At 72.0% G+C, this 49,029-nt stretch carries 49 protein-coding genes and 1 pseudogene (1 of these 50 running past the window's edge); 24 read left to right on the top strand and 26 right to left on the bottom strand.

Annotated elements, in window-relative coordinates:
- Both HPY23_RS23820 and HPY23_RS23815 read right to left on the bottom strand, forming a co-directional pair.
- Window positions 1-271, bottom strand: a pseudogene (locus HPY23_RS23820) (ABC transporter permease); the annotation flags it as partial.
- Between the two features lie 56 nt (window positions 272-327).
- Window positions 328-1,272, bottom strand: coding sequence for a glycine betaine ABC transporter substrate-binding protein (locus HPY23_RS23815; RefSeq protein WP_091883506.1), 945 nt, complete (start codon window positions 1,270-1,272; stop codon window positions 328-330).
- A gap of 266 nt (window positions 1,273-1,538) precedes the next feature.
- Between HPY23_RS23815 and HPY23_RS23810 the strand changes: the two genes are divergently transcribed.
- Window positions 1,539-1,850 (top strand): response regulator, encoded by a 312-nt coding sequence (locus HPY23_RS23810; protein ID WP_236012699.1) that lies wholly within the window; start codon window positions 1,539-1,541, stop codon window positions 1,848-1,850.
- Between the two features lie 219 nt (window positions 1,851-2,069).
- Here HPY23_RS23810 and HPY23_RS23805 read toward each other — a convergent pair whose 3' ends face one another.
- Window positions 2,070-2,816: a glucose 1-dehydrogenase gene (locus HPY23_RS23805; protein ID WP_060846712.1), complete on the bottom strand. Its 747-nt coding sequence runs from the start codon at window positions 2,814-2,816 to the stop codon at window positions 2,070-2,072.
- A gap of 106 nt (window positions 2,817-2,922) precedes the next feature.
- Here HPY23_RS23805 and HPY23_RS23800 point away from each other — a divergent pair, with 106 nt between their 5' ends.
- Window positions 2,923-3,288, top strand: coding sequence for an ArsR/SmtB family transcription factor (locus HPY23_RS23800; protein ID WP_060846711.1), 366 nt, complete (start codon window positions 2,923-2,925; stop codon window positions 3,286-3,288).
- Window positions 3,289-3,409: 121 nt separating this feature from the next.
- On the opposite strand, the gene HPY23_RS23795 is transcribed toward HPY23_RS23800, so the two are convergent.
- The 3 genes from HPY23_RS23795 to rsmI form a co-directional block, all read right to left on the bottom strand.
- Window positions 3,410-3,628: a hypothetical protein gene (locus tag HPY23_RS23795; RefSeq protein ID WP_236012700.1), complete on the bottom strand. Its 219-nt coding sequence runs from the start codon at window positions 3,626-3,628 to the stop codon at window positions 3,410-3,412.
- An 85-nt stretch (window positions 3,629-3,713) separates the two neighbouring features.
- Window positions 3,714-4,097, bottom strand: coding sequence for a YraN family protein (locus HPY23_RS23790; RefSeq protein ID WP_082742761.1), 384 nt, complete (start codon window positions 4,095-4,097; stop codon window positions 3,714-3,716).
- On the bottom strand, window positions 4,081-5,049 hold the full coding sequence (rsmI, locus tag HPY23_RS23785) for a 16S rRNA (cytidine(1402)-2'-O)-methyltransferase (RefSeq protein ID WP_060849310.1): 969 nt from the start codon (window positions 5,047-5,049) through the stop codon (window positions 4,081-4,083). The genes HPY23_RS23790 and rsmI overlap by 17 nt, the downstream gene beginning before the upstream one ends.
- 160 nt (window positions 5,050-5,209) lie before the next feature.
- Between rsmI and HPY23_RS23780 the strand changes: the two genes are divergently transcribed.
- Window positions 5,210-6,421: a penicillin-binding protein activator gene (locus HPY23_RS23780; protein WP_091883498.1), complete on the top strand. Its 1,212-nt coding sequence runs from the start codon at window positions 5,210-5,212 to the stop codon at window positions 6,419-6,421.
- Between the two features lie 30 nt (window positions 6,422-6,451).
- Here the strand turns inward: HPY23_RS23780 and hemW are convergent, their stop codons facing one another.
- From hemW to yciA, 3 genes are all read right to left on the bottom strand, one after another.
- Window positions 6,452-7,615, bottom strand: a complete 1,164-nt coding sequence (gene hemW / locus HPY23_RS23775; RefSeq protein ID WP_091883495.1) for a radical SAM family heme chaperone HemW — start codon at window positions 7,613-7,615, stop codon at window positions 6,452-6,454.
- Window positions 7,616-7,679: 64 nt separating this feature from the next.
- The gene (locus HPY23_RS23770; protein WP_091883493.1) at window positions 7,680-7,997 is read right to left on the bottom strand and encodes a YkgJ family cysteine cluster protein; all 318 of its coding nucleotides are present in this window, start codon (window positions 7,995-7,997) and stop codon (window positions 7,680-7,682) included.
- Window positions 7,994-8,437, bottom strand: a complete 444-nt coding sequence (gene yciA / locus HPY23_RS23765) for an acyl-CoA thioester hydrolase YciA (protein WP_060846705.1) — start codon at window positions 8,435-8,437, stop codon at window positions 7,994-7,996. The genes HPY23_RS23770 and yciA overlap by 4 nt, the downstream gene beginning before the upstream one ends.
- Before the next feature lie 148 nt (window positions 8,438-8,585).
- On the opposite strand from yciA, the gene HPY23_RS23760 reads away from it, so the two are divergent.
- A complete protein-coding gene (locus HPY23_RS23760) occupies window positions 8,586-8,954 on the top strand; it encodes a hypothetical protein (protein ID WP_060846704.1) in 369 nt (122 codons plus the stop codon).
- 81 nt (window positions 8,955-9,035) lie between these two features.
- Here HPY23_RS23760 and HPY23_RS23755 read toward each other — a convergent pair whose 3' ends face one another.
- From HPY23_RS23755 to uvrC, 4 genes are all read right to left on the bottom strand, one after another.
- A complete protein-coding gene (locus HPY23_RS23755) occupies window positions 9,036-10,082 on the bottom strand; it encodes a DUF3616 domain-containing protein (RefSeq protein WP_139234893.1) in 1,047 nt (348 codons plus the stop codon).
- A gap of 123 nt (window positions 10,083-10,205) precedes the next feature.
- The gene (gene moaD / locus HPY23_RS23750; protein ID WP_091883490.1) at window positions 10,206-10,457 is read right to left on the bottom strand and encodes a molybdopterin converting factor subunit 1; all 252 of its coding nucleotides are present in this window, start codon (window positions 10,455-10,457) and stop codon (window positions 10,206-10,208) included.
- Between the two features lie 10 nt (window positions 10,458-10,467).
- Entirely contained in the window at window positions 10,468-11,067 is a 600-nt protein-coding gene (pgsA, locus tag HPY23_RS23745; RefSeq protein ID WP_060846701.1) for a CDP-diacylglycerol--glycerol-3-phosphate 3-phosphatidyltransferase, read from the bottom strand.
- Window positions 11,068-11,145: 78 nt separating this feature from the next.
- The gene (gene uvrC, locus HPY23_RS23740) at window positions 11,146-13,194 is read right to left on the bottom strand and encodes an excinuclease ABC subunit UvrC (RefSeq protein ID WP_060849309.1); all 2,049 of its coding nucleotides are present in this window, start codon (window positions 13,192-13,194) and stop codon (window positions 11,146-11,148) included.
- 111 nt (window positions 13,195-13,305) lie between these two features.
- On the opposite strand from uvrC, the gene HPY23_RS23735 reads away from it, so the two are divergent.
- On the top strand, window positions 13,306-14,436 hold the full coding sequence (locus tag HPY23_RS23735; RefSeq protein ID WP_091883487.1) for a glycosyltransferase family 61 protein: 1,131 nt from the start codon (window positions 13,306-13,308) through the stop codon (window positions 14,434-14,436).
- Window positions 14,437-14,565: 129 nt separating this feature from the next.
- On the opposite strand, the gene HPY23_RS23730 is transcribed toward HPY23_RS23735, so the two are convergent.
- Window positions 14,566-15,285, bottom strand: coding sequence for a chemotaxis protein (locus tag HPY23_RS23730; RefSeq protein WP_060846699.1), 720 nt, complete (start codon window positions 15,283-15,285; stop codon window positions 14,566-14,568).
- Between the two features lie 455 nt (window positions 15,286-15,740).
- Between HPY23_RS23730 and HPY23_RS33785 the strand changes: the two genes are divergently transcribed.
- Window positions 15,741-16,565, top strand: coding sequence for a L,D-transpeptidase (locus HPY23_RS33785; RefSeq protein WP_091883692.1), 825 nt, complete (start codon window positions 15,741-15,743; stop codon window positions 16,563-16,565).
- 86 nt (window positions 16,566-16,651) lie between these two features.
- Here the strand turns inward: HPY23_RS33785 and HPY23_RS23720 are convergent, their stop codons facing one another.
- Window positions 16,652-17,407 (bottom strand): DUF2076 domain-containing protein, encoded by a 756-nt coding sequence (locus HPY23_RS23720; RefSeq protein ID WP_091883485.1) that lies wholly within the window; start codon window positions 17,405-17,407, stop codon window positions 16,652-16,654.
- A 293-nt stretch (window positions 17,408-17,700) separates the two neighbouring features.
- Here HPY23_RS23720 and HPY23_RS23715 point away from each other — a divergent pair, with 293 nt between their 5' ends.
- Window positions 17,701-19,872 (top strand): malate synthase G, encoded by a 2,172-nt coding sequence (locus HPY23_RS23715; protein ID WP_091883482.1) that lies wholly within the window; start codon window positions 17,701-17,703, stop codon window positions 19,870-19,872.
- 154 nt (window positions 19,873-20,026) lie between these two features.
- On the opposite strand, the gene HPY23_RS23710 is transcribed toward HPY23_RS23715, so the two are convergent.
- The 4 genes from HPY23_RS23710 to ssb all read right to left on the bottom strand — a co-directional run bounded on the left by HPY23_RS23710 (window position 20,027) and on the right by ssb (window position 23,233).
- Window positions 20,027-20,500 (bottom strand): hypothetical protein, encoded by a 474-nt coding sequence (locus HPY23_RS23710; protein WP_091883480.1) that lies wholly within the window; start codon window positions 20,498-20,500, stop codon window positions 20,027-20,029.
- 170 nt (window positions 20,501-20,670) lie between these two features.
- A complete protein-coding gene (locus tag HPY23_RS23705) occupies window positions 20,671-21,120 on the bottom strand; it encodes a TadE/TadG family type IV pilus assembly protein (RefSeq protein WP_082742461.1) in 450 nt (149 codons plus the stop codon).
- 30 nt (window positions 21,121-21,150) lie between these two features.
- Window positions 21,151-22,401, bottom strand: coding sequence for a TadE/TadG family type IV pilus assembly protein (locus HPY23_RS23700; RefSeq protein ID WP_060846694.1), 1,251 nt, complete (start codon window positions 22,399-22,401; stop codon window positions 21,151-21,153).
- Window positions 22,402-22,657: 256 nt separating this feature from the next.
- On the bottom strand, window positions 22,658-23,233 hold the full coding sequence (gene ssb, locus HPY23_RS23695) for a single-stranded DNA-binding protein (RefSeq protein WP_060846693.1): 576 nt from the start codon (window positions 23,231-23,233) through the stop codon (window positions 22,658-22,660).
- Window positions 23,234-23,939: 706 nt separating this feature from the next.
- Here ssb and HPY23_RS23690 point away from each other — a divergent pair.
- From HPY23_RS23690 to HPY23_RS23635, 12 genes are all read left to right on the top strand, one after another.
- Entirely contained in the window at window positions 23,940-25,286 is a 1,347-nt protein-coding gene (locus HPY23_RS23690) for a dicarboxylate/amino acid:cation symporter (protein ID WP_091883477.1), read from the top strand.
- A 5-nt stretch (window positions 25,287-25,291) separates the two neighbouring features.
- On the top strand, window positions 25,292-26,182 hold the full coding sequence (locus HPY23_RS23685; protein ID WP_091883474.1) for an ROK family protein: 891 nt from the start codon (window positions 25,292-25,294) through the stop codon (window positions 26,180-26,182).
- A gap of 84 nt (window positions 26,183-26,266) precedes the next feature.
- Window positions 26,267-26,755 (top strand): Lrp/AsnC family transcriptional regulator, encoded by a 489-nt coding sequence (locus HPY23_RS23680; RefSeq protein ID WP_091883471.1) that lies wholly within the window; start codon window positions 26,267-26,269, stop codon window positions 26,753-26,755.
- 358 nt (window positions 26,756-27,113) lie between these two features.
- Window positions 27,114-28,022, top strand: a complete 909-nt coding sequence (trxA, locus tag HPY23_RS23675; RefSeq protein ID WP_060846689.1) for a thioredoxin — start codon at window positions 27,114-27,116, stop codon at window positions 28,020-28,022.
- A gap of 139 nt (window positions 28,023-28,161) precedes the next feature.
- Complete coding sequence (locus HPY23_RS23670; protein WP_091752802.1) at window positions 28,162-28,830, top strand: LON peptidase substrate-binding domain-containing protein; 669 nt, start codon at window positions 28,162-28,164, stop codon at window positions 28,828-28,830.
- Between the two features lie 71 nt (window positions 28,831-28,901).
- Entirely contained in the window at window positions 28,902-29,102 is a 201-nt protein-coding gene (locus tag HPY23_RS23665; RefSeq protein ID WP_060846687.1) for a Trm112 family protein, read from the top strand.
- Between the two features lie 139 nt (window positions 29,103-29,241).
- Window positions 29,242-29,514 (top strand): hypothetical protein, encoded by a 273-nt coding sequence (locus HPY23_RS23660; protein WP_060846686.1) that lies wholly within the window; start codon window positions 29,242-29,244, stop codon window positions 29,512-29,514.
- A 77-nt stretch (window positions 29,515-29,591) separates the two neighbouring features.
- Window positions 29,592-30,119, top strand: coding sequence for a GrpB family protein (locus HPY23_RS23655; protein WP_091883469.1), 528 nt, complete (start codon window positions 29,592-29,594; stop codon window positions 30,117-30,119).
- 234 nt (window positions 30,120-30,353) lie between these two features.
- Window positions 30,354-31,631, top strand: a complete 1,278-nt coding sequence (locus tag HPY23_RS23650) for an O-acetylhomoserine aminocarboxypropyltransferase (RefSeq protein WP_200601501.1) — start codon at window positions 30,354-30,356, stop codon at window positions 31,629-31,631.
- Between the two features lie 167 nt (window positions 31,632-31,798).
- Window positions 31,799-33,028 (top strand): sensor histidine kinase, encoded by a 1,230-nt coding sequence (locus tag HPY23_RS23645; RefSeq protein ID WP_091883466.1) that lies wholly within the window; start codon window positions 31,799-31,801, stop codon window positions 33,026-33,028.
- A gap of 145 nt (window positions 33,029-33,173) precedes the next feature.
- On the top strand, window positions 33,174-33,629 hold the full coding sequence (locus HPY23_RS23640) for a response regulator (RefSeq protein WP_091883464.1): 456 nt from the start codon (window positions 33,174-33,176) through the stop codon (window positions 33,627-33,629).
- 25 nt (window positions 33,630-33,654) lie between these two features.
- Window positions 33,655-34,959: an O-acetylhomoserine aminocarboxypropyltransferase/cysteine synthase family protein gene (locus HPY23_RS23635; RefSeq protein WP_091883461.1), complete on the top strand. Its 1,305-nt coding sequence runs from the start codon at window positions 33,655-33,657 to the stop codon at window positions 34,957-34,959.
- A 398-nt stretch (window positions 34,960-35,357) separates the two neighbouring features.
- On the opposite strand, the gene HPY23_RS23630 is transcribed toward HPY23_RS23635, so the two are convergent.
- On the bottom strand, window positions 35,358-36,251 hold the full coding sequence (locus tag HPY23_RS23630; RefSeq protein ID WP_091883459.1) for a CYTH domain-containing protein: 894 nt from the start codon (window positions 36,249-36,251) through the stop codon (window positions 35,358-35,360).
- Window positions 36,252-36,402: 151 nt separating this feature from the next.
- Window positions 36,403-37,005, bottom strand: coding sequence for a TetR/AcrR family transcriptional regulator (locus tag HPY23_RS23625; RefSeq protein WP_091883456.1), 603 nt, complete (start codon window positions 37,003-37,005; stop codon window positions 36,403-36,405).
- A 92-nt stretch (window positions 37,006-37,097) separates the two neighbouring features.
- Here HPY23_RS23625 and HPY23_RS23620 point away from each other — a divergent pair, with 92 nt between their 5' ends.
- The gene (locus tag HPY23_RS23620; RefSeq protein ID WP_091883453.1) at window positions 37,098-38,399 is read left to right on the top strand and encodes an MFS transporter; all 1,302 of its coding nucleotides are present in this window, start codon (window positions 37,098-37,100) and stop codon (window positions 38,397-38,399) included.
- 20 nt (window positions 38,400-38,419) lie between these two features.
- Here the strand turns inward: HPY23_RS23620 and HPY23_RS23615 are convergent, their stop codons facing one another.
- From HPY23_RS23615 to HPY23_RS23600, 4 genes are read right to left on the bottom strand one after another with little or no spacing between them, the layout of a single operon-like run.
- Window positions 38,420-38,827 carry a DUF2000 domain-containing protein gene (locus tag HPY23_RS23615; RefSeq protein ID WP_091883450.1) on the bottom strand — a complete coding sequence of 136 codons (408 nt, stop codon included), beginning with the start codon at window positions 38,825-38,827 and terminating at the stop codon, window positions 38,420-38,422.
- A gap of 34 nt (window positions 38,828-38,861) precedes the next feature.
- On the bottom strand, window positions 38,862-39,731 hold the full coding sequence (locus HPY23_RS23610) for an AraC family transcriptional regulator (RefSeq protein ID WP_091883447.1): 870 nt from the start codon (window positions 39,729-39,731) through the stop codon (window positions 38,862-38,864).
- A gap of 2 nt (window positions 39,732-39,733) precedes the next feature.
- The gene (locus HPY23_RS23605) at window positions 39,734-40,387 is read right to left on the bottom strand and encodes a YoaK family protein (RefSeq protein ID WP_091883445.1); all 654 of its coding nucleotides are present in this window, start codon (window positions 40,385-40,387) and stop codon (window positions 39,734-39,736) included.
- A gap of 12 nt (window positions 40,388-40,399) precedes the next feature.
- Complete coding sequence (locus HPY23_RS23600; protein ID WP_091883442.1) at window positions 40,400-43,168, bottom strand: bifunctional acetate--CoA ligase family protein/GNAT family N-acetyltransferase; 2,769 nt, start codon at window positions 43,166-43,168, stop codon at window positions 40,400-40,402.
- 273 nt (window positions 43,169-43,441) lie between these two features.
- Between HPY23_RS23600 and HPY23_RS23595 the strand changes: the two genes are divergently transcribed.
- A complete protein-coding gene (locus tag HPY23_RS23595; protein ID WP_048429779.1) occupies window positions 43,442-43,768 on the top strand; it encodes a hypothetical protein in 327 nt (108 codons plus the stop codon).
- A gap of 152 nt (window positions 43,769-43,920) precedes the next feature.
- A complete protein-coding gene (locus HPY23_RS23590) occupies window positions 43,921-44,829 on the top strand; it encodes a peptidylprolyl isomerase (RefSeq protein ID WP_091883439.1) in 909 nt (302 codons plus the stop codon).
- A gap of 414 nt (window positions 44,830-45,243) precedes the next feature.
- Here HPY23_RS23590 and HPY23_RS23585 read toward each other — a convergent pair whose 3' ends face one another.
- Entirely contained in the window at window positions 45,244-47,163 is a 1,920-nt protein-coding gene (locus HPY23_RS23585) for a bifunctional sugar phosphate isomerase/epimerase/4-hydroxyphenylpyruvate dioxygenase family protein (protein ID WP_060846674.1), read from the bottom strand.
- 187 nt (window positions 47,164-47,350) lie between these two features.
- Between HPY23_RS23585 and HPY23_RS23580 the strand changes: the two genes are divergently transcribed.
- Window positions 47,351-48,214, top strand: coding sequence for a shikimate dehydrogenase (locus tag HPY23_RS23580; protein WP_060846673.1), 864 nt, complete (start codon window positions 47,351-47,353; stop codon window positions 48,212-48,214).
- 98 nt (window positions 48,215-48,312) lie between these two features.
- Window positions 48,313-49,029: the 5' portion of an MFS transporter gene (locus HPY23_RS23575; protein WP_060846672.1), read on the top strand. It continues 621 nt past the right edge of the window; 717 of the gene's 1,338 nt are visible here — the first part of the coding sequence; its start codon is at window positions 48,313-48,315; its stop codon lies off the right edge, out of view.

Below are 49,029 nucleotides of genomic sequence, written 5' to 3'. Positions count from 1 at the left end.
GCCCCGCGGCGCCCTGGCCGGCGGCGAGCACCAGCCCGCACCAGGCCGCGAGCGCCGCCGCGAGGGCGAGGCGGCTTCCCTTGGCGGAGGCGGGGGCGGCGAGCAGCAGGCCCGCGGCGAGCGCCAGGAGGCCGAGCCCGAGGCCGGGCAGGCCGATCCCGACGGGCGCGCCGGGCACGAGGCGGTTCGGCGCGAGCGTGAGGACGGGCAGGCCCGCGAGCGCCGCGACGGCGAGGCCGGCCGTCGCGAGGGGCAGCCCGCGGGACGGCATCGAAGGCGGCAAGGTCCGGGGCGGCATCGTGCCGGGAGGCGTCATCTCGGAGGGCCTCATGGTGCGACCGATTCGAGGTAGCGGCGGGCGACGGCCTCCGGCGTGTCGCCGTCCACCGCCACCTGCGCGTTGAGCCGGCGCAGCGTCGCGAGGTCGAGGCCGGAGAAGAGCCGGTCGAGTGCGGGCGCCATCGCGGGGTGGCGCGCCAGCGCCTCGGCGCGGACGAGCGGCGCCGGCTCGTAGACGATCTGCGCGCCCAGGGGATCGCTCATCACCACCACGTCGAGGGCCGCGATCGCCCCGTCGGTGCCGTAGACCATGCCGGCGTTGACCCCGCTGATCCCTTGCGCTGCGGCCCGCAGGGTGACGGCGGTGTCGCCGCCGGGCAGCATCACGATCCGCTCCCGCGGCAGGGCGAAATCGTAGGCCCGCTCGAAGGACGGCAGGGCGGCCGGGCTCTCGACGAATTCCGCCGAGGCGCAGAGCTCGATCAGGCCGCGACGGACCGCGCCGGCGAAATCCGCCATCGTGCGCAGGCCCTCGACCCTGGCGAGCTTGCCCGCGACGGCGATCTGCCAGGTGTTGTTGGCGGGCGCAGGCGTGAGCCAGGTCAGGCCGTTCGCCCCGTCGAAGCGGCGTGCCGCGGCGAGCGCGGTCTCGGCCCGGCGCCAGGCCGGGTCGGCATCGGTGCCGGAGAAGAAGGCGGCGTTGCCGGTATATTCGGGGTAGGCGTCGATCTCGCCGGCCTGGAGCGCGGCGCGCACGATGCGGGTCGGGCCGAGCTGCAGCCGCGGGGTCACCGGCACGCCGAGGCGCCGAAGACTCAGGACGATCATGTGCCCGAGGAGCGCGCCCTCGCCATCGATCTTCGAGGCGACGACGACCGGGCGCCCCGTCGAACCCAGCGCCAGACCCGCCGCGCCCCAGACAAGACCGGCGAGCGCACCCGATACTACGCGGCGTCGATTCAAGGGGGCACGCGGCCCCGATCCCCGCTGCATCGCGTCCCAGCCCGCTACGCTTGACATGACTGCCTTTCCGGGCGACGGCTCACCGGCGCTGGTGACGCGTGTCGCCGCGGACTCGCACGGGCTGCGGGCGATGGGAACCCCCGACGGCGCAACGGCTCCCGCCGCCTCGGGGACGGTTCGGTCGGTCCCCGATTCGGGGCGATGAGGGAAAGACATCCGGCGTGGGCACGGAAACAAACGAAGAGCTTCTGAACGGTGCCCGCGTCCTCGTCGTCGAGGACGAAGCGGCGATCTCGATGCTCCTGGAGGACATGCTGCTCGATTTCGGCTGCGAGGTCGTGGGTCCGGCGGCTCGGCTCAGCAAAGCGCTCGAGATGGCCGAGAGCGAGAGCTTCGTGGTCGCGATCCTCGACGTCAACGTCGCCGGCGAGCCGATCTACCCCGTCGCCGAGGCGATCGTACGCCGTGGGCTGCCCCTGGTCTTCTCCACCGGCTACGGCGGCGCGGGCATCCGCGAGCCGTTCCGCGACCGGCCGGTCGTGCAGAAGCCGTTCAGCCAGCAGGACCTCAAGCGCACCCTGATCGCCGCGATCGCCGCGGCGAACTGACCGATACGCGCCCGGTCGCCGGCGCGATCGTCCGATTTCAGACAGTATAGATTCCATCGACCGCCAGTCGAGGCAAGTCGATCCGTCCCTCGGTCGCGACATCTCGCCGCGCCGGACCGGGCTGCATGGAACGGTTGCGCCCGCGGGCCCGGCGACGGACCTCGCCCTCGTCGACCGCCCGCGCCGTCATGCGGCGCGCGCGGCCTTGAGCGTCCCGCCTCAGCGGATGCCGCCGCTGGCGGTGATGACCTCGCCCGTCAGCCAGCCGGCCTCGTCGGAGGCCAGGAACGCCACCACCCCGGCGATGTCCTCCGGGCGGCCGGCGCGACCCAGAGGCGTCTGCGCGACGAGGCCGGCCTCCATGTCGGAGCCGACGACCCCGGCGGCGTGCGTGCCCTCGGTCACGACGAAGCCCGGGCTGACCACGTTCACCCGGATCTTGCGCGGCGCCAGCTCGTTGGCGAGCACCCCCGAGATGGCGTTCACCGCACCCTTGGTCCCGGCATAGACCGCCGCCATCGGCGTGTGCACGTGGGTGATGGCCGAGGAGATGTTCACGATGCTGCCGCCCTCGCCGAGATGCCTCGCGGCGGCCTGCGTCGTCAGCAGGAGCCCGAGCACGTTGACGTCGAACTGACGCCGGTAATGGGCCTCGGTCAGGTCCTCGATCGCGGCAAATTCGTAGATGCCCGAATTGTTGACCAGCACGTCGAGCCGGCCGAATTCCCCGACGGCGGCCTCGATCAGCGCCTGCGCCTCCGGCGCCCTGGTCACGTCGCCCCGGACCGCGACCGCCCTGCCGCCGGCCCCGACGATGGCCGCGACGACCGCGTCGGCTCCCGCCCGGCTGGAGGCGTAGTTCACCACCACGGCCGCGCCCTCGCGCGCCAGAGCCTTGGCGATCCCGGCGCCGATGCCCTTCGACGCGCCGGTCACGACGGCGACCTTGCCCTCAAGCTTCGACATGCGTGCTACTCTCCGATCCGGGCCCGCTCCGTCGGCGGAGCGATAGTCCCATAGTTCGGAATTTCGGAACTATGGCGACGGAGTTCAAGACCCCTACGGACGGTTGATGAGACCCTTGTTCCACCCCGCCATCGAGGACGTGCGGCCCGAGGCGATCCTGCACGCCCTCGCCGATCCCGACCGGGCCGCCATCTTCGCCGGGATCATGCGGGCCGGCTGCGTCGAGGCATGCTCCGCCCTGTCGGCGATCGGCGACCGCGTGATCCCGAAATCCTCGCTGTCCAACCACGTCAAGGTGCTGCGCGAGGCCGGATTGATCCGCAGCGAGCGCCATGGCGTCGAGATGCGCAACCAGTCCCGCTGGGCCGAGGTGGAGGCCCGCTTCCCCGGCCTGCTGGCGGCGATCATCAACGCCTATGCGTCCGGCCTCGGCACGACGCCACGCGCCGACGAGACGATCGCGTCATCCTGAGTCGGCTCGCATCGGCGGGCCGACGCTTCGCCCGTTCAGGTTCTCGGTTCGTCGCCGATGTCTGTCGTAAAAACCGGATGCCGCTTCTTGCGAAATCTGCTCGTGGGCGGCGAGCCGGCCCTCACGCGCTCCGCGCGTCGGGCTGCGCCCCGCCCTTGCGCCGCTCCGCGGGGCCGCGCAGGTCGGCGGCCTCCTGCGCCTCGACCCGGCGCTTGAACGCGCCCCAGGCCATCAGCGTGCAGCCGCAGCGGTCGCACTGGATCATCGCCTCGTCGGTCAGGGCGGCCGGCAGGCGGACCGCCGGCGAACCGCACGACTCGCATCCGAACCCGCTGCGCATCTCGCTCACCCCGTTCTCGTTCAGGCCGCACTGCAAGCTTAGGCATGGTGCGCTGCACGCAAGATGAACGGAACAGGGCTAACCGCTACGAATCCAGCTCGAAGGCGGAGACGACGTGGCGGGGCCAGCGGCCGGGCGCGACGAGGACCGCGTCGGCCCGGAGCGTCAGGCCGGCGCACCAGGGCGCGCGGGCGATCCACGCCCGGGCCGCGCGGGACACGAGGCGGCGCTTGCGCGCGTCGATCGCGACCTGGGCCGCCTCCAGGGTCGGACGGGCCTTGACCTCGACGAAGGCGACGACGCTGCCGCGGCGCACGATCAGGTCGATCTCGCCGCCGCCGAGCGACACACGCCAGGCGAGCGGCCGGTAGCCCTTCAGCAGCAGGGCGAGCGCCGCCAGGATTTCGGCCCGCCGGCCGCGGGCGAGGTGGAGCCGGCGCCGGGCCGCGCCGTCAGGCCTCGCCGGCATCGCCGCCGCGGCGGGCCAGCACCAGGGCGCGGGCATAGACCTCGCGCCGCTTCAGGCCGGTCTCGTCGGCGACGAGGCTGGCCGCGTCCTTGATCGAGTGGCGGGCGAGCGCCGCCTCGATCCGGGCGTCGAGGTCGGCGTCGTGCTCCGGGCCGGGCGCATCCTCGGGCGCGGTGCCGATCACCACCACCACCTCGCCCTTCGGCGGACCGGCGGCGGCGTACTCGGCGGCGAGCGAGGCGAGGTCGCCCCGGCGCACGGTCTCGAACAGCTTGGTCAGCTCGCGCGCCACCGCGGCCGGGCGGGTGCCGCCCAGCACCTCGGCGGCGTCCGCCAGCATCTCGGGCAGGCGGTGGGGTGCCTCGAACAGAACCAGCGTGCCCGGCACGCCGGCGAGCATCGCCAGGCGGTTGCGCCGGGCGCCGCTCTTCTGCGGCAGGAACCCCTCGAAGAAGAACCGGTCGGTCGGCAGGCCGGCCGCGACCAGCGCCGTGATCGCGGCCGAGGGCCCGGGAATCGGGGTCACGGCAAGGCCCGCCGCGATCGCCGCCTGGACCAGCTTGAAGCCGGGATCGGAGACCAGCGGCGTGCCGGCATCCGAGACCAGTGCCAGGGCTTCGCCGCCCTGCATCCGGGCGATCATCCGGTCGCGCACCCCCTCGCCCGAATGCTCGTGATAGGCCACGAGCGGCGTGGTGATGCCGTAATGGGCGAGCAGCGTGCGAGTGACGCGGGTATCCTCGGCCAAAACCGCGTCGGCGGCGGCGAGCGTCGCGAGGGCCCGGAAGCTCACGTCCTTCAGGTTGCCGATCGGCGTCGCCACGACGTGCAGGCCGGGGGGCAGGGGATCGGCCTCGGCGGCGAGGCCGAAGGCGGTATAGACGGCCGGGCCCCGGCCGGTGGCGGACCGGTCCGGAGACCGGCGGCGGGAATCGTCGCTGCGCTGGGTCATCGCGCGCGACACTGCCACGGCTTCCGGCCCCCGCGCCATCGCGGTGTGGCCGGGAGCGGTCGTTTACTTTTCCCCGGCAGACTTTATGCACCGGGCACGTTCGTTGCCGATTCGTTGCGCGCGGGGCGCGGCGGGGCGGCCGGACCGGGGGGAGCGGGCGATGGGGGGCATCGGCCTCGACACTCTGAAGCGTTTGGGATGGGGCGGCGCGCTGCTCGCCGGCCTGCTGGCGCTCGGCGCCTGCGGCGGGGTCGACAGCCCGGTCGTCGCCACCCGCGCGCCCGCGCCGGAAGCCCCCGCCGCGCCGCCTCCCGGCGAGCCGGCGACGCTCGGCACCGGTAGCGTCAAGGTGGCGTTGATCCTGCCGCTCTCCGGCCCCGGGGCCGCGGTGGGCGCCAGCCTGCGCAACGCCGCCGAGCTGGCGCTGCAGGAATCCCAGAGCCCCGACCTGAAGCTCCTGGTGAAGGACGACCGCGGCACGCCGGACGGCGCCCGCGAGGCGGCGGCGTCGGCGATCGCCGAGGGCGCGGAGCTGGTCATCGGGCCGCTCTTCTCCGCCACGGTGCAATCCGCCGCCACCACGGCGCGGCCGGCCGGCAAGCCGGTGATCGCCTTCTCGACCGATGTCAGCGTGGCGGCCCGCGGCGTCTATCTGCTCAGCTTCCTGCCGCAGACCGAGGTCGACCGCATCATCGACGCGACCACGGAAGGGGGCCGGCGCTCCTTCGTGGCCCTGATCCCGGAAACGACCTACGGCAACGCCGTCGAGGCGCAGTTCCGCGAGGCGGTGGCGCGCCGCGGCGGCCGCGTCGTCGCGATCGAGCGCTACCCGGCCGGCAACCCGGCGGCGGCGATCGGGCGGCTCGCCCCGCTGATGACCGGCCCGGCGCCGCAGGCCGACGCCCTGTTCCTGCCCGACACGCCCGACGGGCTCGCCGCCGCCGGGGCGGCGCTCGCCCGCGCCGGCTTCAACCCGGCCCGGGTCCGCCCGGTCGGCACCGCGGTGTGGAACGACCCGCGGGTCTTCGCCCTGCCGGCCTTCCAGGGCGCCTGGTTCGCCGCCGCCGACCCGGTGGGCTTTGCCGGCTTCGGCCAGCGCTACCGGGCCCGGTTCGGCACCGACCCGGTGCGGGTCGCGACGCTGTCCTACGACGCGGTGTCGCTCGCCGCGGCGCTCAACCGGCAATACGGGTCGCAGCGCTTCGCCGACACCACGCTCACCAACCCGTCGGGCTTCGCCGGAATCGACGGGACCTTCCGGTTCCGCCCGGAGGGCACCAGCGACCGGACGCTCGCGGTGTTCGAGATCCGGGGCGGCGGCACCACGATCGTCAGCCCGGCGCCGCGGGCGCTGGGACCCTCGGGGACGTAAGGCCCCCGGCGGGCGCGAGGGGGCGGGCCGTCAGGCCGCCAGCTCGGCCACCACGGCGTTGAGCACCGGCGCGCCCTTCGGGGTCGCCGCGAGGCGGCCGTCGGGCGCCCGCGCGACGAGCCCCGCACCGACGAGGCCCGCGATGCGCTCCGGGTCGAGGGGCCGGCCGGCGAGCGCGGCGTAGCGGGCGGGATCGATCCCCTCGCGCAGGCGCAGGCCCATCATCAGGAACTCGTCGGCTTGGTCGCCGGGACTCAGCGCCTCGGTCTCGAGGAGGCCGTGCCCCTCGCCCTCGGCCCGGGCGAGCCAGGCCTCCGGGTTGCGCTCGGTCGAGGTGCCGGTGCGGCCCGCCGGCAGGACGAGGCGGCCATGGGCGCCCGGGCCGATACCGGCATACTCGCCGTAGCGCCAGTAGAGCAGGTTGTGGCGCGATTCGGCGCCGGGCCGGGCGTGGTTCGAGATCTCGTAGGCCGGGAGGCCCGCACCCGCGCAGACCTCCTGGGTCACGTCGTAGAGGATGCGTGCCGTGTCGTCGTCCGGCACGGTGAGCTTGCCGGCGGCGGCCAGACCGTAGAACGGCGTCCCCTCCTCGATGGTGAGCTGGTAGAGCGAGAGATGCTCGGCCGCCCGGGCGATCGCCCCGCGCAGCTCGGCGGCCCAGGCCTGCGGCGTCTGGCCCGGCCGGGCGTAGATCAGGTCGAAGGAATAGCGCTCGAAATGCACGGCGGCGGTCTCGACCGCCCGCATCGCCTCCGCGGTGCTGTGCAGGCGCCCGAGCGTCTTCAGCGAGGCGTCGTCGAGGGCCTGGACGCCGAGCGAGACCCGGTTGACCCCCGCCGCCCGGTAGCCGCGGAAGCGCTCCGCCTCGACGCTGGTCGGGTTGGCCTCGAGCGTCACCTCGACGTCGGGCGACACGCTCCAGGCGCCCGCCACCGCGTCGAGGAGCGCCCCCACGGTCTCCGGCTCCATCAGCGAGGGCGTGCCGCCGCCGAGGAAGATGCTGGTGACGGTGCGCCCCGGCGCGAGGGCGGCCGCGTGGGCGATCTCGCGCGCGAAGGCGGCGCGCCAGCGTGCCTGGTCGAGGCGCGTGTGGCGGACATGGCTGTTGAAGTCGCAATACGGGCACTTCGCGGCACAGAAGGGCCAGTGCAGGTAGACCCCGAAGCCGACGTCCCGGGTCGGATGTTCGATCATCCGTGGGATGTGCCGGCCTTGGCGCCGCGGCGCAAGGGGCGGAATGCCCGCAGGAACCTTCCGCTTACGCCGGCAGGCCGTGATGCCGGCGGGCGATCAGGCATTCCGGGTCGCCGGGCTCGCAGGTGCGGCAGACCTCCGGCCGCACCGCGTAGACCTTGCAGGCGACGGATTCGCCGATCCGGCCCTCCAGCGCGCTGCACCGGTCGCCGTCGCAGCGCATCCGCCCGGCCGGGTCGTCGACATAGGCCTCCGGGATGCGCGCGAGGTCGGCGTCGTCCTCGATGCTGAAACGCGGCCACTCCGCCGAGTAGGCGCAGCAGGCGCCGCAGGACTGGCAGGCGAAGCCCGCCGGATCGGTCGGATCCGCAGCGAGGCTCACGGGGACAGGCCCGGGGAGACGGGCGGGATCGGGCGCGGGCGGCCCTCGTCGTCGATCGCCACGAAGGTGAACACGCCGACCGTCACCTTCTCGCGGGTCTGGGTGCGGAAGCGCCGGGCCCAGGCCTCGATCTGGATCCGCATCGAGGTGCGGCCGGTGCCGACGACCTGGGTGTAGACGCACAGCACGTCGCCGACCCGGACCGGGCGCAGGAAGGTCATGCCGTCGACCGCCACCGTGACGACGCGGCCCTGCGCCCGCTCGACCCCGGCGATGCCGCCGGCCTGGTCCATCTGCGACATGACCCAGCCGCCGAAGATGTCGCCGTTGGCGTTGGTGTCGGCCGGCATCGCGATGGTCCGCACGGTGAGCTCGCCCTGCGGCCGCGCCGCCGCCGCGTCGGCGGTGCCGTCCGTCGTCCCCTCGTCCATCTTGGCCATGCTGCCCCCCTGGTCTCCCGGGCGAGCATAGGGCATCGAGACGCCGGAGCGCGAGCACCGCGAATCGCCGATTGCACCCCGCGGTTTCATCCCCGGGCGAACGGACCTAGATTCGCCGTCACGCCATCGATCAGCCGGAGGACGCATCATGATCCAGGGCCACCCCACCAGCGGCGCCGAAGCCGACCGCGACTGCCCTGTCCCGCTCGCGACCCTCGGGGAGATCTACCGGGCCGAGCCGGAGGACCTGCCGGACCTCCTCGATGCCCTGCCGGTCGAGACCCGCGCCAAGCTCGCGGGCTACCTCTACGCCAAGAGCCACACCCACAAGCTCGGCCTCGTCGTCGCCCGCACCTGCGGCAAGGACGACCTGGTAAAGGCGCTGGGCGAGATCGGCGCCGTGGTCCACGGCCAGGCCCACCTGCCGCCGCCCAAGCCGGTCCAGGCCGCTCCGGCGCAGCCCCAGGCGCGCAAGATCAGCCTGGGCGGCTCGGGCTCGAAGCGCAGCTTCGACTGAGGGGCAGGTCGGCCGCCCCGCGAAGGGGACGGCCGACCGCCGGCGCCCGTCGCCGTCGAAGCACCCGGCGGGGTGAACGCGTCACCGCAGCTCCAGCGTCAGGCTCCGGAAGCGCTTGCCGTCCCGCGACTCCCCGCACGGCTTGCCGTCGGAGCCCAGCGCCTCGCCGTCGTCGCTCAGCACCTGCACCCGGTCGCCGGCCGGGTCGACCAGCAGGCCTTCCGGCTGGAAATCGGGGATCGCCGCGAAGGCCGCGGCGGCGCCCTCGATCCGGACCGGCTTGTCCGCCGGCGTGCCCGACCAGCGGTAGAGGTCGAACGGCTCGCCCCCGCCGCCCGCTCCCCCGGCCAGCACGATATAGGCCTTGGCCCGCGGCGCGTAGGCGATGTCGCGGATGCCGCGGCCCTTGAGGTCGAGGGCGACCGGGGGGCCGAGCCGCGGGGCGGCGCCGGCGATCGCCTCGGCCGGGTTCTCCAGGGGTACCAGCTGAGCGTTCGCGTCGGTGTCGAGGGGGTTGCGCAGGCCGAGCCAGAGGGACTTTTCGTCCGGGCGCGGCGCCATGCCCTCGATGTTGAAGCCCTTGCGCTTGGGGTCGAGGTCGTCGCGCGCCGGCGCGTCGAGGCCGATCCGCGCCGCCAGGAGCGGTGACAGCGCCGCGAAGGCCTGGGGCAGGGAGCGGATCGCGGTGCCCTTCGGGGCGAGCGTCGGCGTACCGGCTGGGTCCGTCACCGCCATGGCGGCGAGCCGGCCGCGGCCCGGGCTCTGCTTGCCGCCGTGACGGCGGCTGTGCGAGCCGAGGACGAAGAGATCGGGGCCGAGCCAGGTCGCGGATTCGAGGTCGGCCTTGCCGTCCTTCTCGCCCAGGCCGAGATGCGCCGCGAGATCGGCGCCGTCGAGGGGCAGGGCCTCGCCGCTCGCGCCCGCCCGGTAGAGCCGCACCACGGTCGACTCGTCGTCGACCACCAGGAACCGGTCGCCGAAGCTGCCGCGCGGATACGGCACGGCACCCGACGCCTCGCACATCCCGCGATGCTCCAGCAGCGGACCGACCCTCACCGGCTCGGCGGCAGCGGCGAAGGCCGTGACGGACGAGACGAGGGCGGCGAGGAGCGGCAGGGGGCGAGGCATCACGGGTCTCCCGGATTCCTGTTGCAGGCGGGTGCCGATCGGGCGGCCCGAGCGGCCTCCACGGGAGGGCCCGGAGGTGGCGAAGGCGACCGTCGAACCGGGGTTCGCGAGAGAGGTCCCGCCTCAGCCGCCGGTCATCGGCGGGAAGAACGCGACCTCAGCCGCGCCCGCGAGCGGCGTCTCCGGCTTGGCGTGGACCCGGTCGACGGCGGCGCGGACAACGCCCTCGGTCTCGAAGGCGTAGGCGTATTCCTCGCCGCGGCCCTTCAGGAAGGCGACGAGGTCGGCGACGGTCGCGACCTCGGGCGGCAGGTCGAGGATTTCCTCGGGACGGCCGATCCGCTCGCGGACCCAGGCGAAGTAGACGAGCTTCATGGGGTGGCGCTCATCTCTCGTCGTCGATCACGTGGCGGATGCCGGAGCGCATGTAGTCGTAGCCGGTGTAGAGCGTCAGCGCGGCGGCGAGCCACAGCAGCACGAGGCCGAGCGTGCCGTTGCCCGGCAGCACCCGCTCGCCGGCCGGGCCGGCGATCAGCACGCCCAGCGCCACGAGCTGCACCGCGGTCTTCCACTTGGCGACCCGGCTCACCGGCACGCCGACCTTCAGCTCGGCGAGGTATTCGCGCAGGCCCGAGACCAGGATCTCCCGGCACAGGATCACGATGGCGGCCCAGAGCGACCAGCCGCGGATCGTCCCGTCGGCGCAGAGCATCAGGAGGCTTGCGGCGACGAGCAGCTTGTCGGCGATCGGGTCGAGCATCCGCCCGAGCGCCGAGCTCTGGGAATAGGTGCGGGCGACGTAGCCGTCGAGATAGTCGGTGATCGCGGCCGCCACGAAGACCGCGACGGCGATCCACCGCGCGGTGTCGTCCTGGGGCCAGAACAGCAGCGCCACCACCACCGGAACCGCGACCAGGCGGCCGTAGGTCAGCATGTTGGCGAGGTTGAGGGCCGTCGAGCGGCGCCGGGGCACGACCACGTTCATCGCCTTCGGTGAAACCACGCGGGGGGAGGGGGCGTCAACACGGCTGAACCCGGACAGGGCCTCACGGATCCCCCCGCCTCACGCATCGGCGTGGAAAAAGTCGTAGACCGCCCGGGCGGTCGCGGCATTCACGCCCGGCGTCCTCGCCAGATCCTCAAGGGCGGCCCGCTCGATCGCCTTCACGGTCCCGAAATGGTGCAGGAGCGCGCGCTTGCGCGTCGGCCCGATCCCCGGGATCTCGTCGAGGGGGTTCTTCACCATCTCGCGCTTGCGCTTGGCCCGGTGCGCCCCGATGGCGAAGCGGTGGGCCTCGTCGCGCAGGCGCTGCACGAAGTACAGGGTCGGGTCGCGCGGCGGCAGGCGGAACGGCGCCTGGCCGGGCACGAAGAAGGTCTCGCGCCCCGCATCCCGGTCGCGCCCCTTGGCGATGCCGACGAGCGGCACGTCGGTGACCCCGACCTCGTCGAGGGCCTTGCGGGCCGCCTCGAGCTGGCCGCGGCCGCCGTCGATCAGCACGAGGTCGGGCCAGGCCGGAAACGCCTCGGTGTCGTTCGGGTCCGGTGCGGGCTCGGGCTCCGACGGGCCGCCGGCGGCGGCCGCCACGCCCGCCTCGGCCTTGGTGCGCGGGTGCTCCTTGACGAGGCGGGCGAAGCGGCGCTGCAGCACCTCGCGCATCATGCCGTAATCGTCGCCGGGCTTCACCTCCTCGGACTTGATGGTGAAGGTCCGGTAGTGGGTCTTCATGAAGCCGGTGGGACCCGCGACGATCATCGCGCCGACCGCGTTCGTCCCCATGATGTGCGAGTTGTCGTAGACCTCGATGCGGCGGGGCGCCGCCGCGAGATTGAACGAGGTGCCGAGCGCGGCGAGAAGCTTGCCCTGCGAGGCGGTGTCGGCGAGGCGCCGGGCCAGCGCCTCGCGGGCGTTGCGGGCGGCGTACTCGACGAGGTTCTTGCGCTCGGCGCGTTTCGGGCAGTGGATCTCGACCCGGTTCTCGCTCTTGGTCGAGAGGGCGGCGGCGAGGAGTTCGGCATCCTCGATCTCGTGCGAGACCAGCACCAGCCGGGGCGCCGGCTTGTCGTCGTAGAACTGGGCCAGGAACGAGGCCAGCACCTCGTCCGGCGTCATGCTGCGGTCGGCCTTCGGGAAGTAGGCCCGGTTGCCCCAGTTCTGCCAGTTGCGGAAGAAGAACACCTCGATGCAGAACTGCCCGGCCTGCTCGTCGAGGGCGAAGACGTCGGCCTCCTCGATCCCTTGCGTGTTCACGCCCTGCACGCCCTGGATGGCGGCGAGCGCGGCGATGCGGTCGCGGTAGCGCGCCGCCTTCTCGAACTCCCAGGCATCCGACGCCGCCTGCATCTCGGCGGCCATCCGCTCCTTGATGGCGTTGGACTTGCCCGACAGGAAGCCCCGCGCCTCCGCCGCCAGCCCGGCATAGTCCTCGACCGAGATCTCGTTCGTGCAGGGGCCCGAGCAGCGCTTGATCTGGTAGAGCAGGCAGGGTCGCGAGCGGTTCTCGAAATAGCTGTCGGAGCAGGAGCGCAGCAGGAAGGCGCGCTGCAGCGCGTTCACCGTACGGTTGACCGCCCAGACGCTGGCGAAGGGGCCGTAGTAATGCCCGGCCCGGCGCCGCGCCCCGCGATGCTTGACGAGCTGCGGCGCGTCGGAATCCGCCGTGAGCAGGATGTAGGGCAGGGACTTGTCGTCCCGCATCAGCACGTTGAAGCGGGGCTTCAGCTGCTTGATGAGGTTGGCCTCCAGCAGCAGCGCCTCGGTCTCGGTCGCCGTGGTGACGAACTCCATCGAGGCCGTCTCGGCGATCATCCGGGCGATGCGGTTGGTGTGCGCCTGGCCGCGCGCGTAGGAGCCGACCCGGTTCTTCAGGTTCTTGGCCTTGCCGACGTAGAGCACGTCGCCCTTGGCGTCGAACATCCGGTAGACGCCCGGCGAGGACGGCAGCGTGGTCCAGAACCGGCGGATCACCGCGGTGCCGGCCTGGATCGCCCCGGCCCCGGCATCGAGGTCGAAGTCGATCTCCGGCGAGGTGTCGAGGGCGTCCACCGTCTCGTCGTCCTCGATCGCGTCGAGGGCGTCGGGCGGCACGTCGTTCCCAGGCTGTCGGCTCATCCCCGCGATGTAGGCGCCGCCGCCGCCGCTGGAAAGACCGCGCACGGGCGCTAAAAGGCCACCGGCGGCCGATGCCCCCGAAGACCGACGGACGAAGGAACCCCCGCCCGCATGAGCCTGCGCGACTGCCGCGTGCCCCGCATCCCGCCGATCCGGCGCGACCGGCCGGCGGTGCGCACGATCGAGAACGCCCTCTACCTGCCGCACAGCGAGGCGCGGGGCCGGCCCTCGGCCCTGTTCGACGCGGCAGGGCGCTTCGTGCCCGAGAGCGTGGATTACCGCGGCACCGTGCCGTCCTGGCAGCGCATCGACTGGCCGCAGGACTGGTCCTCGGGCCTGCCGGCGGAGATCCCGGAGGCGCCGGAAGAGACCTACCTCTTCCTCGGCGGCGCCCACCTGCATTACGGGCACTTCCTCGTCACCACCCTGCCGCGGTTCTGGCCGCTCCTGTCGGGACGGCCGGCGGCGCCGATCCTCTGCTACGCGCCGACCGACCCGGCCCTGTGGCGGCCCTACCTTTTCGCCCTCGACATCCTCGCTCGCCTCGGCCTCGACGTGCGCGACATCCATGCCTTCGAGGGGCCGCGGCGGCTGCGGCGCGTCGTCGTGCCGGCTCCGGCCTTCCAGGAGGAGGCCTACGGCCACGCGGTCTTTCGCGACCTGTGCCTCGCGATCGGAGCCGGCTGCCACGCCCCCGACGAGGTCGATGCCGACGACCGGCCCGCCTACCTCGCCAAGACCCGGCTCGCCGGCGGCGTGCGGCGCTTCGCCAACGAGGACGAGGTGACGGAGATCCTCGCCCGCGCGGGCGTCGAGATCCTGCACCCGGAGACGATGGGCTTCGCCGAGCAGGTCCGGCTCTTCGCCCGGCGCCGGGTGGTGGCGGGTTCCCTCGGCTCGGCCCTGCACACGGCCCTGTTCGCGCCGCCCGGCCGGCGCGTGGTGGCGCTCAGCCCCGGGCGCACGATCAACCCGACCTTCCGGCTCGTCGACGTCCTGTGCGGCAACGCCGTGTCCTACCTCCACCAGCCCGGCACGGCGGAGGCGGCCCCCGGCGCCTTCGGCAGCCAGCACCACCTCGCCGATCCGCGGGCGGCGGCCGAGGACCTGCTGCGGCGCATGGAGCGGATGGCGGCGGCGCCTGTACGGGGAGGCCTCGCGGGGGCGGGATCGCGCCTCGCGGGGACAAGATCGCGCCTCGCGGGGGCGTGGTCGCGCGTCACCGGCCGCGGCGTCCCGTAAGCCGCGGGGCCGGGCGGCGGAGACGCGACGAAACCCACCGCATCGTCCCGCGGCTGTCCGGGGACCGGGAGCCGGGCGACACAGTGGGTTTTCGGGTCCGTCCCGTTCCGGCCTGCGCGGCCGCGTCTCTCAATCGAACAGGGCGTCGATGTCGGTCTGGTCGACGTGGCCCGGATCCTCGTCGAGCTTCGGCCCGTTGAGGAGGCTGCTCTCGTCGTCGATGCTGACGCCGCCGGCGCTCTCGCCGATCAGGTCCTTGAACGCGTCCAGGCCGCCCCAGGCGTCGATCATCCGGTCGATGTGGTCCTCGACGAACTTGAGGACGTTGACGATCTTGCTGATCCGCTGGCCGGTCAGGTCCTGGAAGTTGCAGGCCTCGTAGAGCACGACGGTGCGGTCGAGGATGGCATCGACGCTGGAGCTGTCCTTCAGCCCGCCGGTCGAGCGCAGCACCGAGGCGTGGGTCTCGATCTCCTCGACGGCCGCCAGGATGGTGGTGGTCGCCCGCTCGGTCGCGTCGACCACGGCGTCGAGCTCGCCGGCGGCCCGGCGCACGCCCTTGCCGTCGAAGTCCTGCCGGTGCAGCACCGCGATCTCGTGCTTGGTCCGGCCGATGGCGGCCTTCATCACGTCGAGCTCGGTGCGCATCCCGTAGACTTCGGCCATCTCGCGACGGCAGGCGTCGATCACGTCGCCGGTCGTGGTCTGGGTCAGCCGCTTCAGCTCGTTGACCGTCGCCAGGATCTCGGAGATCCGGTCGTCATTGGCCGGGTTCGGCTGAGGCGACGCCTCGACCGGAGCATGGGAAACGCCGAGACTTTCCTCGATGCGGAAGCGCTTGTTCTTCATGGATCCGAGAGAGCCTGCAACCGCGGCCGCATCGTACGGCCCACGCGGTGCAGTCTCGCCAGGATTGATTGCGAATTGCTGAATGCCGGCGACGTCGCGGCAGGCGGTGACGAAGGATTCACGATGCCGGCGGATTAACGATTCGACGCAAGGGTTTAGCGAAACGCTCACCACGTTCCTTCACCGCCCGGTCCCCGCCGATCCGCTCTCCTGTCGCCAGTGACGGCGATCGGTCGGACGGATCTTTGAGGCGGGTTGCGATGGTGATGCGCGGGATGGTGCTGGCCGGGACGGTCGCGGCGGGGCTGGGCGTGGTGGCGCTCGGGACCGGCCCGGCCCTGGCGCAGGGGACGACCGGCTACGGCGGCGGCTTCATCGAGTACCTGATGACCGGCCAGGACCCGGGCACCGTGGCCCGCCCGCTGCGCCCCGCCCCGGTCGCGCCCGACGGCACGCTGCTCCCCGGGCGCGGCTACGGCTACGGCCAGGCCGCCTACGCCACCCGGCCGGGCGCCTATGCCGGCGAGGCCTACGGTCAGCGGCCGGCCTATCCCCGCACGGCGGGCTACGCCGCCGCCGGCACCTCGGGTGCGCAGGTCGGCTATGCGCCGGCCGAGTACGGGGGCGTCCTGCATTCGGGCGATCCTGTGCCGGTCCGGGCCCAGGCACCGCAGCAGGCTTATGCGCCGCAGCAGGCTTATGCGCCGCAGCAGGCCTACGCGCCGCAGCAGTCTTACGCTCCGCAGCAGGCCTACGCGCCCGATCCGTTCGAGGCGCCCGGCGCCCGCCGGGCCGCGCTGCCGGAGGTCCGCGAGGAGGGGATCGGCCGGGCGATGGATCCGCGCTTCCAGCGCCAGGAGGTCGCCTATGACGGCGGCCAGCGCCCCGGCACGATCGTGATCGATACGCCCTCGCGCTTCCTCTACCTGGTCCAGCCCGGCGGCCGGGCCCTGCGCTACGGCATCGGCGTCGGCCGGCCGGGCTTCACCTGGTCGGGCATGAAGACCGTGAGCGCCAAGCGCGAATGGCCGGACTGGACGCCGCCGGCCGAGATGCTGCGCCGCCGCCCCGACCTGCCGCGCCACATGGCCGGCGGCCCCGCCAACCCGCTGGGCGCCCGCGCGCTCTATCTCGGCTCGTCGCTCTACCGCATCCACGGCACCAACGAGCCCCACACGATCGGCCAGTCGGTCTCGTCCGGCTGCATCCGGATGATGAACGAGGACGTGACCGACCTCTATGAGCGGGTGCCGGTCGGCGCCCGCGTGATGGTGATCTGACGCCGCGGGGATAGTCTCACGGCACGAAAAAAGGCCCCCGCCGCGGCGACGCGGCGGGGGCCTTCTCGTTCGACGCGGCGGCCCGATCAGACCCAGTCGTCGCTGCCGCCGTCGCCCATGTCGCCGTCGAACGAGGCGTCCTGGAAGCCGGCATCGTCACCGCCGAGCGGGGCACCGAAATCCTCGCTGCCGCCCTGGTTGCCGAAATAGTTGTTCTCGATCGTGGTGCCGCCCGCCGCGCCGGCGCCGCCGAGGCCCGCCATGCTGCCGAGCGACGAGTGGCCGCCCGCGAAGGCGTTGCTCAGCGCGCTGCCGAGCAGCATGCCGCCGGCCGCGCCCGCCGCCATCGGCAGGGCGGTGGCGAGGAAGCCGCCGCCGGCCCGCTGCGGTGCCGCCTGCTGGCCGGCCCAGGGGCCGCCCTGCTGGGGCGCGTAGCCGGGCGGGGGACCGCCGTAGCCCGGCTGCTGCTGGCCATAGCCGGGCTGTTGCTGGCCGTAGCCGCCGCCCTGGTTGCCCCAGGCGCCGCCGCGCGGGGGCTGCTGCTGCGGCTCGGGCCGCGAGCCGCCGCCGAAGATGCTCGAGAAGAAGCCGCCGCCCCCGCCCTGGCTCGCGCCCTGGCCGCCGCGCTGGGCCTCGGCCCGGGCCTGCTCGAGCTGCTGGTTGAGGCTCTTGATCGCCTCCTCCTGCACGTAGACGAGCTGCGCCATCGCGTAGGGGGCGTAGGGCTGGGCGCGGATCTTGTCGGCGATGAAGCGCTCCGCGTCGGCATCGCGGGGCTGCTGCGCGGCCTGCTCCAGTCGCTGGAATATGCCGTTGATGACGTCGCGTTCTTCGCTGTTCATGGAGCCGTACTCCTTCGGTTGCCGTTGGGCGGACCCGGCCCGGCGCCCACGAGATGGGAGGGGGACGGGCGTTTGTCACGGGGAGACAACGCCCGAGCGGGGCGTTTTCGCTCACCTCCTGCATTACGTTTTCGTCACCCCGTCTCATCCCGTCGCGGCCCGTCCGTTTCGCCGCTCCCATTCGCCGCTCCTGCTGTGAGGCCCTCATGCGGGCCCCCGACTTTCTGCCATCCCCATCGCCTGTTAAGGGGGACCGGGACGCGGCACGTGCGGTTGCCCGCGGGAGGAACATGATGGATCGCAAGACGATCGGTGGCCTATCGGTCGCCCGGGTGCTGCACGACTTCGTGGTCGAGGAGGCCCTGCCGGGCACGGGGGTCGCCCCCGACGCGTTCTGGAACGGGCTCGCGGCCCTCGTGCGCGACCTCGCGCCCCGCAACCGCGCCCTGCTCGCGACCCGCGACGCCCTGCAGGAGAAGATCGACGCCTGGCACCGCGACCGCGCCGGCAAGCCGGTGGACGAGGCGGCCTACAAGACCTTCCTCGCCGAGATCGGCTACCTCCTGCCCGATCCCGGCCCGGTGCAGGTGCGCACCGACGACGTCGACGACGAGATCGCCGCGATCGCCGGCCCGCAGCTCGTGGTGCCGACCTCGAACGCCCGCTACGCGCTGAACGCCGCCAATGCCCGCTGGGGCTCGCTCTACGACGCGTTCTACGGCACCGACGCGGTGTCGGAGGAGGGCGGCGCGACCCGGGGCGGGGGCTACAACCGCACCCGCGGCGCCCGCGTCGTGGCCCGCGCCCGCGCCTTCCTCGACCGCACCGTGCCGCTCGCCGGCGGCCGCCACGCCGACGTGGTGACCTACGCGGTCGAGGGCGGCCAGCTCGTCGGCAACATGAACACCGGCGACACCATCCCGCTCGCCCGGCCCGACGCCTTCGCGGGCTATCGCGGCAGGGCCAGCTCGCCCAACGCGCTGCTCCTGCGCCACAACGGCCTGCACGTCGAGATCGTACTGGACCGCACCCACCGGATCGGCCGCTTCGACGCCTCGGGCGTCGCCGACATCCTGGTCGAGTCCGCGGTCTCGACGATCATGGACCTCGAGGATTCGGTCGCGGCGGTCGATGCCGACGACAAGGTCCTGGTCTACCGCAACTGGCTCGGCCTGATGAACGGTACCCTCGCGGCGCCGGTCGAGAAGGACGGCAAGCGCTTCGAGCGCAAGCTCAACCCCGACCGGACCTACACCGCGCCCGACGGCGCGGGCGAGGTCAGCGTGCCGGGCCGCTCCCTGATGCTGGTGCGCAACGTCGGCCACCACATGTTCACCGACGCGGTGCTCGACGAGTCCGGCGCCGAGGTGCCGGAGGGGATGCTCGACGCCGCCGTGACCGCCCTGATCGCGATCCACGACCTCAAGAGCACGGGCCTGCGCAACAGCCGCCGCGGCTCGGTCTACATCGTCAAGCCGAAGATGCACGGGCCCGACGAGGTCGCCTTCGCGGTCGAGCTGTTCACCCGCGTCGAGGCGATGCTGGGCCTGAAGCCCAACACGCTCAAGATGGGCATCATGGACGAGGAGCGCCGCACCACGGTCAACCTCGCCGCCTGCATCAAGGCGGCCTCCGAGCGGGTGGTGTTCATCAACACCGGCTTCCTCGACCGCACCGGCGACGAGATCCACACCTCGATGGAGGCCGGCCCGGTCATCCGCAAGAACGACATGAAGGGCACGCCCTGGATCAAGGGCTACGAGGAGAACAACGTCGATGTCGGCCTCGCCTGCGGCCTGCTCGGCCGGGCGCAGATCGGCAAGGGCATGTGGGCGGCGCCCGACGCGATGGCCGACATGCTGATGCAGAAGGGCGCCCACCCGAAGGCCGGCGCCTCGACCGCCTGGGTGCCCTCGCCGACCGCCGCCACGCTCCACGCGCTGCACTACCACGAGACCGACGTGAAGGCCCGCCAGCAGGAGCTGGCGCGCCGGCCGCGCTCGGCGATCGACGAGATCCTGCAGGTCCCGCTCGCCCGCTCGAACTTCGCCCCCGACGACGTGCAGCAGGAGATCGACAACAACGTCCAGAGCATCCTGGGGTATGTCGTGCGCTGGATCGACCAGGGCGTCGGCTGCTCCAAGGTGCCGGACATCCATGACGTGGCCCTCATGGAGGACCGCGCCACCCTGCGGATCTCGTCCCAGCACATCGCCAACTGGCTGCACCACGGCGTGGTGTCGCAAGAGCAGGTGATGGAGACGATGAAGCGCATGGCCAAGGTCGTGGACCGCCAGAATGCCGGCGATCCGCTCTATCGTCCGATGGCGCCGGGCTTCGACGGTCCCGCCTTCCAGGCCGCCTGCGACCTGGTGTTCAAGGGCCGCATCCAGCCCAACGGCTACACCGAGTACGTGCTGCACGCCCGGCGCCGCGAGGCCAAGGCCGCGGGCGCGCCGGCCTGAAGGCGCGAGAGGGGAGGGCGCCCGCCGCGGCAGGCGGGGGCGCCCGATCACGGGTTCCGGGCCGGCGGGCGTTTCCGCCGTCCCGTTCCCGGGGACTCGTCGGCGACACCTTTCCCGGGCGACGTCCGGCAGGGCCCCGGGTCCGGAGGGCCCGTCAGCAGACCGCGTTCGCGTTCGTCATCACGTCGATGGCGTAGCCGCGGTAGGAGACGCCCGACGGGCTGATGTAGGTCTTCACGAATCCCGGCAGCACGGAATTGTAGGTGCTGCTGATGATGACGGCGGCGCCGATGTCGCCGTCCCGCATGATATTGCCTGCGGAGGCGAGTACGTCGGCATCCGTCAGGGCGGTGCGCGTGCCCGAGCAGACCTTGACGGACCCGGCGCTCTTCTGGAGCATGAACATGTCGATCGTCGCGCTCGGATAGCGCACGAAGGTGTTGGCCCGGCGCTTGATGTAGGCGTCGATCATGTCCGACATGCAGCTCGAGTTCTGGCAGGTGGACATCGCCCGCGCGATCACCACCGAGGCCCGGTCGACGTCCCGCTTCGTGTTGACCATGAAGACGATGTCGTGCGTTCCCATGAACATCAGCAGCGCCAGGCTGCTGATGACGGCGAACTCCACCGACGCCGTCCCCCGGCTGCCCCGCACGAACCCGCACAGGCCGATCGCCAGTCCGTGTAGCCTAACTCCCCGGGCCGCGCCCCATCGCATTGCGATCGGGCGCGGCTCCGGGTGATCGACATCGCCGCACGATCCGCGACGAACCGGGATCCGCTTCGCCGGACGATGCTCTAGCGCCGAAAGACCACCGATTCCCGCGCGACCAGCTGCGGGACGAGCGGCACGAGGCGCGGGGCCGCCATCGCCGCGCGCAGCACGATGACGTCCTGGCTCGCGCCGGTGTCGAAGCTGGTCCCGGTGATCGCGGTCGACGCCGTCGGAACGTCGGGAAGCTTCATCGCCTCGATCGTGATGCCGCTGGTCTGGTTCAGGCAGCTCTGGGTGAAGGCGATCCTGGCGCAGATCTTGGCCTTGTAGCCCGGCTTGTCCCGGGCCAGGAGTTCCGCCTCCGGCTCCGAGGCCGACTGATACAGCGCGTCGCTGATCGTCTGCTGGAGGTAGCAGTAGATCACGAATTGCAGCAAGCCGAGCACGAGCATCAGCAGCGGAAAGGCGATCAGGGCGAACTCGACCGCCGTCGCGCCCGACCGGCATCTCAGCATCCTGGCTGTGTGGGGCATCGCAGGCTCGGGAGAAGCGGGGCGGCCACGTCAAGGGCATGAGTTCTGGCAGAAGCGCAGATAGTCGATCAGCCCGCCGAAGCTGTCGTCGAGCCCGGCCGCACGCCAGGAGATCCGATAATCCTGCTGCTTGGTGACGCTGAACTTGTAGCTCCTCTCGATCCAGGTCTTCGACCAGATGCAGACGTCGGCCATGTATTGCTTGACATAGGCCGGATCGGTGGTGGCGGTCAGGGCTTGGTCGTCCGACTTGTAGCCGCTCGCTTTCGGCTCGACCCAGAGTTCGATGCGCCGCGTCTGTCCGTCGAGGGCGACCGTGCTCGTGCCGGCCGCGTTCCTGGCCACGTCGCCGTCGCGCGTCAGGCCGTCGGTGTCCTTCGGGTTCGAGCAGATGATCGCGTCGTTCGGGTACTGGTACGCCCCGACGTTCTTGCGCGCCGTGTAGACGTAGCGGACCTCGTAGGTGCCGACCGCGAGGTTGAAGATCATGTTGATCGACGAGTTCGTCGTGTTGTTGCCGCGCGTGCAGGCGTTCTGCTGGGCCGTGGTGCGGGTGCCGACCTGGTTGCTGCAGTCGCTGTCGAGCTCGGCGAAGGACTTGCCGTACTGGACGCCGTCGCCGGTCGTGATCGCCGAGAGCTGGTCGACCTCGACGCCGGCATTCGTCGTTCCCCAGGACTTCCCCTGGCAGATCGAGCTGGCGCAGTTCGCCTGCGACATCGTGCCGAACACCGCCCAGCCGCCGACCAGCTGCGAGGCGTAGCCCTCGAAAGACTCGGACATCATCATCGTCGGCGGGCCGGACGAGGATGCCGCCTGGACGTTGCAGTCGCGCGTCACCGAGAAGTCGACGCTGTCCTTGTTGAGGAACTTCTTGAAGAACAGCCCGACGCTGCCGGTCGCCACGACGTGGATGTTGCCCGGGCGGACGCTCAGCGGCGGCGTGGTGAGCACCGCGGAGGATACCGTCGGCGTCGCGGTGATCCGGGCGGTCGCGGCCAGGCCCCGCTCCGACCGGTTCTTGTCGGCGTAGGACTGGACCGTCGCGTCGTAGCCGCTCGGCATGCTCAGGCCGCTCAGGCTCTCGACGTAGACCTCGGCCTGCCGGCAACTCAGGTCGGTCGCGGAGATCAGCCTCTGCTTGTACTCGACCGCGCGCGAGATCTCGATGCTGCCGCCGATGCCCACCATGAGGATCGGCAGCAGGATGCCGAACAGGACGGTGGTGATGCCCCTCCGGTCGCCGATGAATGCATGGCGTCTCGTGGACTCGAAACGCATCCTTGTCTCCGCGGGTCGTTCGATCCAAACGCCGCAGGACTGTCTTCCCAAATTATTTAACAAGTATTAATTCGGTATTAGAGCTTGCGCTTGTACCGAGATTATTGATTCTTGGTTGTTTCAACGGACGTCGCCCTGTCGAGCCTTGCCCGGAACGGCGCAGCGCCCGGCCATGTCGTGGCCGGACGCTGCTCCAGGTTCTCGATCGTGCGGTGATTTTTTCGACGAGCCTGAATCCGCCTCGTCGAAAAGTGCTCTAGAACGGGATGTCGTCGTCCAGGTCGTCGTAGCGCTTCTGGTTGCCGCCGCCGGATGCGGGGGCGGGGCGCCGCTCGCCACCGCCGCCGGACGACGAGCGCCCGCCGGAGCTGCGGCCGCCACCGTTGCCACCACCGCCGCCGTAGTCGCCGCCGCGGCTGATCTGGCCGCCGCCCATGTCGTCGGCGCCCATCTCGCCCATGCCGCCCTCGGCCCCGCCGCCGCGGCCGTCCAGGATGGTCAGCTCGCCGCGGAAGCGCTGCAGCACGATCTCGGTCGTGTACTTCTCGACGCCGGACTGGTCCTGCCACTTGCGGGTCTGGAGCTGGCCTTCGACGTAGACCTTCGAGCCCTTGCGCAGGTACTGCTCGGCGACGCGGGCCAGGTTCTCGTTGTAGATCACGACCGAGTGCCACTCGGTCTTTTCCTTGCGCTCGCCGCTCGCCTTGTCCTTCCAGGACTCGGACGTGGCCAGGCGCAGGTTCACCACCGGATCGCCGGAGGCCAGCCGGCGGGTCTCGGGGTCGCGCCCGAGATTGCCCACCAGGATCACCTTGTTCACGCTGCCCGCCATTCCGCTCTCCTCTCGTTCCATCTCACTCGGGCGTTCGCTTCGGCGCAGGACCGCCCGACGCCGCGGACCACCGCATCGGTCCTGCGAGTTGGGCCGAACCGGCCGGGCTCGGCAAGGGGAGGGGGCGCCTTGTGCCCGAAACACACATCGCCGATGCCGGATCGTGTTCTACATTTGTTCGTAGGATGAGGCAAGCGCCGCCGGTGCGGCCCGATGGGCGGCCTGCACGACGAGAGCGCGGTCGGGACAATCATCCGTCCTGTCCGGTCGGTGCCGTGAAGTCGTTCATGCGCGCACGCGGCGCGTCGCCCGCCCGCAGGCTTTGCTGCCGCAAGGTTCCGCCTCGTCGCGAGCAAGCCGCGTCCCGGCTCCGATCCCGCTACGGCCGGCTGCCAGTGTGTCGGGCAAGTCTCGGCTGACGTAAATTTTAGCAGGGTCGGGATTGCCAGCGTGCTGAACTCGTGGCGGAGTGCCGAAACATGCCGCGAGGGCGTTGACGTCGCTACTCCCACGCTGCATGCCGCGCCACCGGTCCCAGGGCCGGCAGGACGACCGCCGGAGACGTCCGCGGGTGTCCGTCGATGAACGAGCGGGCCGGACCGTCGGTGGGTTCCGGCCGTCGAACGTATCCCGGTTGAATATGCGGCGAAGGTCGCACCGCGACGGCCGACCTGAAGGCGGCCGGCACCGTGGGGAGAGAACGAACATGCAGCACGCCACGCCGTCCGCGACGGCCCCGGGCTCGTCGCAGCCCTGGTACAAGGTCCTCTACATCCAGGTTCTGATCGCCATCGCGCTCGGCGTCCTGCTCGGCTACGTCGCCCCCGACGCCGCCAAGGCGATGAAGTGGCTCGGCGACGCCTTCATCGCGCTCATCAAGATGATGATCGCGCCGATCATCTTCTGCACCATCGTGCACGGCATCGCGTCGATCGGCGACCTCAAGAAGGTCGGCCGCGTCGGCCTCAAGGCGCTGATCTACTTCGAGGTGGTGTCCTCGCTCGCCCTCGTCATCGGCGTGATCGTCGGCGAGATCGTGCAGCCGGGCGCCGGCTTCGGCGCCACGGCCGAGCAGCTCGACGCCAAGGCGGTGGCCGGCTACGTCAGCAAGGCGCAGGCCGATTCCACGGTCGCCCACATCATGGCGATCATCCCCAAGAGCTACTTCGACGCCTTCGCGGGCGGCGACCTCCTGCAGATCCTGCTGATCTCGGTGCTGACCGGCGTCGTCATCACGGGCCTGGGCGACCGCGGCAAGCCGGCGATCCACGCCATCGAGGCGGCGGGCGAGATCTTCTTCCGCATCATCGGCATGATCGTGAAGCTCGCGCCGATCGGCGCCTTCGGCGCCATGGCCTACACGATCGGCCAGTACGGCATCGGCAAGCTCGGCAACCTCGCCGGCCTCGTGGCCACCTTCTACCTGACGAGCCTGCTGTTCGTGCTCGTGGTGCTCGGGCTGATCGCCCGCTTCTCCGGCTTCTCGATCCTCAAGTTCCTGGCCTACATCAAGGACGAGCTCCTGATCGTGCTCGGCACCTCGTCGTCCGAGACGGTGCTGCCGCACATGATGCAGAAGATGAAGCGGCTCGGCGCCTCGGATTCGGTCGTCGGCCTCGTCATCCCGACCGGCTACTCGTTCAACCTCGACGGCACCAACATCTACATGACGCTGGCGACGCTGTTCCTGGCCCAGGCCGTGGGGGCGGATCTCAGCTTCGGGCAGTACGCCACCATCATCGCGGTCGCGATGCTGACCTCGAAGGGGGCGTCGGGCGTCACCGGCGCCGGCTTCATCACGCTCGCCGCCACGCTCGCGGCCATTCCCGGCAACCCGGTCCCGGTCGCCGCGATGGCGCTGATCCTCGGCATCGACAAGTTCATGTCGGAGTGCCGCGCGCTCACCAACCTCGTCGGCAACGGCGTCGCCTGCGTGGTGGTCAGCCGCTGGGAGGGCGAGCTCGATCCGGTCAAGCTGCGCGAGGTGATGGCCAATCCCCTCGCCATCGGCACGGAGATCGCCGACGAGAAGCCGGTCCCGGTCGCGCCGTAGGCGGGATGGCACAGCTGCGCATCGGCATCGATCTCGGCGGCACCAAGATCGCCGGGATCGCCCTCGACGAATCCGGCCGGGTCCTAGCCGAGCGGCGGGTCGCGACCCCGCGGGGCGACTACGACGCCTCGCTCTGGGCCATCGCGGCCCTGGTCGGCGCGCTCGAGCACGCGGCCGGCGGGTCCGGCACCGTCGGGATCGGCATCCCCGGCGCGCTGGTGCCGGAGACCGGCCTCGTCAAGAACGCGAACTCGACCTGGCTCAACGGCCAGCCGCTGGGCGACGACCTCTCGCACGTCCTCGGCCGGCTGGTGCGGCTCGAGAACGACGCCAACTGCCTGGCGGTGTCCGAGGCCGTGGACGGGGCGGGCGAAGGCCTCGCGGTCGTCTGGGCGGTGATCCTCGGCACCGGCGTCGGGTCCGGCATCGCGCTCGCCGGCCGGGCCCTCTCCGGGCGCCAGCGCATTGCCGGGGAGTGGGGCCACAACCCGCTGCCCTCTCCCGGCGACGACGAGCGCCCGGGCCCGGCCTGCTATTGCGGCCGCCACGGCTGCCTCGAGACCTGGCTCTCCGGGCCGGGTCTCGCCGCCGACCACGCCCGGCGCACCGACCGGGCGATGAGCGGCGAGGCGATCGTCGCGGCGATGAGGGCCGGCGACGCGGCGGCCGCGGCGACCTTCGGGCGCTGGCTCGACCGGCTCGGGCGCGGCCTGGCCGGCGTCGTCAACGTGCTCGACCCGGACGCGATCGTGCTTGGCGGCGGCCTCTCGACGATTCCCGAGATCTACGACGCGCTGCCGGAGCGCGTTGCCCCCCACATCTTCGGCGGCGGCTTCGCCACGCCGATCCGGCAGAGCCGCCACGGCGACGCCTCGGGCGTGCGCGGGGCGGCATAGCTGTGGAACGGCGAGGATGCGCCTGCCGGCTGAGGCGTGCTAATCGGTATTCTCGACCGCCTTTCGCGCCTCGGGAGATCGCCTGTGCCGGCCCGCCCCGTCGACCTCGATCCGGCCTCGATCCGCATCCTCGAGCACCTGCAGCAGGACAGCGAGATCGGCATCGGCGACCTCGCCGAGGCGGTCGGCCTCTCGACCTCGCCGTGCTGGCGCCGGGTCGCCGACCTCAAGGCCCGGGGCATCATCCGGCGCTGCGTCGCGGTGGCCGACCCGCAGGCGCTCGGCCTGCACGTCAACGTCTTCGTCCACGTCTCGCTGGAGAAGCAGACCCAGGCCGCCCTCCAGGCCTTCTCCGACGCCATCCGCCACCGGCCGGAGGTGATGGAATGCTACCTGATGAGTGGCGAGGCCGACTACATGCTGCGGGTGGTGGTCGAGGACCTGGCCGAGTACCAGCGCCTCATCGTCGATCATCTCACCCGCATCCCCGGCGTCGCCAAGATCCGGTCGAGCTTCGCGCTCGACCAGGTGAAGTACACGACGGCGTTGCCGCTGGATCACCTGAAGGGGTGACGCGGCAAGGACCCTTCCCGGATCTCCCATCGGCGCCCTCGTGCCGGGCCGCGGATGGAAACGGACGATGCTGAGAGCGCCGGTCGCGCGCTCCACGCCGGGCTCTCCCGCCTGAAGGAGGCCGGGCGCTCCCCTCCGACCGCCCGAACGCGGCATGCCGTCCGCCCGGCGGGGCCGCGTCCCGTCCGTCCGCAGGCTCGCCCGGGTTCTCGTGCATCTTCTTCGTGCGTGCATGTCCTTGGTGCAAGTTCCCGCGCACGTCCTTGCGCCTTGCCCTGGCCGGGGCGGACGGTCTACCCCATCTGTCCGGCGGGCCCTCCGGGCTCGCGACGTGAAGGCCGTTCTCCCGAGGTCATCGATGCTCACCGACACTCCCGCGGCCGGCCAGACCCCTGCGGGCGCCCTGATCAAGGACACCACCACCGCGACCTTCCGGCAGGACGTGATGCAGGAATCCCTGCAGCAGCCGGTGCTGGTGGATTTCTGGGCGCCGTGGTGCGGGCCGTGCAAGCAGCTCACGCCGATCATCGAGAAGGCCGTCAAGGATGCCGGCGGCAAGGTGAAGCTCGTCAAGATGAACATCGACGAGCATCCCCAGATCGCCGGCCAGCTCGGCATCCAGTCGATCCCGGCGGTGATCGCGTTCCAGCGCGGCCAGCCGGTCGACGGCTTCATGGGCGCCCTGCCCGAGGGCCAGATCAAGGCCTTCATCGAGCGCCTGGTCGGCCCCCTCGGCCCCACCGCGGTCGAGGACCTGATGGCGGAGGCGCAGGCCGCCGCCGAGGCCGGCGACACGGAGGCCGCCGCCGAGATCTACGCCGCCGTGCTCGGCCAGGAGCCGGGCCATGCCGGCGCCATCGCGGCGCTCGCCCGCCTGATCCTCGACCGCGACGACGTCGAGGGCGCGCGCCAGTTCCTCGATTCGGCGCCGCCCGAGGCCGCCAAGGACCCGGCCATCGCCGCGGTGCGGGCGGCGATCGAGCTCGCCGAGCAGGCGGCCTCCCTCGGCGACCTCGCCGGCTTCCAGCGCCGGATCGAGGCCGACCCGGCCGACTACCAGGCCCGGTTCGACCTGGCGCTGGGCCTCAACGCCAAGGGCCAGCAGCAGGAGGCGGTCGACCAGCTGATCGAGATCGTCCGCCGCGACCGGACCTGGAACGAGGACGGCGCCCGCAAGCAGCTCCTCCAGCTCTTCGAGGCCTGGGGCCCGATGGACCCGATGACCATCCGCGGCCGGCGCAAGCTCTCGACCCTGATGTTCTCCTGATCCGGCGGCGGGGCCGTCCGGCGCGGCATTTGCGCCGGACAGGTATCCTCGCCGGAGGGCGGCGCCCTAGAACAAGGGGTGCGATCCCGGGCCCGCCGTCGCGGGCCCGGATTCCCTTCGTTTCGCGGGAGCGACGCCGATGAGCATGAACGTCGCCTACAAGGGACCGGCCGACTGCCCGGTCGTGATCCCGGTCTTTCCGCTCCCCGGCGCCCTGCTGCTGCCGCGGGGCCAGATGCCGCTCAACATCTTCGAGCCGCGCTACCTCGCGATGATCGACGACGCGCTGCGCACCGACCGGGTGATCGGCATGATCCAGCCGGATTCGGAATCCGGCGAGACGCCGCTCTCGCCGAAGCTCTTCCGCGTCGGCTGCGCCGGCCGGGTGACCCAGTTCGCCGAGACCGGCGACGGCCGCTACCTGATCTCGCTCACCGGCATCGCCCGCTTCCGGGTCGAGGAGGAACTCTCCACGACGACCGGCTACCGCCGCTGCAAGGTGACCTTCGCCCCCTTCGAGAGCGACTTCCACGCCCGGGCCGGCGAGGAGGCGGTGGACCGCGCCGGCGTGCTGAAGGCTCTGCGCGACTTCGTCGACGCCAACGACCTCAAGGTCGACTGGGCGGGAATCGAGGAGGCGCCGAACGAGGCGCTGGTCAACGCGCTGTGCATGATGAGCCCGTTCGGCGCGCGCGAGAAGCAGGCGATGCTGGAGGCCCCCGATCTCAAGACCCGGGCCGAGGTGCTGATCGCCGTCACCGAGATGGAGCTGGTGCGCGGAGCGGGCGGCGAGCCGACGCTGCAATAGGACGGGCTTTGGGCTAAGGCGTCCCGGTACACGCCCCGCCGGACCATCCGGACGCACCTTCGAGGACCCCCATGACCGATTCCCCCGCCGCCGAGGCCGCCCGCATCGACCCCAAGCTGCTCGAGCTCCTGGTCTGCCCCCTGACCAAGGAGCGGCTCGACTACGATGCCGCCCGCCAGGAGCTGATCAGCCGCTCGGCCAAGCTCGCCTATCCGATCCGCGACGGCATCCCGATCATGCTGCCGGAAGAGGCGCGCCAGCTGGCCGACTGACGGCCGGCCGCCGGGGCCGGCCCGTGACGTTTCGGTAACGACCCCGGCCGATCGCGGGATCCGCCCGCGACCTTCCGGGCGGTTCGGCCGTTGGTCCCCCGCCGGGCCGGCACCGTGCCGGCCCCTCGGAGAGACGATCATGAAGCTCAGGCTCATCGCCGCCCTCGCATTCTCGACCCTGGCGCTCGCCGGCGCCGCCGAGGCGCAGGGCATTCCCGGCGGCATGGAGCGGGGCGCCCGCGAGGGCAACCGCGTCGCCGGCCCGGTCGGCGGCATCGTCGGAGGTGCGGTCGGCGGCGCCGTCGGCGGCGTCAACGGCGTGCTGGGAATCGATCCCGGCCGTCGCGCCTACCGCACCAATCTGCGCGGCCGCCACGACCGCTCCCATCGCCGGCACCGCCACTATCGCTGAGGCGGGTCGCGGGCCGGCGGGAGTGACGCGTCGCGAACCGCCGGACCGCGATATCGGCCGGGCCGCGACGAGGCATCATGGCACCCCACGACATCCTCCTGCTCATGCCCGACGCCGGGGTCGCGCAGCTCGAAGCCGAGCGGGCGTTCTCGGCTCTCTTGACGGTCCTGACGCCGATCCTTCCCGCCACGGCGGACGTCAGTCATGTCGGCGCGACATCCATCCCGGGCTGCGTGACCAAAGGCGACCTCGATGTCGTCATCAGGGTTCAGGCGGCAGATTTCGCAGCCGCCGAGGCCGCTCTGGCCCGGCGCTTTCGCCGCAATTCCGGCTCCATCCGCACCGGCGACTTTTCGGCTTTCGAGGCACCCGACCGTGTCCCGCAACTCGGGATCCAGCTGACCACGATCGGCGGGACATTCGACATCTTCCACCTGTTCGCGGAGGCCTTGCGGACCGATCCCGATCGACTGCACCGCTACAACGATCTGAAGAGGGCTTTCCAAGGCAGGCCCATGGATTCGTACCGATCCGCCAAGGCCGCCTTCATCGACGAAACGCTTCGAGCCCTCTCCGACGATCGGAGCGGCCGAACTCCTAGGTAAGCATCCAGTCATTCGACGCGGGGGAAGATTGCACCCTTTGAAGCGCCGTCATCGAAAAATATCGAGCGGCGCCGGCACGCTGCAAAGAATATCACACCCCTTTGCCGCGACGCATGATGCAAAGCACGATCTACACCGGCGTGACGCTCACGCTTTACTGGGCCGCGGGCCGCTTGACCCACGGCCGCCGCGGGTCCTAAGCACGTCGGCCAGAGACCGACGCCCGAGGACGCCATGACCGACCGCCTGCCCGGCTTCAACACCCTCGCGATCCATGCCGGCGCGGCGCCGGACGCCGCCACCGGCGCACGGGCGACGCCGATCTACCAGACCACCTCGTTCGTGTTCGACGACGTGGACCACGCCGCCTCGCTGTTCGGGCTGCAGGCCTTCGGCAACATCTACACCCGCATCACCAACCCGACCAACGCGGTGCTGGAGGAGCGCATCGCCGCGCTCGAAGGCGGCACCGCCGCCGTGGCGGTGGCCTCGGGCCACGCCGCCGAGTTCCTGGTGATGCACGCCCTGATGCAGCCGGGCGACGAGTTCGTCGCCGCCAACAAGCTGTACGGCGGCTCGATCAACCAGTTCAACCACTCCTACAAGAACTTCGGCTGGAACGTCGTCTGGGCCGATACCGACAACCCGGCCTCGTTCGAGGCGGCGATCACGCCGCGCACCAAGGCGATCTTCATCGAGTCGATCGCCAATCCGGGCGGCGTCATCACCGACATCGCGGCGATTTCCGCCGTCGCCAAGCGCCACAACATCCCGCTCATCGTCGACAACACGATGGCGACGCCGTACCTGATCCGCCCCTTCGAGCACGGTGCCGACATCGTGGTCCACTCGGCCACCAAGTTCCTCGGTGGCCACGGCAACTCGATCGGCGGCCTGATCGTCGACGGCGGCTCGTTCACCTGGGCGGGTGACGCCCGCTACCCGATGCTGTCGCAGCCGCGGCCGGAATATGCCGGCATGGTCCTGTCCGAGACTTTCGGGAACTTCGGCTTCGCCATCGCCGTGCGGGTGCTGGGCCTGCGCGACCTCGGCCCGGCCTTGTCGCCGTTCAACGCCTTCCTGATCATCAACGGCATCGAGACCCTGCCGCTGCGCATGCAGCGCCACTCCGACAACGCCAAGACCGTGGCCGAGCACCTGAGCCGCCACCCCGCCGTGGCGTGGGTCAGCTATCCGGGCCTCGAGGCCGACCGCTACCACCAGCTGCACAAGCGCTACTGCCCGCACGGCGCCGGCGCGGTGTTCACCTTCGGCCTCAAGGGCGGCTACGAGGCGGGCGTGGCCCTGGTCTCGAACCTCAAGCTCTTCTCGCACCTCGCCAATATCGGCGACACCCGCTCGCTGGTGATCCACCCGGCCTCGACCACCCATCGCCAGCTCACCGACGAGCAGAAGACCCGGGCCGGCGCCGGGCCGGAGGTGGTGCGCCTCTCCGTCGGCATCGAGGATGCGGGCGACCTGATCGCCGACCTCGACCAGGCCCTCGCGTAGGACGCCCGCGCGCGGCGGCCCCGCGGGGCCGCCGCGGCGACGCATCGCCATTGCCGCCAGGCCCGGCCCCGTGATCTATTGGGGCATGTCCGGGTCCGGCGCGGGTGTGCCGGAACGCGGGGCCGCCCGGGTGGGCCAGGAGTCCGGCGGGCCTGGAGGCTGGTGCGATGGTCGTCCACGACACCGACGCCTGTCCCCCGGCCGGCGACGGGCCCGCGCGGCAACGCGAGATCCGCGAGGAGATCCTCCGCCTGCGCGCCCTGCTGCGCGAGGCCCGGCGGCCGCGGCGGACCGCCCCGGCGGCCGAGCTCTCCGTCCTCCCGCCACCGGTTCCCGCCTCCGACTGGGAGACCCGGCTCGCCACCGCCGAGGAGCTGAACGCGCAGCTGCGGGCGAGCGAGGCCTTCACCGCGCGGCTCCTCGCCGCCAGCCGCGACGACATCCAGGTGCTCGCCCTCGACGGCACGATCCAGTGGCGCAGCGAGGGCGGCCGGGCGAACGCCGCAGAGGCGGCGGCCGGCACCCGGTGGGCGGAGGCTTGCACCCTGTGGGCGGAAGCCTGGCCGGAGCCCGCCGACCGGCGGGCCGCGGACCTCGCATTGGCCGCCGCCCGGGCCGGGCGCACGGGACGCTTCCGTGCGCCCTCCGGCCCGCCCGAGTCTCCGCGCTGGTGGGACGTCGTGGTCTCGCCGATCCAGGGCGCGGACGGCGCGCCCGAGCGTCTGCTGACGGTGGCCCGCGACGTGACCGAGGCGCACCGGGCCGAGGAGCAGCAGGCGCTCCTGATGCAGGAGATGGCCCATCGGGTGAAGAACACCCTGGCCCTCGTCCAGGCGGTCGCCGCCCAGACGCTGCGCAGCGCCACCAGCCTCGAGGCCGCGACCGACGCCTTCAACGGCCGCCTGATGGCGCTGGCGGACGCCCACGACGTGCTGATCCGGGGCGCCTGGGCGGAGGCCGACCTCGCGGCCGTCGTGGCGGGCGCGATGGCGCCGCATATCGACGCGGTGCAGGACCGCTGCGCCGCCGCCGGGCCTCCCGTGGCGCTCGGGCCGCGGGCGGTCCTCACCCTGTCGCTGATGCTGCACGAACTCGCCACCAACGCGGCCAAGTACGGCGCCCTGTCGAGCCCGGCCGGGCGCGTCGCGATCGCCTGGACGATCCGCGATGCCGCCCCGCCGCCCGCGGGCGACGGACGGGCGATGCTGCGCCTGCACTGGCGGGAGAGCGGCGGGCCCCCGGTCGTGCCGCCCACCCGCTGCGGCTTCGGCTCGCGGCTGATCGAGCGCAGCCTGGTGCACAGCTTCGGCGGGCGCGTCGCCCTGCGGTTTCCGCCCGAGGGCGCGGAGATGGAGCTAGAGGCGCCGCTCGCCGCGCTCCAGGACGGCGCGGCCTGAGGCCGCCGGGGGCTGACGCCCCTGGAAACCGAGGCCGCTCGGTGCCGCGGATCCCTCTCCCGGCCGCGCTTGACCCGGGGGATGCGGACCCATAGGCACCATCCCTTCGTCCGCAACCATCCGCCCCCGCTCCGCATTGCCCGCGATGACATCTGATCCGGACCGACCGCCCCAGGAGCTTCTCCATGGAGAAACCCGCCAGGGGGAAGACCTGCGTCGGGAGGAGACCGACGCCCCGCCGGTGGTGCTCCTCGTCGAGGATGACGGCCTTCTGCTGATGGAGGCCGCCGACACCCTGGCGGAAGCCGGCTTCACCGTGCTGGAGGCGCCCCACGCCGACCAGGCGCTCGCCGTGCTGGAGAGCCGCGCGGACGTCGAGGTGCTGATGACCGACGTCGACATGCCCCTCGGCTCGATGAACGGCTTCGCCCTCGCCCGCCTCGTCTCGCGGCGCTGGCCGCGGATCCCAGTGCTGGTGGTCTCCGGCATGGGCAGCCCCGGCCCCCACGACATGCCCCCCGGCGCCCGCTTCATCCCCAAGCCCTACGCGCCCTCGGCCCTGGTGCGGACGTTGCACGCCACCGTGCGCCGCGCCGCCTGAGACGCCCCTTCCACGGACGACCCCGATGACCGACCCGACCAAGCCGCGCCCCACCGAGCTGCATTTCGCGACCCGGGCGGTCCATGCCGGCACCGCCCCCGACCCGGCCACCGGCGCCCGGGCGCAGCCGATCTACTTCACCAACGGCTTCGTGTTCGAATCGAACGAGCAGGCCGCCGACATCTTCGCCATGCGGGCGACCGGGTTCTCCTATTCCCGCGGTTCGAACCCGACCGTGGCGGCCCTGGAGCGCCGGGTCGCCTCGCTGGAGAGCGCCAAGGCGGCGGTCGCGGTGGCCTCGGGCCAGTCGGCGATGCTGCTCGTGCTGATGACGCTGATGCGCTCGGGCGACGCCTACGTCGCCTCCTCGCGGCTGTTCGGCGGTTCGCTCGGCCTGATGCGCCGGCTGGAGGGCCGCTACGACCTCGTGCCGCAATTCACCCGGGGGCTGACGCCGGAGGACTTCGAGGCGGCGATCACGGACAAGACCCGGGCGGTCGTCTGCGAGTCGATCGTGAACCCCTGCGGCACGGTGATCGACCTCGAAGGCGTCGCCGCGGTGGCGCACAAGCACGGCCTGCCGCTCATCGTCGACAACACGCTGGCCTCCCCGGCCCTGATCCGGCCGATCGAGCACGGCGCCGACATCGTGGTCCACTCGACCTCGAAGTTCCTGTCGGGCTCCGGCACGGTGATCGGCGGCATCGTCTGCGACGGCGGCCGCTTCGATTGGAAGGGCACCGGCCGCTACAACCTGATCAACGAGCCCTGGCCGGACTACGACGGGCTCGTCGTCTCCGAGCGCTTCCCCGAGACCGCGTTCGCGGTCGCCTGCCGCCTGTTCGGCCTGCGCGATCTCGGCCCGGGCCTGTCGCCGATGAACGCCTTCCTGACGCTCACCGGCACCGAGACCCTGCCGCTGCGCATGGAGCGCCACTGCGCCAACGCGCGCGCCGTCGCGGCCTTCCTGAAGGACCATCCGAAGGTCGCCTGGGTGAGCTACCCGTCCCTGCCGGGCCAGCCCGGCGAGGCGATGGCGAACCGCTATTCGCCGATGGGCGCCGGCTCGATCTTCACCGTGGGCTTCAAGGGCGGCGAGGCGGCCGCGCAGAAGTTCATCACCGGGCTCAACCTGATCTCACACCTCGTCAATATCGGCGAGATCAAGTCCCTGGCGATCCACCCGGCGACCACGACCCACCGCCAGCTCCCCGCCGCCGACAAGGAGGCCGCTCGCGTCGGCCCCGACACGGTACGGCTGTCGATCGGGCTCGAATCGGTCGAGGATCTGATCGCCGACGTGGCGCAGTCGCTGGACGCGCTCGCCTGATCCCGGGCGCCTGTACCGAGATCAGCGGGTGTTCAACCGAGCAGGAGCCTGTTTGAGTGACGGGGCCGATGTCGCGAGAGGGGCTTTTCCCCAATGCGCGACCTCATCCTGAGGTGTCAGTCGACTGGAAATCGCCTGACCTCGAAGGAGGCCTCCAGCCAGCGGAGAGATTTCTGGAGCCCTCCTTCGAGGTCAGTCCATCATCGATGGACTGAAACCTCGGGATGAGGTCGAGAACGGGATACGAAAGCGATCGAAGGGTTTTCGTTCGGACGCCGAATAGCGTCTTGAGGTCGAGCCAAACGGGCTACGGTGCCCTGGTCCGGATTAGGGCCGAGCTTCCCGAGACCGTCCCGTCCCCGCCGCGCGGCGCGCAGGGGACGGTCTCGGGATTCCGCTCAGGGCGTCGGCTGGGTCCGGCGCGGGCGCACGGTCCAGCGCTCGAAGGCCGGGGCGCCGTCGTCGCGGGCGGCGTCTCCGCCCGGGACCGCGGCGCCGAGGGCCTGCGACAGGCTCTCGATCACGTCGTCGATGCGGGTGTCCTGCGGCGGCTCCGGCGGGGGCTCGTGGGCGGGCTCGGCCTCGGCCTGGGGCGGCGGAGGCGCCGGCTCGTGGGCCGGTTCCGGCACCGGCTCGTGGACCGGCTCGGGCTCCGGCGGCGGGGGCGGGGCCGGCTCGGGCGCCGGAGGCGTCGCGATGCGGCGCAGCGCGCTCGCCATGCCGGCCTCCTCGCCGCCGCTTCGCGGCGCGGCGTAGCGGCCGAAGCCGTAGCGCGGCTCGATCAGGTCGAGCACCGCGTCGAGGGCGGCGTTCGACAGGCCGATCTCGCCGGGCTGCGGCACGCCCTGGAGCGCGATGCTGCGGCCCTCGTAGGCCGGGTCGGCGGTGACCTCGGGGCCGAACCACGGCGGTGCCGGGAAGCCGTTGGCCTCGTCGGGGTTGTCGAACGTCACCGTCACCACGTCGACGGTGCCGGGGGCGACGTAGCGGTCGATCAGGGCGTCGCGGCCGTTGCCGAGCGCCACCTGGGTGCGGTCGTAGGCGGCGCGGCCGGCGCAGACGTCGAGGAGCGCGTCGCCGTGGGCACGGGGCACCTCGGTGCGCTCCTCGGTGGCGGTGGCGCCGTCGGAGGTGACGAGGACGAGGTGGCACTGGCCGCCGTCGACGCGCACGAACGAGGTTCGGCCCGACTGGGACGGGAAGTAGCCTTCGGTGATGCGGGAGGAGCCGCGCTCCTTGCGGATCAGGCGGACCAGCGCCGGCGCGACCTGGAAACGTCGTACGAGGGTCATACGCTCAACTCCACGGGGGTCGCGGCCTCAACGACCGCGATCGGCGTCAACTCTCGCGTATCGGCTCAACGGGACGACGGAATCAAGGCCGGGACGGTGATGTTGCGGAATTATTGACCGTTTTCGCGTCACGGAGCGCCGATGCGGGGCATCATTCCAGGCTCGCGGCGATCAGGGCCTCGGCGGCGGCGGCGAGCGAGCGGTTCGGCCCCTCGGCCCCGAAGATCTGGCCGCAGGCGAAGGCGCCCTCGATCAGGAGCAGCAGCGCGTCGGCGAGGGGCTCCGGCGTCCGGGCGCCGATCGTGCGGGCGACCTCGGCGAGGCGCGCGTGCAGGGCGCGTTTGCTGGCGAGAACCGCTGCGCGGGCCGGATGGTCGGCCTCCGGGTACTCGACGAGGGCGTTGGTGAGGCCGCAGCCGCGAAAGCCCGGCCGGGCGCTGCGCCCGGCGATGCCGGACAGGAACGCCACCAGCCCCGCCCGCGGGTCGCCCGGATGGGCCGCCAGCGCCTCGTCGAGGCGCCGGCGCAGCCCGGCGTCGTAATCCTCCAGGCAGGCGACCACGAGGGCGTCCTTCGAGGCGAAGCCCCGGTAGAGGCTCGGTTTCGTCACCCCGGCCCGGGCCACGATCTCGTCGACCCCGACGCCGCGGATGCCGCGGCTGTAGAAGAGTTCGCGGGCGGCCGCCCGGATCCGGTCGCCGGCCCGGGCCGGCCCGCTCCCGTCGCGCCCGTCCCCCGAGGTCCCGTCCGCCATCCCCGTCGCTCCCATCCTGCGCCCGATGCCCTTGACGATGTTACTGACCGGTACGTACCGTGTTACCACGATTCGGGAAGGGGTGTCCCAGCATGAGTTCGACCGTGTCGCCGCGAGGCATCGCCCCGCCGAGGCCCCGGCCCTTCGGCCGCAACTACGCCTTCGTGGTGGTGGGGGTGATCTTCCTCTGCCTGCTCGCGGCCGCAGGCCTGCGGGCTTCGCCCGGCGTGCTGATCCTGCCGCTCGAGCAAGCCTTCGGCTGGAGCCGCTCCACCACCTCGTTCTCGGCCGGCCTCGGCATCTTACTGTACGGCCTCGTCGGGCCGTTCGCGGCGGCCCTGATGCAGAGCTTCGGCATCCGCCGCACGCTGCTCTGCGCGCTCGCCCTGATGTCGGCCTCGACGGCGCTGAGCGCGCTGATGACCGAACCCTGGCACCTGATCGCGACCTGGGGCGTGCTGTCGGGCCTCGGCAGCGGCTGCGTCGCCATCGTGCTCGGCGCGACCGTGGTGAACCGCTGGTTCGCCGTGCGCCGCGGCCTGTTCATGGGGCTTCTGACCGCCAGCACCGCCACCGGCACGCTGATCTTCCTGCCGGGCCTCGCGGCGATCGCGCAAGCCGGGGGCTGGCGCCCGGTGGTGCTCACGGTGGCCTGCGCCGTCGCGGCCCTGATCCCGCTCGTCGCCTGGCTCTTGCCGGAGCGCCCCTCCGACATCGGCCTCACCCCCTACGGCGCCGCCCCCGGCACCGTCGCCGAGCCGCCGCGCCGCGCCAATCCGTTCCGGGCCGCGATCGACGGGCTGGTGCGGGCGAGCGCCAAGGGCGACTTCTGGCTCCTGTTCGGCACCTTCTTCATCTGCGGGCTCACCACCAACGGGCTGGTCGGCACCCACCTGATCTCGTTCTGCGCCGACCAGGGCATTCCCGAGGTGCGGGCCGCCGGACTCCTGGCGATGATGGGGATCTTCGACCTCATCGGCACCACCGGCTCGGGCTGGCTCACCGACCGCTACGACCCGAGGAAGCTCCTGTTCGTCTATTACGGCCTGCGCGGGCTGTCGCTGATGGCGCTGCCCTTCACCGATTTCTCGTTCTACAGCCTGTCGATCTTCGCGGTGTTCTACGGCCTCGACTGGATCGCCACGGTGCCGCCGACGGTGCGGCTCGCCAACGAGACCTTCGGCGAGCGCGACGCGCCGATCGTGTTCGGCTGGATCGCCGCCGGCCACCAGCTCGGCGCGGCGACCGCGGCCTTCGGCGCCGGCCTGGTGCGGGCCTCGGAGGGCCGCTACCTCGAGGCGTTCCTGGCCGCCGGCCTCACGGCTCTCATGGCCGCGCTGATGTCGCTGATGATCGGCCGGATGCGCCGGGCGGCGCCGGTGGCGGCGGCCTGACGGAAGGGGCGGCCCGACCGTCACGGGTGCAGCGCCGCCCCCTTCGTCGCCTTGTCGACGTCCTTCTTCGGGCCGTGGAGGGCGAGGCCGACGAGGTCGGGCGCGTCGGCGGGCTCGGCGCGGAAGACCTCGCGGTTGGCGCTATCGTGCCCGGTCTCGAACATCGCCCGGACATAGGCGCTGCGGGTGAGGTCGCGCTGGATCGCCTGCTGCCAGGCCCGCTGCAGCACCTCGGCCGAGGCGGAAAAGATCAGGATCGGCTGGCCGAGGAGCCGGGCGTGGATGCGCCCGGCGGCGTCGCGGTAGGGCTCGCCCATCGCCTGCGGCACGGCACCGGCGATGCCGGTCGACAGGAAGGCCGTGACGTTCAGCTTCTGCCACACGGCGAGGTCGTCACGGACCAGGATGGCCACCTTGGTGTCGAACATCGGACGCTCCCTGCGGGGGTGATCGACCGCAGGGCTAGTCGAGCGCGGCTCCGCCGTCTGGAACGTCCGTGCGCCCGCGCCGGTAGGCGGCGGGGGTGAGGCCGTAGGCGCGGCGGAACCAGCGGCCGAGATGGCTCTGGTCGGAGAAGCCCGCCATCAGCGCGGCCTCCGCCGGCGGCACCCGCTCGCGCAGCAGGGCACGGGCCCGGACGAGGCGCAGCTCGACCAGGCAGGCATGGGGCGAGGTGCCGAAGCGCCGCCGGAAGGCCCGGGCGAGCTGGAACCGGTCGGCGGCGCCGACCGCCCGGGCGAGCGCGTCGAGGCCGAACGGCGTGGCGGCGTGAGCGTGCAGGTAGTCGAGCGCCCGCTCGGCCAGGGCGGGATCGCCGTCGGGCACCGGGCGCGGCGCCGCGGCGCCGAGATGGCCGCGCAACCCCTCCGCCAGATCGTCGAGCGCCGCGTCGGTCGCGAGCGGCGAGGCGGCACCGAACACGGCGCGGCAGGCCCGGTCGATCGCCGCGCCGAGATGCCGGTCGTCGGCCAGCGTGGCGCGAAAGCCGAGAGGCCCGTCGCGGCCGCCCATCCGGTCGCGAAGCCAGTCCTGCGGCAGGTAGAGCATGCTGTAGCGAAAGCCCGCCGCGCGCAGGGCCTGCCCGTCGTGGCGCTCGCCGGGCTCGATCAGGATCACCCGCCCCGCCGTGCTCTGGCGCCGGGCTCCGCGGCAGAAGAAATCCTGGACGCCGTCATGGGTGACGCCGACCAGCCACTCGTCGTGGTGGTGCATGTCGTAGGCGTGGCCGTGGAAACGCGCCGTCACCGCCTCGACGCCGCTCGCCGCATCGCGCCGCAGGTGGACGACGTCGCGGCGCGGGGCGGGCTTCTCGGCCACGGCGTCGCCTGCCATGCTCATGCCGCCACCCGCACGGCCCGACCGACGGCGAGCGCCAGCACCAGCCCGACGCCCAGCATCGGCATCGCCAGCGCCTCGAGCCCGTGAGCCCGATAGGCCAGTCCTCCCGCCACCGCGCCCGCGACCAGCGCCAGCCAGGTGCAGGCATCCGGTACCCAGCCGAGGGCGGGGCCGATCCGGGTGGCGGCCTGGGCCAGCGTGTGGCTGAGGCTGAACAGGGTGCCGGTGACGAAGGTCACGCCGGGCCGGAAGCCGGCGCTCCGGCGGAGCGCCGCGTTCTGCGCCCCCATGGCGGCGGCGAGCAGCGGGGCCACCGGCCCCTGCGCGGGGCCGAAGGCGAGAGACAGGGCCGCGGCCAGGAGCGCCGCCTCGACCGCCAGCACGGCGGCCGGCCCCCAGCGGCCGGGGGTGCGCAGCGACACCACGCTGCCGCAGAAGCCGCCGCCGAGGAACGACGCGAACAGGAGGCCGATCTCCCAGGCGACCGGGTGGCCGACTTGCGCCAGCGAGACCGCGAACTGGGTCGAGTTGCCGCTCATGAACGAGGTGTAGAGCCCGTCGAGCCGCAGGAAGCCGACGGCGTCGACGTAGCCGGCGGCGGCGGTGAGCAGCAGGCCGCCGGCGATGTCGAGGGGAGGGGTGTCGCGCATGGGAGGAGGGCGTCAGGTTGCGGGCGCGCCACTCTCCTCCGCCAGCGCGCGCCGCACCAGCATCAGGTCGGGGTCGGAGGGGTCGGTCCTCACCGTAAAGCCGAGCTTGCGGCACATCGCCAGCATGGTGGTGTTCTCGCGCAGCACCTGGCCCTCGACGTGGCGTAAGCCCTCGGCCCGGGCCCAGTCGAGCATCAGCCCCATCAGCGACCAGCCGAGCCCGAGGCCCTTGAGGTCGGAGCGGACCAGGATCGCGTACTCGCCGGTCTCGTGGTTGGCGTCGGCGTGCAGGCGCACCGCCCCCATCATCGTGCCGGTCGCCTCCTCGATCGCCACGAAGGCGATGGCGCGGGCGTAGTCGAGCTGGGTCAGGCGGGCGAGGAAGGCGTGGCTGAAGTCGCGCACCGGCGCGAAGAAGCGCAGGCGCAGGTCCTCGGCGCTGACCTGCTTGAAGAAGACTTCGAACAGCCCCTCGTCCTCGGCCCGCACCGGGCGGACCAGGATCGCCTGCCCGTCGAGCACGATGCGGCGCTCCCAGGCGCGGGGATAGGGCCGCACGGCGAAGCGCGCGTGGCTCGGGCCGGTGCCGGCGTCGCGCCGGCGCTCCGGCGGCAGGGGCGCCACCGCCGCGCGGGCGTCGAGGGCGATGACGCCGTCCCGGTCGGCCAGCAGCGGGTTGATGTCGAGCTCGCGCAATTCCGGCAGGTCGGCGGCGAGCTGGCCGAGCTTGACCAGCACCAGGGCGACCGCCGCCTCGTCGGCCGCCGCCACGTCGCGATAGGCCTTGAGCCGGCGCGCCACCCGGGTCCGCCCGATCAGGTCGGCGGCGAGACGCCGGTCGAGGGGCGGGAGCGCCAAAGCCCGGTCGTCGATCACCTCGACGGCGGTGCCGCCGCGGCCGAACACCACGACGGGGCCGAAGACCGGATCGTCGACGAGGCCGGCGATCAGCTCGCGCGCCTGGGTCCGGCGCAGCATCGCCTGGACGACGAAGCCGGTGATCCGGGCCTCGGGCCGCTCCTGCGCCACCCGGGCCAGCATCTCGGCGGCAGCCTCGCGCACCGCCGCCTCGCTGGTCAGCCCCAGGCGCACGCCGCCGACGTCGGACTTGTGCACCACGTCCGGCGAGGCGAGCTTGAGCGCCACCGTGCCGCCCGCCGCGATGATCGGCCAGGCGGCCTCCGCGGCCGCACCGGCGTCGGCGGCGAGCGTCACCGGCTGGGCCGGGATGCCGTAGGCCGCGAGCAGGTCCGCCATCTCGCGGGGATCGAGCCAGGTGCGGCCGTCCGCCAGCACCCGGTCGACGATCGCCCGGGCGGCGCCGGCATCCGGCACGAGGTCGTCGGGCAGCACCGCCGGGGTGGTGGTGAGGTCGTCCTGCGCCTCGCGGTAGCGCACGAGGTGGGTGAAGCCCTCGACCGCGTCGGCATCGGTGGCGAAGCGCGGGATGCCGGCCTGGCTCAGGATCTCGCCGGCGGCCTCGTCGCCCACCGTGACGGCGAAGACCGGGCGGGCCCGGAAGGCGCCCTTGCGCCCCCGCTTCACCGCCTCGACGATCTCGCTCGCGACCGCGCTGCCGCCCGAGAGCGCGGTCGGCACGTTGATGACCAGCACCGCATCGTTGTCGCGGTCGGCCATCAGGGCCTCCAGCGCCGCGGCGTAGCGCGGCCCGTCGGCGTCGGCGCCGATATCGACCGGGTTGCGCCAATCCTGCGGGCCGGTGCCCGGCACCGCGGCGGCGAGCCGCGCCCTCGTCTCCTCCGAGAGGCCGGCGAGGGAGCCGCCGAGATCGATCAGCCGGTCGACCGCGATGGCGCCGACGCCGCGGCCGTTGGCCAGGATGGCGAGGCGCCGGCCCGGGAAGGGTCGCTGGCGACCCAGCGTCTCGACCGCCGAGAACATCTCGTCGAGGTCCTGGACCCGCAACAGGCCCGCCCGGCGGAAGGCCGCGTCGTAGACCGCGTCGGTGCGCGCCAGGATGCCGGTGTGGGTGATCCCGGTGTGCGTGAGGACCGGAGGAGCGGCGCGGCCGTCGGCGATCCGGGCGGCGTCGTGGCGGCCGGAGCGGATCACCACCACGGGCTTCGCCCGGGCGGCGGCCCGGGCCGCCGACATGAACTTCGGCGCGTCGGTCACGGTGGCGATCGACAAGAGGATCGCCCGGGTGCGGATGTCGGCGGCGAAGTGGTCGAGGCAGTCGGCGATGTCGACGTCGAGGGCGTTGCCGAGGGAGACGATGCCGGAGAATCCGGTGCCGCGCCCCTGGGCCCAGGCGACGATGCCGGCCGCCACGGTGCGCGACTGCGAGATCAGCGCCAGGTCGCCGGGCAGCGGCGCCCGGGCGAGCAGGCTGGCATTGAGCGCGTTCCCCGGCACGGCGAGCCCCATGCTGTCGGGCCCGACGAGCCGCAACGAGTGGCGCCGTGCCGCCGCCCGCGCGGCTTCCGCCAGCGAATCCGGCCCGCTGCCGAGGCCGGTGGTGATGACGACCGCCGCCCCGCAGCCCTTGCGGCCGGCCGCCGCCACCACCTCCGGCACGGTCTCGGGCGGGGTCACGATCACCACGAGGTCGGCGGGCTCGGGCAGGTCGGCGAGGTCGGCGAAGGCCTGGACGCCGTCGACGCTGTCGTGGCGCGGGTTCACCGGCCAGATCGGGCCGGCAAAGCCCGCCTCGCGCAGGTTGCGCAGGATCGCGGCGCCGAACGCATTCGGCCGCGCGCTCGCGCCCACCAGCGCCACGGAGCGCGGGCTGAGGAGCCTGTCGAAGCGGTAGGTGCTCATGCGAGTCCAGCAATCCGGGTCGGCGGGGGCGGCCACGTCGGCGGGGTCGCCCTGGCAGGTAGGGCGGGGCGGGCCGCAGGTCACGGGAGACGGTACGAGCGACCCGCGCGGCGGAATGAGCAGGAATGCCGGCGAACCGGTGCGGCTGCATCATGATGCATTGCAATATGTTTCTATTGCGTCGCACAATAGTGAATGCTTTATTGACGTCTCCCGGCAGATCCCGGCTTTCCGGATGCGCATCTCGCGCCGGACAGAACTCCTGGACCACCGATGCGTCTCATCGCCCTCTCCGCCCTCGGTCTCGTTCTCGCCACCGCGGCGGGCGCCTCAGAGCTGACCCCGCGCCAGTCGCACAGCCTCGATCTCGGCCCGGTGCGCGGCTCGGCCTACTACACCGTCGAGAAGGACGGCCTGCGCGTCGTCGCCACCCTGGCGCCGACCGACGCGACCGCCGCCACCCCGCTGCGCGTGATCACCACGCTGGCCTCCGACCAGGTCGTCAGCTTCTCGGTGCCCGGCACCCAGGACGGCGCGGCCGCCTCGGTCGCCTTCGCGCGCCGCGGCAACCGTGTCGAGGTCGCCTCGACCGGCTACTGAACCGATCCGCACCCGCGGGCCGGAGAGGTCCGCGGGTGCGCGGCTGCTCCCTTGCCGCTGCGGCGCCGTGCGCCGCTTGTCTTGTCGGCCGATCTTTGCCACCTGTCCGCCGTCTGAAAACGACCTCGCGCACGGGCCCCAAGGATCACGCCATGCCGACCCTCTCCCCCTTCTGGCGCAACGGCGCGCTCGCCCTCGGGCTCCTCCTGCCGGGCGCCGCGCTCGCCCAGGCGCCGGCCCCCGCCGCTCCTGCCGCTGCTCCGTCCGCCGCCCCGGCCCAGTCCCCCGATACCGTCGTGGCCAAGGTGAACGGCGCGACCATCACCGCCGGCGATCTCGCCGTGGCGGCCGACGACCCGGCCCTGTCGCTGCCCGGCGTCGACGAGGCGCAGAAGCGCAACCTGCTCGTCGACTACATGGTCGACCTGAAGATCGGCGCCCAGGCCGCCGAGAAGGACAAGGTGGCCGAGAGCCCCGACTTCACCCGCAAGCTCGCCTATTTCCGCGACAAGCTCCTCCTCGACGAGTACCTCGAGCGCGAGGCCAAGAAGGCCGTCACGCCGCAGGCCGCCAAGGCGCTCTACGACGAGACCGTCAAGGCGATGAAGCCCGAGGAGGAGGTCCACGCCCGCCACATCCTCGTCGACAACGAGGCCGAGGCCAAGAAGATCGCCGCGCGCCTGAAGGCCGGCGAGGACTTCGCCAAGGTGGCGGCCGAGACCTCGAAGGATCCCGGCTCCAAGGCCGAGGGCGGCGATCTCGGCTGGTTCACCAAGGAGCGGATGGTCGCGCCCTTCGCCGACGCGGCCTTCAAGCTCGAGGCCGGCAAGATCTCCGACCCGATCAAGACCCAGTTCGGCTGGCACGTCATCAAGGTCGAGGAGAAGCGCAGCAAGCCGGTGCCGAGCTTCGACGAGATGAAGGAGCAGGTCGAGGCCTACCTCACCCGCAAGACCCAGCAGGACATCATCACCAAGCTGCGCGAGGGGGCCAAGATCGAGCGCGTCGGGACTGCCCCCGCGGCTCCGGCGCCCGCTCCGAAGGCGGACGAGAAGAAGTAAGACGCGACTTCGGTTGAAGGAAAGCCCCCGGACGCATGGTGTCCGGGGGTTTTTGCTGAGGAACCCTGCCGATCCCCAGCACGCCACGGAAATCTTAACCCATGCGTCATTCGGTTGAGCGGAGTTGTGTTGGCTCGGTCGATGGTACACGACAGGGCCGTTCACACGTGACGTCGGCCTGTCCCATCTCGAACCTCATCCTGAGGTGTTAGTCGATCTTTGATCGACTGACCTCGAAGGAGGGCTCCAGAAATCTCGGAGACTTCTGGAGCCCTCCTTCGAGGCTCCCTGCGGTCGCACCTCAGGATGAGGTCGCGGTTGGGAAAGCCACGTACCGCCAGGCTTCACGCCATTGTCGTGCACTGCCCCTGCGATCCGGCCAGGAGGGGCGGGGTGCCCGCCCCTCCGAAAAACCTACCGCAGCACCTGCGACAGGTTCGGGCCCCGCAACGCCGCCAAGGCCGCCATCCGCACCGGGGCGTTCGGCGCCCCATACAAGTCGTAGCCGCCCTTGCGCTGCACGATCTCGAAGTAGAACCGCTCCTCGAACGGCGTCGTGTAGAATTGCAGGAACTCGCCCTCGCCGACCCGGTCGTAGAGGATGCTCAGGCTCTGCATGCGGGCGATGAGCGCGTCGTCGAGCCCGAAGCGGGCGGCCACGTCGTCGTAGTAGTTGGCCGGGATCGGCAGCAGCGTCGCGCCGGCGGCCTTGAGGCGCTCGGCCGCCGCGAAGATGTCGTCGGTGGCGAGCGCGATGTGGTGGACGCCGGCGCCCGCGAAGCTCGACACCAGGCGGGCGGTGGCGGTGTTGCGGCTCTCCGAGATGTTGAGCGGCAGCCGCATGGTGCGCTCGGCGTTCGACATCGCCTTGCTGCGCACGAGGCCATAGGGGTCGGGCAGCACCACCACGTCCTCCGGCTCGAGCCCGAGCACCGCGCGGTAGAACAGCACCCAGGAATCGAGCTGGCCCTCGGGCAGGGCCTGCGCCACGTGGTCGACCCGGGTGAGCAGGCCCGCCGGTTCGGCACCATCCTCCATCACGAAGTCGTGCTCGAAGTCGCTCCCGGTCTGCGGGTCGGTGAGGATGATCAGGCTGCCGTCGGGCGCCCGGATCGACGGGAAGGAGTTCTCGTCCGGCCCGATGCGGCCGCCGAAGCGGGCCGCGCCGTAGGATTCGGCCCGGCCGAGCGCCGCGAGCGCGTCGTCGGTGATGATGGCCTGGGCGCAGACCGAGGGGCCGTGCATCAGGAAGTAGGACGAGGCGAAGGAATCCGGTTCGCGGTTGAGCACGATGCGGATCTCGCCCTGGCCGTAGAGCGTCACCGCCTTGCTGCGGTGGCGGCCGAGCCGCGTGAAGCCGAGCTGGCCGAGGAGACGCGCCAGCGCGCCCTCGCAGCGCTCGTCCACCGCCACCTCGATGAAGCGGTGCCCGGCGATGGCCGGCGGCAGCGGCGGGTCGAACAGCTCGACCCGGCGGCGGGGCCGCTTGGGCGCAGAGGGCGCGAGCGCGGCGGCCTCGTCGGTGCGCCGCACCCGCTCCTCGAGAAAGAGCAGCGAGCGGTGGCCGTCGGCCGCGGTCTGGCGCGGGGGTGCGGCCCGCATGTCGTCGTTGAAGATCTCGAGCGAGATCGTGCCGGTATAGCCGCAGGCGAGCACCGCCTGGAGGAAGCCCGGCACGTCGAGGTCGCCCTGGCCCGGCAGGCAGCGGAAGTGGCGGCTCAAGGTCAGCGGGTTCATGCCGATGCGCGGGGCATCGGCCAGCTGGACGAAGAACACCCGCTGGCCCGGGAGGTTTGCGATACCCGACCAGTCGTCCGGGAGAGCGAGCGTGTGGAAGCTGTCGAGGATCAGGCCGAGATGCGGGTGGTTCGCCCGCTCGACGATGCCCCAGGCCCGGTCGAAGGTGCGCACCTTGGTGCCCCAGGACAGGGCCTCGAAGCCGATCTTGAGGCCGCGCTTCGCCGCCCGCTCGGCGAGCTGGTAGAGCTGGTCGGCCATCCGGGCGTCGTCGTCCGAGACCTCGTTCCCGACGTTGGAGCAGACCAGGATCAGCGGCGCGCCGAGCTCTTCCATCAGGTCGAACTTGCGCTCGGCCCGGTCGAGGTTGCGCTTCAGCTGCTCGTCCGACACGCCCTCGAAGTCGCGGAAGGGCTGAAACAGGTCGATCGACAGGCCGAGGTCGGAGGCGTAGCGGCGCACGTCGCGGGCCGGGCCGGTGTGAAAGAGGAGGTCGTTCTCGAAGATCTCGACCCCGTCGAAGCGCGCCGCCGCGATCGCCTCCAGCTTCTCGATCAGCGTGCCGCTTACCGACACCGTGGCGATCGCCTTCCGCATTGCGTTCTCCCGTCTGCTTGTGCGCCGGTCCTCCATCGCAAACGGGGCCGGCTCCGTCGAGCCCGGCGCGGGGCGGGGGCGGCCCGCCGCCTTCCGCGCTTGACATGAACGTACTGGTTAGTACATTTGACCTCAAGCGCGTCGCAATCGCGTCATCCGAGGAACGTTCGAGAGAGGAGCCCGCATCATGGGCGCAGCCCCCAGATCCGTCCTGGCCGGCCTGATCGGCAACGGCATCCAGGCGTCCCGCACGCCTCCGATGCACGAGCACGAGGGCGACGCGCAGGGCCTGCGCCTCCTCTACCAGAAGATCGACCTGGAGAAGCTCGGTCTGGGTGCCGACGCGCTGCCCGAGCTTCTGACCGCCGCCGAGCGGATGGGCTTTTCCGGCCTCAACATCACCCATCCCTGCAAGCAGGCGGTGCTCGCCCATCTCGACGAGCTGTCGCCCGACGCGGCCGCCTTGGGCGCTGTCAACACGGTGGTCCTGCGCGACGGCAAGCGGATCGGCCACAACACCGACTGGTGGGGCTTCGCCGAGGCGTTCCGGCGCGGCCTGCCCGACGTGGCGCTGACCCGCGTCGTGCAGCTCGGCGCGGGCGGTGCCGGCGCGGCGGTGGCCCACGCGCTCCTGACCCTCGGAGTCGAGGATCTCGTCCTCAACGACATCGACCCGGCCCGGGCGGCTGGCGTCGCGGCCTCGCTCTGCGCGCGCTTCGGCGCCGGCCGCGCGCGGGCCTGCACCGACCTGGCGGCGGAAGTCGCGGCGGCGGACGGTCTCGTCCACTGCACGCCGACCGGCATGGACAAGTATCCGGGCCTGCCGCTGCCGGCCGAGTACCTGCATCCTGGGCTGTTCGTCGCCGAGATCGTCTATTTCCCGCTCGAGACCGCGCTCCTGCGCGAGGCGCGCCGGATCGGCTGCCGCACCCTCGACGGCGGCGGCATGGCGGTGTTCCAGGCGGTCGAGGCCTTCCGCCTCATCACCGGCCTGACCCCGGACCCGGAGCGGATGCTCCGCCACTTCGCCGAGCTCGGCCGGACGGCCTGAACCGGTCCCGGTCGGCGGCCCGAGCCGCCACCCAAGCCTTTGAAGAATGCGGTCCGATCCAACGGGCCCGTCCGTCCCCAATCCCCAAGGAAACGCCGATGACCTCCTCCGTCTATCCCGCGCCCGCCGCCGCGGTCGCCGAACCCGAGGCCGTGAAGACGCCGAAGAAGGCCGCGCTCGCGAGCTGGATCGGCAGCGCGGTCGAATACTACGACTTCTTCATCTACGGAACCGCCGCGGCGCTGATCTTCCCGAAACTGTTCTTTGCGCCGAACAACCCGCAGGCGGCGGCGATCGCCTCGTTCGCGACCTTCGGCGTCGCCTACATCACCCGGCCGCTCGGCGCCGTGGCGCTCGGCCATATCGGCGACCGCTTCGGCCGCAAGAAGGTGCTCACCTTCACACTGCTCCTGATGGGCCTCTCGACCTTCATGATCGGCTGCCTGCCGACCTACGACCAGCTCGGCATCCTGTCGCCGATCCTGCTCGTCATCGCCCGCCTGCTCCAGGGCGTCTCGGCCGCCGGCGAGCAGGCCGGTGCCAACTCGATGACGCTGGAGCACGCCCCCGCCCACAAGCGCGCCTTCTTCACCAGCTTCACCCTGAGCGGCACCCAGGCGGGATTGATCCTCGCCACGCTGGTCTTCCTGCCGATCACCCAGATGCCCGAGGCGCAGATGCTGTCCTGGGGCTGGCGCATCCCGTTCTTCCTCAGCGCCCTCGTGGTCGCGGTCGGGTTCTGGGTCCGCCGCACCCTCCCGGAGACCCCGGTCTTCGAGAAGGAGCAGGAGACGCAGGCCCACGCCAAGGCCGAC

The organism is Methylobacterium ajmalii (genome assembly GCF_016613415.1).
Lineage (GTDB): Bacteria > Pseudomonadota > Alphaproteobacteria > Rhizobiales > Beijerinckiaceae > Methylobacterium > Methylobacterium ajmalii.
Note: the sequence above shows the minus strand (reverse complement) of the source record. Positions and strands in the feature narration are given on the sequence as shown.

What these genes read in the sequence shown, in the direction of transcription:
- HPY23_RS23815 (WP_091883506.1), bottom strand. Translation starts at nt 1,272, where the DNA reads ATGCAGCGGGGATCGGGGCCGCGTGCCCCCTTGAATCGACGCCGCGTA.
- HPY23_RS23810 (WP_236012699.1), top strand. Translation starts at nt 1,539, where the DNA reads ATGCTCCTGGAGGACATGCTGCTCGATTTCGGCTGCGAGGTCGTGGGT.
- HPY23_RS23805 (WP_060846712.1), bottom strand. Translation starts at nt 2,816, where the DNA reads ATGTCGAAGCTTGAGGGCAAGGTCGCCGTCGTGACCGGCGCGTCGAAG.
- HPY23_RS23800 (WP_060846711.1), top strand. Translation starts at nt 2,923, where the DNA reads ATGAGACCCTTGTTCCACCCCGCCATCGAGGACGTGCGGCCCGAGGCG.
- HPY23_RS23795 (WP_236012700.1), bottom strand. Translation starts at nt 3,628, where the DNA reads ATGCGCAGCGGGTTCGGATGCGAGTCGTGCGGTTCGCCGGCGGTCCGC.
- HPY23_RS23790 (WP_082742761.1), bottom strand. Translation starts at nt 4,097, where the DNA reads ATGCCGGCGAGGCCTGACGGCGCGGCCCGGCGCCGGCTCCACCTCGCC.
- rsmI (WP_060849310.1), bottom strand. Translation starts at nt 5,049, where the DNA reads ATGACCCAGCGCAGCGACGATTCCCGCCGCCGGTCTCCGGACCGGTCC.
- HPY23_RS23780 (WP_091883498.1), top strand. Translation starts at nt 5,210, where the DNA reads ATGGGGGGCATCGGCCTCGACACTCTGAAGCGTTTGGGATGGGGCGGC.
- hemW (WP_091883495.1), bottom strand. Translation starts at nt 7,615, where the DNA reads ATGATCGAACATCCGACCCGGGACGTCGGCTTCGGGGTCTACCTGCAC.
- yciA (WP_060846705.1), bottom strand. Translation starts at nt 8,437, where the DNA reads ATGGCCAAGATGGACGAGGGGACGACGGACGGCACCGCCGACGCGGCG.
- HPY23_RS23760 (WP_060846704.1), top strand. Translation starts at nt 8,586, where the DNA reads ATGATCCAGGGCCACCCCACCAGCGGCGCCGAAGCCGACCGCGACTGC.
- HPY23_RS23755 (WP_139234893.1), bottom strand. Translation starts at nt 10,082, where the DNA reads ATGCCTCGCCCCCTGCCGCTCCTCGCCGCCCTCGTCTCGTCCGTCACG.
- moaD (WP_091883490.1), bottom strand. Translation starts at nt 10,457, where the DNA reads ATGAAGCTCGTCTACTTCGCCTGGGTCCGCGAGCGGATCGGCCGTCCC.
- pgsA (WP_060846701.1), bottom strand. Translation starts at nt 11,067, where the DNA reads ATGAACGTGGTCGTGCCCCGGCGCCGCTCGACGGCCCTCAACCTCGCC.
- uvrC (WP_060849309.1), bottom strand. Translation starts at nt 13,194, where the DNA reads ATGAGCCGACAGCCTGGGAACGACGTGCCGCCCGACGCCCTCGACGCG.
- HPY23_RS23735 (WP_091883487.1), top strand. Translation starts at nt 13,306, where the DNA reads ATGAGCCTGCGCGACTGCCGCGTGCCCCGCATCCCGCCGATCCGGCGC.
- HPY23_RS23730 (WP_060846699.1), bottom strand. Translation starts at nt 15,285, where the DNA reads ATGAAGAACAAGCGCTTCCGCATCGAGGAAAGTCTCGGCGTTTCCCAT.
- HPY23_RS23720 (WP_091883485.1), bottom strand. Translation starts at nt 17,407, where the DNA reads ATGAACAGCGAAGAACGCGACGTCATCAACGGCATATTCCAGCGACTG.
- HPY23_RS23715 (WP_091883482.1), top strand. Translation starts at nt 17,701, where the DNA reads ATGGATCGCAAGACGATCGGTGGCCTATCGGTCGCCCGGGTGCTGCAC.
- HPY23_RS23705 (WP_082742461.1), bottom strand. Translation starts at nt 21,120, where the DNA reads ATGCCCCACACAGCCAGGATGCTGAGATGCCGGTCGGGCGCGACGGCG.
- HPY23_RS23700 (WP_060846694.1), bottom strand. Translation starts at nt 22,401, where the DNA reads ATGCGTTTCGAGTCCACGAGACGCCATGCATTCATCGGCGACCGGAGG.
- ssb (WP_060846693.1), bottom strand. Translation starts at nt 23,233, where the DNA reads ATGGCGGGCAGCGTGAACAAGGTGATCCTGGTGGGCAATCTCGGGCGC.
- HPY23_RS23690 (WP_091883477.1), top strand. Translation starts at nt 23,940, where the DNA reads ATGCAGCACGCCACGCCGTCCGCGACGGCCCCGGGCTCGTCGCAGCCC.
- HPY23_RS23685 (WP_091883474.1), top strand. Translation starts at nt 25,292, where the DNA reads ATGGCACAGCTGCGCATCGGCATCGATCTCGGCGGCACCAAGATCGCC.
- trxA (WP_060846689.1), top strand. Translation starts at nt 27,114, where the DNA reads ATGCTCACCGACACTCCCGCGGCCGGCCAGACCCCTGCGGGCGCCCTG.
- HPY23_RS23670 (WP_091752802.1), top strand. Translation starts at nt 28,162, where the DNA reads ATGAGCATGAACGTCGCCTACAAGGGACCGGCCGACTGCCCGGTCGTG.
- HPY23_RS23665 (WP_060846687.1), top strand. Translation starts at nt 28,902, where the DNA reads ATGACCGATTCCCCCGCCGCCGAGGCCGCCCGCATCGACCCCAAGCTG.
- HPY23_RS23660 (WP_060846686.1), top strand. Translation starts at nt 29,242, where the DNA reads ATGAAGCTCAGGCTCATCGCCGCCCTCGCATTCTCGACCCTGGCGCTC.
- HPY23_RS23655 (WP_091883469.1), top strand. Translation starts at nt 29,592, where the DNA reads ATGGCACCCCACGACATCCTCCTGCTCATGCCCGACGCCGGGGTCGCG.
- HPY23_RS23650 (WP_200601501.1), top strand. Translation starts at nt 30,354, where the DNA reads ATGACCGACCGCCTGCCCGGCTTCAACACCCTCGCGATCCATGCCGGC.
- HPY23_RS23645 (WP_091883466.1), top strand. Translation starts at nt 31,799, where the DNA reads ATGGTCGTCCACGACACCGACGCCTGTCCCCCGGCCGGCGACGGGCCC.
- HPY23_RS23640 (WP_091883464.1), top strand. Translation starts at nt 33,174, where the DNA reads ATGACATCTGATCCGGACCGACCGCCCCAGGAGCTTCTCCATGGAGAA.
- HPY23_RS23635 (WP_091883461.1), top strand. Translation starts at nt 33,655, where the DNA reads ATGACCGACCCGACCAAGCCGCGCCCCACCGAGCTGCATTTCGCGACC.
- HPY23_RS23630 (WP_091883459.1), bottom strand. Translation starts at nt 36,251, where the DNA reads ATGACCCTCGTACGACGTTTCCAGGTCGCGCCGGCGCTGGTCCGCCTG.
- HPY23_RS23625 (WP_091883456.1), bottom strand. Translation starts at nt 37,005, where the DNA reads ATGGCGGACGGGACCTCGGGGGACGGGCGCGACGGGAGCGGGCCGGCC.
- HPY23_RS23620 (WP_091883453.1), top strand. Translation starts at nt 37,098, where the DNA reads ATGAGTTCGACCGTGTCGCCGCGAGGCATCGCCCCGCCGAGGCCCCGG.
- HPY23_RS23615 (WP_091883450.1), bottom strand. Translation starts at nt 38,827, where the DNA reads ATGTTCGACACCAAGGTGGCCATCCTGGTCCGTGACGACCTCGCCGTG.
- HPY23_RS23610 (WP_091883447.1), bottom strand. Translation starts at nt 39,731, where the DNA reads ATGGCAGGCGACGCCGTGGCCGAGAAGCCCGCCCCGCGCCGCGACGTC.
- HPY23_RS23605 (WP_091883445.1), bottom strand. Translation starts at nt 40,387, where the DNA reads ATGCGCGACACCCCTCCCCTCGACATCGCCGGCGGCCTGCTGCTCACC.
- HPY23_RS23600 (WP_091883442.1), bottom strand. Translation starts at nt 43,168, where the DNA reads ATGAGCACCTACCGCTTCGACAGGCTCCTCAGCCCGCGCTCCGTGGCG.
- HPY23_RS23595 (WP_048429779.1), top strand. Translation starts at nt 43,442, where the DNA reads ATGCGTCTCATCGCCCTCTCCGCCCTCGGTCTCGTTCTCGCCACCGCG.
- HPY23_RS23590 (WP_091883439.1), top strand. Translation starts at nt 43,921, where the DNA reads ATGCCGACCCTCTCCCCCTTCTGGCGCAACGGCGCGCTCGCCCTCGGG.
- HPY23_RS23585 (WP_060846674.1), bottom strand. Translation starts at nt 47,163, where the DNA reads ATGCGGAAGGCGATCGCCACGGTGTCGGTAAGCGGCACGCTGATCGAG.
- HPY23_RS23580 (WP_060846673.1), top strand. Translation starts at nt 47,351, where the DNA reads ATGGGCGCAGCCCCCAGATCCGTCCTGGCCGGCCTGATCGGCAACGGC.